General features: G+C 55.4%; 41 protein-coding genes (2 of these 41 cut by a window edge). 19 read left to right on the top strand and 22 right to left on the bottom strand.

Annotated features, from left to right (window positions below; genetic code table 11):
• From DDZ13_RS08465 to DDZ13_RS08445, 4 genes are all read left to right on the top strand, one after another.
• Positions 1-1,223, top strand: partial view of an MFS transporter gene (locus DDZ13_RS08465; protein WP_110131011.1) — the 3' portion only. 169 nt of this gene lie to the left of the window's left edge; the window shows 1,223 of its 1,392 coding nt (coding positions 170-1,392); its start codon lies beyond the left edge, outside the window; it ends in the stop codon at positions 1,221-1,223.
• The gene (locus DDZ13_RS08460; protein WP_110131010.1) at positions 1,223-2,515 is read left to right on the top strand and encodes a Gfo/Idh/MocA family oxidoreductase; all 1,293 of its coding nucleotides are present in this window, start codon (positions 1,223-1,225) and stop codon (positions 2,513-2,515) included. Before DDZ13_RS08465 ends, DDZ13_RS08460 begins: the two co-directional genes overlap by 1 nt.
• A gap of 15 nt (positions 2,516-2,530) precedes the next feature.
• Positions 2,531-3,607 carry a Gfo/Idh/MocA family protein gene (locus tag DDZ13_RS08455; RefSeq protein ID WP_110131009.1) on the top strand — a complete coding sequence of 359 codons (1,077 nt, stop codon included), beginning with the start codon at positions 2,531-2,533 and terminating at the stop codon, positions 3,605-3,607.
• Positions 3,608-4,053: 446 nt separating this feature from the next.
• Positions 4,054-5,319 carry a Gfo/Idh/MocA family protein gene (locus DDZ13_RS08445; RefSeq protein ID WP_110131007.1) on the top strand — a complete coding sequence of 422 codons (1,266 nt, stop codon included), beginning with the start codon at positions 4,054-4,056 and terminating at the stop codon, positions 5,317-5,319.
• 96 nt (positions 5,320-5,415) lie between these two features.
• Here DDZ13_RS08445 and DDZ13_RS08440 read toward each other — a convergent pair whose 3' ends face one another.
• A complete protein-coding gene (locus DDZ13_RS08440; RefSeq protein ID WP_110131006.1) occupies positions 5,416-7,224 on the bottom strand; it encodes an MFS transporter in 1,809 nt (602 codons plus the stop codon).
• A gap of 187 nt (positions 7,225-7,411) precedes the next feature.
• On the opposite strand from DDZ13_RS08440, the gene DDZ13_RS08435 reads away from it, so the two are divergent.
• Both DDZ13_RS08435 and DDZ13_RS08430 read left to right on the top strand, forming a co-directional pair.
• On the top strand, positions 7,412-8,125 hold the full coding sequence (locus tag DDZ13_RS08435) for a 3-keto-disaccharide hydrolase (RefSeq protein WP_199221088.1): 714 nt from the start codon (positions 7,412-7,414) through the stop codon (positions 8,123-8,125).
• 172 nt (positions 8,126-8,297) lie between these two features.
• Positions 8,298-9,923, top strand: coding sequence for an alpha-amylase family protein (locus tag DDZ13_RS08430; protein WP_158279851.1), 1,626 nt, complete (start codon positions 8,298-8,300; stop codon positions 9,921-9,923).
• Between the two features lie 330 nt (positions 9,924-10,253).
• Here the strand turns inward: DDZ13_RS08430 and DDZ13_RS08425 are convergent, their stop codons facing one another.
• The gene (locus DDZ13_RS08425; protein WP_146209308.1) at positions 10,254-11,201 is read right to left on the bottom strand and encodes a hypothetical protein; all 948 of its coding nucleotides are present in this window, start codon (positions 11,199-11,201) and stop codon (positions 10,254-10,256) included.
• A 256-nt stretch (positions 11,202-11,457) separates the two neighbouring features.
• On the opposite strand from DDZ13_RS08425, the gene DDZ13_RS08420 reads away from it, so the two are divergent.
• The 4 genes from DDZ13_RS08420 to DDZ13_RS08405 all read left to right on the top strand — a co-directional run bounded on the left by DDZ13_RS08420 (position 11,458) and on the right by DDZ13_RS08405 (position 21,408).
• On the top strand, positions 11,458-14,394 hold the full coding sequence (locus DDZ13_RS08420) for a sialate O-acetylesterase (RefSeq protein ID WP_110131003.1): 2,937 nt from the start codon (positions 11,458-11,460) through the stop codon (positions 14,392-14,394).
• Between the two features lie 201 nt (positions 14,395-14,595).
• Positions 14,596-17,514: a sialate O-acetylesterase gene (locus DDZ13_RS08415; RefSeq protein WP_110131002.1), complete on the top strand. Its 2,919-nt coding sequence runs from the start codon at positions 14,596-14,598 to the stop codon at positions 17,512-17,514.
• 202 nt (positions 17,515-17,716) lie between these two features.
• Positions 17,717-20,473, top strand: a complete 2,757-nt coding sequence (locus tag DDZ13_RS08410) for a DUF6288 domain-containing protein (RefSeq protein WP_110131001.1) — start codon at positions 17,717-17,719, stop codon at positions 20,471-20,473.
• Positions 20,473-21,408 carry a cation diffusion facilitator family transporter gene (locus tag DDZ13_RS08405; RefSeq protein WP_158279850.1) on the top strand — a complete coding sequence of 312 codons (936 nt, stop codon included), beginning with the start codon at positions 20,473-20,475 and terminating at the stop codon, positions 21,406-21,408. The genes DDZ13_RS08410 and DDZ13_RS08405 overlap by 1 nt, the downstream gene beginning before the upstream one ends.
• A gap of 26 nt (positions 21,409-21,434) precedes the next feature.
• Here the strand turns inward: DDZ13_RS08405 and DDZ13_RS08400 are convergent, their stop codons facing one another.
• A complete protein-coding gene (locus DDZ13_RS08400; RefSeq protein ID WP_158279849.1) occupies positions 21,435-25,778 on the bottom strand; it encodes a M12 family metallo-peptidase in 4,344 nt (1,447 codons plus the stop codon).
• A gap of 602 nt (positions 25,779-26,380) precedes the next feature.
• The gene (locus DDZ13_RS08395) at positions 26,381-27,838 is read right to left on the bottom strand and encodes a sialate O-acetylesterase (protein ID WP_146209307.1); all 1,458 of its coding nucleotides are present in this window, start codon (positions 27,836-27,838) and stop codon (positions 26,381-26,383) included.
• A 112-nt stretch (positions 27,839-27,950) separates the two neighbouring features.
• Between DDZ13_RS08395 and DDZ13_RS08390 the strand changes: the two genes are divergently transcribed.
• Positions 27,951-29,258, top strand: coding sequence for a sulfatase family protein (locus DDZ13_RS08390; RefSeq protein ID WP_110130997.1), 1,308 nt, complete (start codon positions 27,951-27,953; stop codon positions 29,256-29,258).
• A 65-nt stretch (positions 29,259-29,323) separates the two neighbouring features.
• On the opposite strand, the gene DDZ13_RS08385 is transcribed toward DDZ13_RS08390, so the two are convergent.
• From DDZ13_RS08385 to mce, 13 genes are all read right to left on the bottom strand, one after another.
• Positions 29,324-30,874: an MGH1-like glycoside hydrolase domain-containing protein gene (locus DDZ13_RS08385; protein WP_199221087.1), complete on the bottom strand. Its 1,551-nt coding sequence runs from the start codon at positions 30,872-30,874 to the stop codon at positions 29,324-29,326.
• A gap of 134 nt (positions 30,875-31,008) precedes the next feature.
• Entirely contained in the window at positions 31,009-32,745 is a 1,737-nt protein-coding gene (locus tag DDZ13_RS08380; protein WP_110130996.1) for an arylsulfatase, read from the bottom strand.
• 85 nt (positions 32,746-32,830) lie between these two features.
• Entirely contained in the window at positions 32,831-34,333 is a 1,503-nt protein-coding gene (locus tag DDZ13_RS08375) for a sulfatase family protein (protein WP_110131149.1), read from the bottom strand.
• 95 nt (positions 34,334-34,428) lie between these two features.
• A complete protein-coding gene (locus tag DDZ13_RS08370) occupies positions 34,429-34,872 on the bottom strand; it encodes a 23S rRNA (pseudouridine(1915)-N(3))-methyltransferase RlmH (RefSeq protein ID WP_233246123.1) in 444 nt (147 codons plus the stop codon).
• A gap of 11 nt (positions 34,873-34,883) precedes the next feature.
• Positions 34,884-35,351: a hypothetical protein gene (locus DDZ13_RS08365; RefSeq protein WP_110130995.1), complete on the bottom strand. Its 468-nt coding sequence runs from the start codon at positions 35,349-35,351 to the stop codon at positions 34,884-34,886.
• Between the two features lie 104 nt (positions 35,352-35,455).
• On the bottom strand, positions 35,456-35,812 hold the full coding sequence (locus tag DDZ13_RS08360) for a DUF2237 family protein (RefSeq protein WP_110130994.1): 357 nt from the start codon (positions 35,810-35,812) through the stop codon (positions 35,456-35,458).
• A 94-nt stretch (positions 35,813-35,906) separates the two neighbouring features.
• Positions 35,907-36,878 (bottom strand): methylmalonyl Co-A mutase-associated GTPase MeaB, encoded by a 972-nt coding sequence (gene meaB, locus DDZ13_RS08355; protein WP_110130993.1) that lies wholly within the window; start codon positions 36,876-36,878, stop codon positions 35,907-35,909.
• A gap of 148 nt (positions 36,879-37,026) precedes the next feature.
• Positions 37,027-38,529: a butyryl-CoA:acetate CoA transferase gene (locus DDZ13_RS08350; protein WP_110131147.1), complete on the bottom strand. Its 1,503-nt coding sequence runs from the start codon at positions 38,527-38,529 to the stop codon at positions 37,027-37,029.
• Positions 38,530-38,566: 37 nt separating this feature from the next.
• Positions 38,567-39,739, bottom strand: coding sequence for a sodium ion-translocating decarboxylase subunit beta (locus tag DDZ13_RS08345; RefSeq protein ID WP_110130992.1), 1,173 nt, complete (start codon positions 39,737-39,739; stop codon positions 38,567-38,569).
• Between the two features lie 20 nt (positions 39,740-39,759).
• Positions 39,760-40,158, bottom strand: coding sequence for a biotin/lipoyl-containing protein (locus DDZ13_RS08340; protein ID WP_199221086.1), 399 nt, complete (start codon positions 40,156-40,158; stop codon positions 39,760-39,762).
• Positions 40,159-40,185: 27 nt separating this feature from the next.
• The gene (locus DDZ13_RS08335) at positions 40,186-40,632 is read right to left on the bottom strand and encodes an OadG family transporter subunit (protein WP_110130990.1); all 447 of its coding nucleotides are present in this window, start codon (positions 40,630-40,632) and stop codon (positions 40,186-40,188) included.
• A gap of 34 nt (positions 40,633-40,666) precedes the next feature.
• Entirely contained in the window at positions 40,667-42,217 is a 1,551-nt protein-coding gene (locus DDZ13_RS08330) for an acyl-CoA carboxylase subunit beta (protein ID WP_110130989.1), read from the bottom strand.
• Between the two features lie 32 nt (positions 42,218-42,249).
• Positions 42,250-42,654 (bottom strand): methylmalonyl-CoA epimerase, encoded by a 405-nt coding sequence (gene mce, locus DDZ13_RS08325; RefSeq protein WP_110130988.1) that lies wholly within the window; start codon positions 42,652-42,654, stop codon positions 42,250-42,252.
• Between the two features lie 130 nt (positions 42,655-42,784).
• Here mce and DDZ13_RS08320 point away from each other — a divergent pair, with 130 nt between their 5' ends.
• From DDZ13_RS08320 to DDZ13_RS08310, 3 genes are all read left to right on the top strand, one after another.
• Positions 42,785-44,932, top strand: a complete 2,148-nt coding sequence (locus tag DDZ13_RS08320) for a methylmalonyl-CoA mutase family protein (RefSeq protein WP_158279848.1) — start codon at positions 42,785-42,787, stop codon at positions 44,930-44,932.
• Between the two features lie 39 nt (positions 44,933-44,971).
• A complete protein-coding gene (gene scpA / locus DDZ13_RS08315; RefSeq protein WP_110130986.1) occupies positions 44,972-47,140 on the top strand; it encodes a methylmalonyl-CoA mutase in 2,169 nt (722 codons plus the stop codon).
• Positions 47,141-47,235: 95 nt separating this feature from the next.
• Positions 47,236-47,760 (top strand): cob(I)yrinic acid a,c-diamide adenosyltransferase, encoded by a 525-nt coding sequence (locus DDZ13_RS08310; RefSeq protein ID WP_110131146.1) that lies wholly within the window; start codon positions 47,236-47,238, stop codon positions 47,758-47,760.
• Positions 47,761-47,877: 117 nt separating this feature from the next.
• Here DDZ13_RS08310 and DDZ13_RS08305 read toward each other — a convergent pair whose 3' ends face one another.
• Positions 47,878-48,423: a hypothetical protein gene (locus DDZ13_RS08305; protein ID WP_110130985.1), complete on the bottom strand. Its 546-nt coding sequence runs from the start codon at positions 48,421-48,423 to the stop codon at positions 47,878-47,880.
• A gap of 164 nt (positions 48,424-48,587) precedes the next feature.
• On the opposite strand from DDZ13_RS08305, the gene DDZ13_RS08300 reads away from it, so the two are divergent.
• Positions 48,588-49,688 carry a sialate O-acetylesterase gene (locus DDZ13_RS08300; protein WP_199221085.1) on the top strand — a complete coding sequence of 367 codons (1,101 nt, stop codon included), beginning with the start codon at positions 48,588-48,590 and terminating at the stop codon, positions 49,686-49,688.
• 92 nt (positions 49,689-49,780) lie between these two features.
• Here the strand turns inward: DDZ13_RS08300 and DDZ13_RS08295 are convergent, their stop codons facing one another.
• The gene (locus DDZ13_RS08295; RefSeq protein ID WP_110130983.1) at positions 49,781-50,179 is read right to left on the bottom strand and encodes a hypothetical protein; all 399 of its coding nucleotides are present in this window, start codon (positions 50,177-50,179) and stop codon (positions 49,781-49,783) included.
• Positions 50,180-50,320: 141 nt separating this feature from the next.
• Between DDZ13_RS08295 and DDZ13_RS08290 the strand changes: the two genes are divergently transcribed.
• The 4 genes from DDZ13_RS08290 (at position 50,321) to DDZ13_RS08275 (ending at position 54,393) form a co-directional block, all read left to right on the top strand.
• Positions 50,321-51,373: a methionine synthase gene (locus DDZ13_RS08290; protein WP_110130982.1), complete on the top strand. Its 1,053-nt coding sequence runs from the start codon at positions 50,321-50,323 to the stop codon at positions 51,371-51,373.
• A gap of 3 nt (positions 51,374-51,376) precedes the next feature.
• Positions 51,377-52,210 (top strand): MBL fold metallo-hydrolase, encoded by an 834-nt coding sequence (locus tag DDZ13_RS08285; RefSeq protein WP_110130981.1) that lies wholly within the window; start codon positions 51,377-51,379, stop codon positions 52,208-52,210.
• A 128-nt stretch (positions 52,211-52,338) separates the two neighbouring features.
• On the top strand, positions 52,339-53,631 hold the full coding sequence (locus tag DDZ13_RS08280; protein WP_146209306.1) for a sensor histidine kinase: 1,293 nt from the start codon (positions 52,339-52,341) through the stop codon (positions 53,629-53,631).
• Between the two features lie 102 nt (positions 53,632-53,733).
• Positions 53,734-54,393, top strand: a complete 660-nt coding sequence (locus DDZ13_RS08275; protein WP_110130979.1) for a 3-keto-disaccharide hydrolase — start codon at positions 53,734-53,736, stop codon at positions 54,391-54,393.
• 38 nt (positions 54,394-54,431) lie between these two features.
• Here DDZ13_RS08275 and DDZ13_RS08270 read toward each other — a convergent pair whose 3' ends face one another.
• The 3 genes in view from DDZ13_RS08270 to DDZ13_RS08260 are tightly spaced (at most 19 nt apart) and all read right to left on the bottom strand, a layout consistent with a single transcriptional unit that may run on beyond the window.
• On the bottom strand, positions 54,432-55,787 hold the full coding sequence (locus tag DDZ13_RS08270) for a c-type cytochrome domain-containing protein (RefSeq protein ID WP_110130978.1): 1,356 nt from the start codon (positions 55,785-55,787) through the stop codon (positions 54,432-54,434).
• A 19-nt stretch (positions 55,788-55,806) separates the two neighbouring features.
• Positions 55,807-57,264 (bottom strand): DUF1501 domain-containing protein, encoded by a 1,458-nt coding sequence (locus DDZ13_RS08265; RefSeq protein ID WP_110130977.1) that lies wholly within the window; start codon positions 57,262-57,264, stop codon positions 55,807-55,809.
• Between the two features lie 11 nt (positions 57,265-57,275).
• Positions 57,276-57,671, bottom strand: partial view of a PSD1 and planctomycete cytochrome C domain-containing protein gene (locus tag DDZ13_RS08260; protein WP_110130976.1) — the 3' portion only. Its footprint extends 2,880 nt past the window's final position; only the last 396 of its 3,276 coding nucleotides appear in the window; its start codon lies off the right edge, out of view — the gene reads right to left on this strand; its stop codon occupies positions 57,276-57,278.

The raw sequence follows: 57,671 nt of genomic DNA, 5'->3' as shown, positions 1-57,671 counted from the left end.
TGCTGGCCCCGCTCTTTCTGGGGATCGTGGCCGACCGCTTCTTCCCCTCGCAAATTGTCATGGGCGTGCTCTTTCTTCTGGGCGGCGGGTTTATGCTCGCCGCCGAATCGGCTGCCGGAGCGGGCAACGGCGACTTGATGGTGTGGTTCATGATCGGCCACATGCTCTGCTACATGCCGACTCTCGGTCTGGCGAACACGGTTGTCTTCACACACGTGGCACGCGGAGACTTCCCGAAGGTCCGCGTTTGGGGCACGATCGGCTGGATTGTTGCCGGCCTCTTCATCGGTTTCATGGGCTGGACCTCGAGCATCAACATGTTCAACGTGGCCGCGGCCAGTTCGCTTTTCCTGGGAGCTTTTTCCTTTTTACTGCCGCACACCCCCGCACCGGCCAAAGGGCAAGAGCTGAACTGGAAGACACTTTTCATGGTCGATGCCTTCAAGCTCCTGAAAAATCCGAATTTCGCCGTCTTCCTGATTTGCTCGACCCTGATCTGCATTCCCCTCGCCTACTACTACGGGCTGACCGGCAACTACCTGACCAACGCCGGTTTCGAACAGGCCGCCTCCACCATGACCATCGGCCAGATGTCCGAGATCTTTTTCATGCTGCTGATCCCCTTCTTCTTTCGCCGCCTCGGGGTCAAGTGGATGATCCTGACCGGGATGGGCGCCTGGGTTTTACGCTACCTGCTCTTTGCCTTCGGAGCCGACGACCAGGTGGCCTGGATGCTGCTCTTCGCCGTCGCGCTGCACGGGGTCTGCTACGACTTTTTCTTTGTGACCGGGTTTATGTACGCGGACCGCATCGCGCCCAAGGAAGTCAGGGGACAGACCCAAAGCCTACTGGTCTTTCTGACTCAGGGGGTCGGCATGTATTTCGGTTATCAAGTCGCCTTTGGGCGCTTCGGAGCCGTCGAGAGTTACAAGCCGCTCAATGATACCATCAGTGCCGCCCGGTCCACCGGCGATATTTCCTTTCTGGATAAGCTCACCCAGATGTTCTCGGTCAATATGCCCGACTCGGTCGATCCGTCCCTGATTAGTAGCGCAATGGATCAATGGCGGGAGTTCTGGATATTTCCGGCCATGATCGCGGCTATCATCACCGTGATCTTTTTCCTGACCTTCTGGGACAAGACCAGGGTCATGGATGAAAACGAGGGGGAACCTTTGGAACCGCTTGCGGAACCTAAAGAAGCGGACGAAGTGGTAAAATAGTGAAGAAAAAGTGCAACATTTCCCGTCGACAGGCAATCAAGGGCCTCGGTGCCCTCGCCTCCATTCAGATTGTGCCGCGCCACGTACTGGGCGGCCCCGGACATACGCCGCCAAGTGAAGTCCTGACCAAGGGCATTATTGGCTGCGGCATTATTTCCCACCAGCACCTGACCATGCCGGGCAAATTGCTCGCGCTATGCGACGTGGACGCCCGGCACCTGGAGCGGCGAAGAGCCCAGGCAGCTGAAAAAGGCGAAAAAGACGTCAGCTGCTACCACGATTTTCGTGAGCTGATCGCAAGGGATGATATCGATATCGTCCACATTGCGACCCCGCCCCACTGGCATGCCCTGATGGCGATTGCCGCGGCCAAAGCAGGAAAAGACATCTGGTGCGAGAAGCCGATGAGCCGGACCATCGGCGAGGGGGTGGCCATGGCGAAGGCGGTCCAGGCTCAGGAGCGGATCTTCCGGATCAATACCTGGTTCCGCTTCCAAGGTGGATTTTACGGCCTTGGCACGCCAGTCGCTCCCGTCAAACAGGCTATTCAGGCGGGAATGTTTGGTTGGCCTTTAACCATAACCGTTGGAGCGGTTACAGGATTCGGCTGGAAACAGCACCTTTGGACCGGCCGGAAAAATTTACCAATCGAGTCGGTTCCGGATCATTTTGACTATGATATGTGGCTGGGGCCGGCCCCCAAAAAGCCGTATCACCCACACCGGACACACGAGACTTTCCGGGGCTACTGGGACTATGACGGCGGCGGTCTGGGCGATATGGGGCAGCACTACCTCGACCCGGTTCAGTTTATGCTCGGTAAGGATTCGGAGGCACCGGCCCGTGTCGAAGTCGACGCGGACCCGCAGGATGCCGATGCGGTGGGTGTCTGGCGGCGAATCACCTTTACCTACGCGGACGGCTGCAAGATCGTGCTGGATGGCAGAAGCAGAGAGGAAGTAAAGGGCGAGCGTGCCAAATACATCCAGGGACCGAAAGGCTGGCTCGGCCGGCGCTTCGAATCGAATATACCCGATCTCCGGAAAAAGATTTCCCAGCTTCCGCCGCTTGAACCGGTGGTGACAGACTTCCACGAATCGGTTCGCACCCGCAAGAAGTTCGCCCTCAATGAAGACAACGGCTTCTGGTCAACCACCATGATCAACATGGGGAAGATCGCCCTCCGATTGAACAAGAACCTCAATTTCGATAGCAAGACCCTTACCTTCGATGATGAGGAGGCCAATAAGCTGGTCCACCCACCGATGCGGGGCCCGTGGAAACTTAGTTAGCGGACCTGAATTTTTATGACTGAAACACTGAAAGTACTCTGCGTTGGAGCCGGCCATATGGGACGGTCGCACGCCCTGGCTTATCATCAGATCGACGACTATGAGATCGTCGGCATCGTCACCCGTTCTCCCGAGTCCCGAGGCGCCTTGAACAGGGAACTTGGCGGCGGCTACGCCGAGTACGGTGATTACACCGAAGCCCTGGCGGCGACCCAGCCGGACGTGGTGGCCATTTCAACCTACCCCGACACGCACAAGGAATATGCGCTGGCCGCATTCGAGGCGGGAGCACATGTTTTCATTGAGAAACCGCTCGCCGAAACCGTCGCGGGTGCCGAGGAGGTGGTCGCTGCAGCCAAGGCTGCCGAACGCAAACTGGTGATCGGCTACATCCTCCGTCACCACCCGAGCTGGGTGAAATTCACCGAGGTGGCGCAAACCCTGGGCAAGCCTCTGGTCATGCGCATGAACTTGAACCAGCAATCCTCCGGCGCGAATTGGAAGACCCATAAGAATCTAATGAGCTCGATCTCCCCGATCGTGGATTGCGGGGTGCACTACGTCGATGTGATGTGCCAGATGACGCGCTCCAAACCGGTGCGCGTTTCCGGGCTCAGGGCCCGCCTCTCGGACGAGCTCCCTGAGGGCATGGTCAACTACGGCCATCTACAGGTGACCTTTGAAGACGGATCTGTCGGCTGGTATGAAGCCGGCTGGGGGCCGATGATGAGTGAATCGGCCTTTTTCGTGAAAGACGTGGTGGGCCCGAAAGGTTCGGTCACGATTTCCGCCCGTAGCGCGGGTGGCGACGGGGCCTCCGCCAACGTGGACGACCACACCAAGACCGAAGCGCTGCGCCTGCACCACAGCGCGCTGGACCACGACGGTAAATTCGCGAAGTCGGACGACTGGATCGACATGGAGGACGAACCGGACCACGATGAACTCTGCAAGCGGGAACAGGAATACCTGCTGGATGCGATCCGTTCGGACAAAGACCTCACGAATCACATGGAAGACGCACTCAACTCGATGCGCATTGTCGCCGCTGCGGACGAGTCGTCAAAGACCGGAAAGACGGTCGAACTGTAAGCAAGCGGACGGCACGCCGATCGCCCGTGGTCCGCTCTTCGCAGAGGATGCGCGTGGAGTCTGGCTCAAAATTTCGTCGTAATGCTAAATGAGTTTGCTTTTCGATATGAAGTCACAGGCATCGTAATCCAACTCCTACTCCTAATCGAAATCGCGTGGCTGACAGATATTGACTCATGTAAACTGAAGGGGATTAGGATTAGGAGAACGATTTCGATTAAGAATCAAATTGGTAAAGGTTTTCGTAGCTCTTCTCTATTTGAAGACAGTTTTCAGCGGATGCTTGCGAAAGATCGGGAGCGCACCCGCCGGCCTGGGGCTCGCGTTGCGTTGGGGGATGCCGCGAGGCGGCAAGCCGCCGGATCAAGCGGTAAAATTTTCAAAATAGTCTTGGCCCGGCGATTCGGTGTTGCTGCCTTGGGGATTGCCGTCCAAATACTTCCATCATGACAAAACCAATGCGCATTGCGGTCCTGGGCTGTGGCTCCCGGGGCAGAACTTACGCTCGAATTGCGGCAAGCATGCCGGAACGCTACGAGCTCGTGGCGGTCGCCGATCGCGACGAGGCCAAAACCGCGACCCTGGCAAAATTGGGCGAACCTGGAAAGATCCAGGTCTTCGACTCGGACAAGACACTCTTTGCCGCCGGCAAGCTTGCCGATGTTTTGCTGATATGCACGCAGGATGCCGATCACTACGGCAACGCCATGGATGCAATGGAACTCGGTTACGACCTGCTTCTGGAAAAGCCCGCGGCAGAGACTTTGGAACGCTGTGAAGCGCTCGACCGGAAAGCGCGCGAAAAAGGCTGCCGCATCCTTCCCTGCTTCGTCCTTCGCTACACCCCATTCTACCAGGCGGTCCGCAAGTTTATCGACAGCGGGCGCCTGGGCCGGATCATCTCGATCCGGGCGACCGAAGGCGTGGAGGCCTTTCACCAGGCGCATTCCTATGTCCGCGGCCACTGGGCCAAATCGGAAAATTCCTCCCCCATGATTGTCGCCAAGTGTTCGCACGATACCGACCTCATGTGCTGGTTCGCCGATTCCACTCCCAAGGCGATTACCAGCCACGGCCGACTCGACTGGTTCAAAAAAGAGAATGCCCCCGAGGGCGCACCCATGCGCTGCACGGATGGTTGCCCCGTCGCCGATGAGTGTATCTTTGACGCGCACCGCTATCTCAATGAGAAGCGCAATTTCCTGCGCATGGTAATGCCCGGGGCCGAGGGCGAAACCGGTGCCTATGAACTACCGGAGGAACCGATCCTCGAGTTCCTCAGGACTTCACCCTGGGGCCGTTGTGTGTACCACTGCGATAACAATGTCGTGGATCATCAGGTTGTGGCCTGCGAAATGGAAAACGGGATCACTGCCTCCCTGACCATGACTGCTTTCGACTGCGACCGCACCATCGAGATTTTTGGCACCAAAGGCTGCCTCCGGGGCGGTGAACCCTACCAGCGTGGGGGCTCCCACGAGCTTTGGTACTACGACCATTACACCGGCAAGACCGAGGAAATTCAGGTGGAGGAAGCCGGAGGCGAGGGCTATGCCGGACACGGCGGCGGCGATTCCGGCATCATTGATGCCCTCGACAAACTGTTTGCCGGAAAGGATGCCCTCGAACCCGGACTTGACGGCCTCGCCGGGCACCGGCTCGCCTATCAGGCCGAGGTCTCACGCCTTGCCGGTGGCCAGCCGGCGAGTTGATCTTCGCGGTCGCAGGGGTGTCCGCTCGCGGCACCCGCACAACTAGGAAAGAGTTGCGATAATTCGTGATCTCACGGACTAGCGCGGGCTCCACACCTATCCGGAAGCCGCCTCGGGCGATCCTCCCCACTTATCCGCTTTCGGCAGGAAGGAAATAATCAGCATCATTGAAAAGAAGAGTGCATTCAGGGCGAGTCCGAGATTGGAGAGAATGACGGATGTCCAGGTGCTGTCGGCCGCCTGACTGTCCACACCCATGCGCCAGGTCGTGATGGAGACCAGTGCAATCGTGATGGGAATGAGCAGGGCCTTCACCCAGAGCGACCCATAAAGATTGAAGGCATGGTTCGGATTCGCATTCGCCGCGTTCACCACCTTGTTGTAAATCGTCAGCATGATCAAAGCCCCCAAACCGATGGCCGCGAAAATCGCCCACATGGAGTACGGATCGTAGGTGTTCCAGAGCAAGTCTCTCGCACCGAAGAGATCCGTGCCCGCCATTTCCGCGAGCTTGGGCATGACTTCCTCCTTGGGCAAGGCCTCGACCTTGTCCATCGCCATTCCGAGCTGATCCACCATATAGCGCTTCGCCAGGACGACCTTGTCCCCGCCGCTCTCGTAGAGGTGCCCGGCGAGAATCGAACCGATGGACCATCCTATACCGACCGTAAAATTACTAAACCCGATGTAGAGACCTTCCCTGCCCTTGGGTGCGATATCGACGATATAGCGGGAGAAGCCGGGGCCGGACATCATTTCACCCAGCGAGAAAAGGCCGATACAACCGAGGATAAACCATCCGCCCATGCTGAGACCGAGGCAGTAAGTGGCGATGATCGCCATGCCCACCCCCATGATAATCGTGACCAGGGTAGGAATCTTTCGGGTAAAATACCCCATCAGGAAAGTGCCGATGCTGATCATGAGGGCGTTGAAATTGATCATCCATTCCTGGGTCAGGTTGCCTCCGTTGACCGTCGGCACCGCACCTTCACCAAACACCGAGGCCAGGGCCGAGGCGAGATGCCGTGAATCGACCCAGTCATCAATAAAGTTCGGCAGAATATCAAAGAGTTGGAATGTCATCAGCCAGAACCCGGCAAAACTCAGCGTCAGGAAAAAGATCCTGGGTTCGAGCAGACCGCGCAGCGACTCAAAGAGCATCTTCAGCGGGCCGGGCTTATCCTCCCCGTCTGTTGTCGCCATCCGGGCCGGTTCCTTGAAGAAGAAAAGCGGGATGAAATTGAGCGCAACCGCGGCCGAGCAAAGGACAAAGACCCAGTGCCAGTCGATCACCCGCAGATAACCGGCCGCCAGGGGGCCGAAGAAACCGCCCACGTTGACCAGCTGGTAAAAGATACTCCAGCCGAGGGAGGAGTTTTTCGGCTCCAACTGGCTCGCAATCAGGCCCCCGATGCCGGGCTTGAAGATCGCGGTGCCGAAGGCAACGAACATGGCTCCGGCGAAAAGAATAACATAGGCTTGGTCGATACCCAGTGCCCGGGCTTCGGCGAGCGGCATACCCGCCAGCATTTCAGCCAGCGGGATACAGTAGGCCATGATGAGGTAGCCGATAATCTTACCGGCGGTCGCCACCGCGATGTTGACCTTGTAGCCGTAACGGTCCGCAAAGCCACCGGACAGAATGGGCACGAAGGACTGCACGATCGCCCAGACGGCGAACAGGCTCCCCTTCTGGATCTGGTCGAGCTCCGGCCCGCCGTTGCCGATCGCCGCCACCATGAAGACCGGCATCATCACACGCACCCCGTAATACGAAAAGCGCTCGACCAACTCCATCCAGCTGGCCAGCCAGAAGACCGACTTTAACGATCGAAATTGGCCGAGCATGGTATCGCTCGGATCATGTGCGGATGCGCTGGAACTTTGGGAATCACCACTCATACGGTGATTTGCAGTTCAGGGGATATATTTGTCCAGCCGGAAATCGAACGGCTCGCTTTCAAGAGTTGAATCAGTGCCCCAGGTAAACGGCCTGATAAGCGTAAGGAATGGGAATTTTCGACTGCGCAGGGGCTTTGTATTTTATGTGCTTGTTTTCGAGGAGGCGAGCCGGATGCTCCTACCACCCATGAAGACAGAATTTAGCCTTTTTATCCCCGCAGTGCTGACGCTTGCTCTACTGCTCATGCCATCGTGCTCCCATTCCAGGGCTGAACGGGTCAGGGCCGACCACGGATTCGACTTCGTCGAGATGTTCAACGGCGAGGACCTCGCTGGTTGGGGCGGCAAGGGCGAAACGGAAGTGAACGGCTATGTCTGGAAGGACGGCATGCTGCAATCCACCCCGAAGAGCCGCAATCTGGTAACGGAAAAGGAGTACGCCAACTATGTCTTGGAGTTTGAGTTTCAGCTCACGCCGGGCGCCAACAACGGCCTCGGGATCCATTATCCGGGCGAAGGCAATCCCGCCTACACCGGCATGGAAATCCAGATTCTCGACGGGGAACACGAAAAGTACGCGGGGAAGTTGAAGGATTTCCAGCACCACGGCTCCCTCTATTCCCTCGAACCGGCGTTACGCGGCCACATGAAGCCGGCCGGCGAATGGAATTTTCAGCGGGTCACAGTGCGTGGCCCGCATGTCAGCGTCGACCTCAACGGCACCCGTATTCTCGACGCCAACCTCGAGGAGATCAATCGGGAGCACCCCAAGCACGAAGGCGCCAAACGCCGCCACGGGAAAATCGCTTTCTGTGGACACGGCGATGTCATCCGGGTGCGACACATGCGAATTGCCGAGCTGGCGCTGACCCAGCCAGCGACGGAAGCGGAGTCACTTTGATTTTCTTCCCGCCGGAAATTGCCGACATCCGCGGCGCAGTCGTCAGCAATTACAATTAATTGTGGACCTGATTCGGGCGGGGCATGTCCAGGTGGGTCGGGACGAGCTTGCCATCAGCGGCACCTGCGGCGCATGATGCGGGTTCGTCAGTCCAGTCCTTTTCGATATGCCTATGAAACTCAATTGTTCCCCCTGTTTGCGGGCCTTGCCCCTACTCTGTTGCCTGAGTCTTTTCAGCCCGCCGGCCCTGCCGGAACTTGCGGCCCAAGCTGACGCAGATAAAGCCATCAAAGCCTACTGTCTCGACTTCAACTGGGCCCCCACCCACCGACGCGGCCGCCCTTTTGCTAAGCCGGGCCAGTGGGCCGATGCGAATCCGGCCGAACATGTCGCCTGGTATGAGGCCATGGGGGCCAATGTCATCCAGACCTTCGCCGTCTCCACCAACGGCTACGCCTGGTATAAGGACGGCTTCATTCCCGAGCAGCCCGGCCTGAAGCACGATTTCCTTCCCGAAGTAGTCAAGCTGGGCCACGCCAAGGGCATGAAAGTGTTCGGCTACTTCTGCGCGGCCTCCAACCCGCGCTGGGCCGAGTTGCATCCGGAGCAAAGCTACGGCAGCCCGAGCACCTACCATATCCCCTACACGGACGACTATCTGGAATATCTTTCGAAATCGATCTACGACGCTGTCAAGAAGACCGGTATCGACGGCTTCATGGTGGACTGGCTCTGGATGCCCCGACGCCAGTCGACCGACGGAAAATGGATCGAAAGCGAGAAAGCGCTCTACGAGCAGCTGATGGGCGAGCCTTTTCCGGGAGAGGACAAACTGACCCGAGCACAGGATCTGGCCTATAGCCGAAAGGCGATCGAGCGCTGCTGGCAGGCGATCAAGAAGGCCGCCAAGTCGGCCAACCCCGAATGCATCATCTGGCTGACCGTCAACAAGATGCATCACCCGCACGTGGTGAATTCAAAAATGTACCGGGAAGTGGATTGGCTGATGAACGAGGCCGGGAGTGTTGAGGAAATCCAGAAGGCGCGCGCCATGGTCGGCGAGCACACCCGCCTGATCACCTGCCTGGCCACCTGGAACGGCATGGACGCCTCGACGGTCGTGCCTCAGGCCATCGAGGAAGGCGTGGGGCTTTACGGCTTCACCACCCCGCTCACAAAGAGCGGCATCGTCAAGCTGGCGCCGATTTTCGAAAAGCAGGTGACCGAATTGTCCGGTGACAAAAAGAATATCGCGATGCTGGCCCGCGCCTACCAAGGAAAGTCGGAATATGCGCAGTGGCAGGACGGCGAATTCGTCGAACCGGAGAACCCGCCTCCTTTCCGATTGACCTTCCAGCGCCGTGGACGCGGCCTGCAGGACACCGCGCACATCGATTATGACGCGGACCGGACCGTGATCACGATCAGGACGCCCTACGGACGTGGCACCGGCTATCTGGAGAAAACGGGAGACGCGTGGCCCGAAGCCTTCGTCATTCAATTGCAGAAAAGGCCCGGTCAAGCCCCCAAGCCGGGAGAGACCACCCTTTTCGGTATCAGCGATGGTGAGACCGGAGCTATTTTACCGCTGGATGAATCCGGCTCAGCCCAAATCGGCGGGGTCGACACGAAAGCGAAACTGGAACGCGGCGTGCACCTCCGTTTCGCGCTCAAGGACAACACCGAAACGGTTCCCCTTGCAGCCGACCGCAACGACGAACGAATCCGCATCACCCTGCCCGGTGCTTTGCTGCAAAACCTATCGGATGAGATTTCCTTTCAATGGGGGAATAAGTAGGCCTCGACTGCGAAAACGTTTGGGCTATCGCGCCCGCGAAGTGCCGCAAAGAGACAGTAAAACCAGCCCGGCTCAAATAAGGCAAATACAAATCGCCCCAACGGAATCGTAGGGGTGCTGCTCGCGGCACCCGCGAACGTGGTTGGACTACCGGAGCTTGCCAGAACCCCGGCTACCAGAAAGATCGCGGACGTAAGGCCTTATGAAAAGGACAGCGCGTTCGTTTGCGTGCCTTACCCATCGCGGGCTTCCCGAGGAAAGCCCCTACGGATACAAAAAAGGCCGATCGGAAAACCGATCGGCCTTTCGAGAAAAATAGTGGTTGAAACCTTAGCTGCGACGACGACGGCGGAGCAGGAAAAGTCCGCTGAGGCCGAGAAGTGTGAAGGTGGAAGCCTCGGGGACGGGAACCAAAACATCACCCAGAGTGGTGCCAATCCGCACTTCGTCATAATTGACATTCACCTGACGAGTCAAATTGAGCGTGTTGAGTGTGGATTCATCCATGTCAAACTCGATAGTATCGATCAATGTCGCATCAGAGTTGGAATCCAGAGCGCTAGTATCCAATGATCCATCATCAGCAAAATTGTAGAGACTGAATACATCAGCCCCACCAGTTCCGGTGTTGAATGAGATCTCACCGACAATAAAATTAACCGCTACGTTACTGATCGAGGTATTTGATCCTCCATTCACCACAGTAATAGGGACGGACCCTCCTGAAACAGTCCTAGTTCCAGACGTTCCATCATAACCCACGGCTTGCAAATTGGATCCGTCTACAGCGGCAACTGCGAAACCTTCCAATCCAATAGCACCCGAATTGCCACTGTCCCAGCGTGCCTGCGGCGCAACTTGGTTCATAACAGCGAAACCCTCACGATCTGCCCCAAAGTTACTTTGAAGCTTCTCAAACAGAAAACTGAAATAGATTGAGCCCGAAGAAAAACCTGTCGTCTCCAAACCACGATTGTACCTGTCAGACTGGTTGTTATTTTCATAGCCGATGTGGTTCCCGCTGGTCGCTAGGTTGCTAAAACTAAGGCTTCCCGATTTGAGATAGCTGTCGTGAGTAGCGCTGTCTGCATCAGTCCACTGTCCTGTCCCCGTGCCGGCAAGACCAACCGGTTCTGTGCCGACCGAAGTATACGCGTCAAGAGGTTCGCCAGCTGCACCGTAATCAAATCCCTCGTAAACCAGCAACTCACCCGAGGCAGACGTTGCGACAAAGGAGACAGCAGAAAATAACGACAGTAGGGTTTTTGTCTTATTCATACCCTTACTTACGGCCATGAGCGTTTTTCTGTCAAAAAAAAAAAAGAAGGACTTTCCTGCCACAACCTGTCCTTTAAAAGGACAGGTTGTGGCTTGCCGTTCAGCGGTACTGTTTCAAGCAAGGCTATGCCTGAATTTTATCCAATCAATTAAGTCTGCCCATAATTTTGGTCAATTTCTCTGAACCTTCTTGCTGTCGGGGAGTCAGCACCTACAAGTGACGCTTCGATCCTTAAACTTACATCCCTAGGACTTTATGAGAAAAACCTCCAAACTCCTCGCGCTCGGGTGCTTTGCCCTCGCCTGTCTGAATCTCTCGCCGCTCTCGGCTGAGAAAGCCGCTCTCGAGCTGGGCGCTCCTTTCCGGGACCATGCGATTCTGCAACGCGAGATGCCTCTCCCGGTCTGGGGCTGGGCCGAACCGGGCACTCTGCTCACGGTCGAATTTGCCGGGCAGCGCAAGGAGACGGTCACCGGGTCCGACGGCAAGTGGATGCTCAAGCTCGACCCGCTGAAAACCAATGCCGAACCCGCCGCGATGACCATCACCAGCAAGGACGGCGCTTCGGCGACCCTGTCGAATATTCTGGTGGGCGAAGTCTGGATGGCTTCCGGCCAGTCCAACATGCAATGGCTGGCTCGGGTCAGCAACGCCAGCATCCTCGTGGATCAGTTGAAAGAAGCCTCGGAGAAAGCGGGCAGGAAGGTGCCGATCCGCGAGTTCAAGGTCACCAATTACTACGCCCACCTTCACCCGATCGAGCATGCCGAGGGCGAATGGAATCAGGACTACGGCGAATTCAGCGCGATCGCCCTCGCCTTCGCCCACAAGGTCTATGGGGAGATCGGCGTGCCCATCGGTATTCTCAACTGCTCCTTCAGTCAGACGGCGATTGAGGCCTGGACCCCCCGCGCCGGTTACAAGGACAGCAAAATGGACTACAATAAGGAGATCGAAGCCCAGTTGCGGAAGACCGATCCCTCGACTCCCGACCACAAGGAGGCCTGGGAGGCCTTCTATGCCGAAATCATGGATGCGGTAAAGACGAACCAGAAGATTGCGGATGAAGGAGAGAACAACTTCGTCGATCTGCCCACCAACGAGCGTCCGGGCAACATGCGGAACAACCGCGATGCCACTTGGCTCTTCAACGCCCGGCTCAACCCGGTCATTCCCTACGCCCTGCGCGGCGCGATCTGGAATCAGGGCTACGCCAATTCCAATGGCGGGCTCAACTACTACCCCAACCTTCACGCGCTCGTCCGCGGCTGGCGCATCCTTTGGGACAATCCCGAATTGCCGGTTTATTTCCACCAGTTTTATTCCCCCGGCAACGAAGTCGACAAGGGGCCGAACCACCCCGACATCGGCAGCACGGCGGAGATGCGCCTGGGCACCTGGCTGGCCCGTGACATCCCGAACACCGGCATGGCCAGCCAAATCGACAACCAGGGTGCCATTCACTACCGCAGCAAGGTCGTTCCGGGACAGCGCCTCGCCCTGCACGCGCTCAAGAATCAATATGGCAAAGACGTCGTCGCCGACGGTCCCATGTTCAAGGGCTACACCGTTAAGGGCAACGAGTTGATCGTCGAGTTCGACCATGCCGAGGGCGGCCTGGTAGTGGCCGAAAGCGGAAGCAACTACCTTGACCGCAAGGATCCCGATGCCACCGGTTTTGCCGACCCCAGGATCATCGAGAACGGCGACGAACAGGTCACCCTCTTTTATCTCGCCGGCGAGGATCGCGTCTGGCACCCGGCCAAGGTCCGCATCGAAGGGGATAAAGCCGTAGTCACCTCTTCTGCCGTCAAGAATCCCAAGGGCGTCGCCTACGGCACCGGCGGAATCGGTTTCCAACCCAACCTTTACAACAAGGCCCTCCTACCGACCACTCCCTTCATCTACTACGATCAGGAGCTGGTCACCAGCGAGACTTGGCCGGATGCGCCGATCAAGATCGCCGGTGTGGAAATCGACCCCGATTCTGTCGGGCTCAGCTACCGCTACCGTAAGTTCCCTATTCTCAGCACCCAGTTTCGCGATAACGCGGTCCTGCAAGCCAACAAGCCGGTCACCATCTGGGGTGCCGCCGTTCCGCAGTATATCCCGCATGCCGAAGGAGAGAAAGTAATCCATTTCAGCTTCAACGGAATCGAGAAATCAATCCCCGTTGTGGAAGGCATGCGAAACTGGAAGGTTACGCTGCCACCGATGAAGCCGAGCATGGAGCCGAAAACGCTGAAAGCCGCTCTCACGATCGACGGCGAGGTGGTGCACGAACGTGTGATCGAAAACGTCGTCGTTGGCGATATCTGGTATGTCTACGGACTCGGCGATCAAAAGATCGCGAAGATGGAAGCACCCGTAAACGGCCCGATTCGCATCATGCCCCGCAAAGCCAAAGGCGTGAAAAGCGATTGGGTCCGCGAATACTCTGTCGCCACCTCGACGACACCCAAAAATCGTTTTGCCTCCTACTGGAGCGAGCCGACCGGCCCCGGTTTCGCCGCCAATCTGGCCAAGGCGATCCACGCCAAGACAGGGAATCCGGTGGGCATCATTCACATGGACGAGGATAATCTCGAAATAAAGCACTTGATGGATGCCTACGCACTAGCCGACGCGCCCAGCCTGCGGGCCGAATACGAGGAGATCGCGGCGATCACTCCCGGCACCCCTTTTTACAAAAAGAATGCCGAGCGCTACATTAATGCGTGGAAAAGCTATTGGGGGGACTACATCCCCGAAATGATTGCGACCAAGTCAGTGCCGGACGGTGTGCCGTGGGGCTCGTTCCCGGGGTTTGCCGGTAAGGTCGAAACCGACGCGACGCAGTATTACAATTGTATCGTGGCCTCTTTCAAACACACGCAACTCAAGGGCATCGTCTTCACGACCGAGGCCAGCATGGTCGCGCAAGCGAACGGAGCCCACTTCGGCGAGCAACTGAGCGCGCTGGCCAACGGGTGGAAGCGTCACTTCAAAGTCGAAAATGACACGCCCTTCATTTACACGATTCCGTCCAAGTCACTCGCCCCCAAAATCACGAAGCCTTCGGGCATCAGGGGAGCCAGCGCCGCGTTTGAAGTCACCGCCTGGCCGGAGCAGGACGACAAAGGCTCGTACCCTTCCGGTGAGAAGCCGGCCTTGGACGGGCTGGTCGAAGCGGTCATCCAGGCGGCCTATTGATCCTACCCGTCATCGTAATCCTTAAATCTGAAGAGGTAGGGGCTTTGCTCGCGAAGTCCGCATTATTTCCGGGTCGCGCCACACACCACTTGCGCAAGCAAGGTTCGCGGGTGCGCAAGCAGTACCCCAACGAACCATAGCGGGATTAACGATTACGCAGATGAATCGGAGATTTCAAAACAACCGTTAAACAATCACATCATGCACACTCCCCTTCGCCTCCTTTCACTGATCGGCGTCGTAGCCGCCTCGCTTTTTTCCTTTGGTTGCCTGACGACGCTTTCCTACACGGCTCCGCCGCAGAAACTGGAGCTGGCGGCTCCCTTCACGGATCATATGATCCTGCAACGTGGCAAGCCGGTGCCGGTCTGGGGATTCGCCACGCCGGGGGAGCGGGTTACCGTTGAGTTTGCCGGACAGAGCAAGTCGGCCGAGGCCGACCGGTTCGGCGACTGGATGATTGAGCTCGATCCGCTGGAAGCTTCCAAAGAAGGCCGAGGCTTCACCGTCCGATCGGTATCCGAGGAAGATCCAAAGGAAATCACCTTGCAGGATGTCCTGGTCGGTGAGGTCTGGTTCTCCTCGGGCCAGTCCAACATGGTCTGGATCGCGGGCAAAAGCATGGTGCGCGATCTGGCCCAGGACCTGGCCAGATCCGAGGAAGCGCTTCCCATCCGGGAAATCAACATCAATACGGTCTCGGCCCTCTATCCGCAAAAGCGCGCCACCTCGGACGGGGGTTGGAAAAAGATTTCGGAAGCACATGCTTTTTCCGCGCTCTCCCTCGCCTTTGCCCACAGCCTCTACCGGGAACTGGACGTGCCGATCGGTATTTTGCTCAGCGCCCACAGCAATACGCGGGTGGAAGCCTTTGCCAAGCGCGAGGCCTTTGAAGCCCACCCCGACTTGGCCGGAGATGTAGCGCTCATCCACAACGCGGATCCTCTCCTTGAAGAGGGCCGGGAGGCTTATGAAGAATACTACGGCGACTTGAGAGATTGGCGCAAAGACGCCGCAGCTCTGGCGGAGAAAGGCGCCAAGTTCCCCGACAAGCCGAATCTGCCCGGGATCGCCGGCATGTGGCGGGGTCCCTCCCAATTTTTCAACGGCAAGATCCACCCCGTCATTCCCTACGCCATTCGTGGCGCGATCTGGTGCCAGGGTACCAGCAACTCAAATGACGGAAAAATCTATGCCGCCCGCATGGAAGCATTGCTCGAGGGCTGGCGCGACGCCTGGAACATGCCGAACATGCCCTTCTACTTCACCCAAATGCAGGCCTACGGAGCCGGGCCCGACCCAGACAATGTGGGCTTTGCCGACATTCGACAGGCACAGCATCTCTTTTTCATGAACAACCGCGAGAATGTCGGCATGGTGGTGCAGACCGATCTCAACTCGGCACGACCGGGCGGAATTCACTATTTCAACAAATTACACCCGGGGATGCGACTGGCGCGCTGGGCCCTGGCCAACGAATACGGCAAGGATATCGCCAAGACCGGACCGATTTTCGCCGGTGCGGAAATCGTGGGCGACAAGGCGATTGTTCGCTTCGAAAAGGATAGCCTTTACGGGGGACTCATGGTCGGCAGCAAGGGCATGGCCGAGGATTACCGGGAGCCCGGGAAATATGTCGAGCCAGCCCGCCCGGCACCCACGGCTGAATTGAACCACTTCCGTCTCTGCGGTGCCGACCGCAAATGGCACCCGGCCGAGGCCGTGATTGTCGGCGATACGGTCGAGGTCCATTCGGATCAGGTACCGGAACCGGTGGGCGTGCAATACGCCTACAGTGCGGTGCCGATGAACTCAAATCTCTACAACAAAGCCGGACTGCCCGCCACGCCTTTTGCCGTCATCGACGGCGAGTTTATTTTTGAAGAAGACAACCCGGAAGTCATTGCCGCCGAAAAAGCTCGCGAGGCCCGGCGCAACGACACGGACCGCCCCTTCCTAATCGTGGCCCAGTACTACCGCGATGGAGCCGTTGTTCGAAGAAATCAAGCGATTCACGTATGGGGCTTTGCGAACAAAGGGGCTGAAGTTACGGTCCGCCTCGGCGACGTGACCCGAAAAACCGTGGCCGACGAACTCGAAAAGTGGTCGCTCACCCTGCCGCCGTTCAAAACCAGCACGGAACCGCTCACCCTGGAGGTCGCGACCAGTAAAGGCAGCAGCCAGACGGTTAAAGACATTTTGGTTGGGGACGTCTGGTATCTGACCGGTGGCCGCTCGTTGACCGACAACTGGCCCTACGATCAGCGGGATAAGGATGCTGAGAAGCCCCAGGCCATGCCTTTGGTCCGGGAATTCAAAAAGCGGACCAAAGCCAGCACCAACCTCTTCCCGAGAAAACGACACTTCGAAATCGGTGGCGGCCGCTTCCGCTCCTATTGGGCGACGGCCGACTATAGCGATGAGCGCCAGGGAGTGACGGACTTCGCCTATCACTTTGCCAAGGCACTCAATCGCCCCGGGGTGCCCCAGGGCTTCATCACCATGTCTTCGGGCCGCGATGGCGAGAATCCGATTTATGCCTCCCCGCTTGCATGGACCTCGCTCAAGGGCGTCCGGGATGTCACCGATCCGGCGTTCGCGGAACGCCTCAAGCAGCTCTCACTTCTCTATCCCAATACCGAATTAATGCGGCAGGCCGTCGAAGACTATGTCTCGACAGTAAAGGGAACCGTTCAGGAAATTCGGGAAATCGCCGCGTCGGGAGCCGACCTCTCGAGCGCACCGCGGCGTTTCCCATCCTTCCCGGGGCCGGACCAGGATATGATCAAGGGTAATCTCCTGCCCACACTCAGCTACAACTGGTGTGTCAGCCCCCTGACTCCGATGGCCGTCTCCGGCGTCATCTGGATTCCGGACGTGGTCAACATCGGCAATAACCCGTCCGAGTACGGGAAGGAACTGGAGATCTACGCCGATAGCCTGCCCGCAACTTACGGACAAGCGCAGGTCCCCTTCTTCTACGCCCAACCGTCTGACGGCTTAATCGAGGGTATTACCGAGCCGAGCCTTCCGAAAGCAAAACAAGTTGGCTTTAATGCCTGGCCGGAAAAAAGCCTCCGAAAACTTGCGAACCAAATCGCCCGACAGGTGACTCCGTAGCTTGTGAATATACGGCGGCATTGTAGTTTATCCGAATCGGTCGAAACCATACTTGTTCCAATTCGAGACAGGGATGTGAACGATTATCCTCCCCTAATATCAAAGAAAAATCTGGGCATGACCCAAATGCTCCGCTAAACCAGAACTGAGAATTCAAAGCCCCTCCGCCCCAAGGAGAAACGGCCGGGATTCATTAACAGCTATGACAAAAATCAATTTTCATCTTCCGAAATTTGCTCTCGGACTAATTATCGCGCTCTCACTCGGTTTCGGCTCGCAGGCGCAGGCCGTCGAAGGCAGCGATTACTACAAGGAGGGCTACCAGCCCATGTTCAACCCCTACCCAAAAGACTTCGGTCGACGTTCGGGAGTTTGGAAGATTCGTTATTTTGGACCGGTCGGCATCGGCATCGACCTGAAGCGCCCGGGCATGACCATGGAGATTAATAACGTGGAAGAAGGTTCGCCGGCTGACAAAACCGGTAAGCTGAAAAAAGGCCAGATCATAGAGAGTATCAACGGCGTGGTGCTGAAGGATTTCGACCCACGTATCATTCTCGGCAATATCATTACCGAGGCAGAAGCAACCGACGGTGTGATCGACCTCAAAATCAAAGGCCAGGGCAACGTCCGCGTAAATATCCCGGTCATGGGTGCCTACAGCGATACCTGGCCGGTTAACTGTGCCAAATCGGACAAGATCGTGCGCAACCTCGCCGATCTTATCGCCGAGCAGGACAAACCTTCCTGGGGCTCGGTGCTCTTCCTCCTCTCGACCGGTGAGGAGAAGGACCTCGCTGTTGTCCGCCGCTGGATGCAGGACATTGAACAGGTCGGCGGGATTACATGGGAGATCGGCTACAGCGGTATCGGTGTTTGCGAATACTACCTGCGCACGGGCGACAAGTCTGTGCTGCCGGTGATCAAGAAAGCGACCGAGGACCTCAAGGATCGCATGTACCAGGGCGGCTGGAGCGGCCGTGGTATGCCGGCCGCATTCACCTACTCGACCGGGACGGGGCAGGTCCATGCCTCGGGCATATATGCCATGAATTTCCTTCTTATGGCCCGGCTTTGCGGCGTCGAGGTCGACGATTACGCTTTGAGAGAATCCTTGAAGCAGTTCTACCGCTTCGGCGGCCGTGGCAACGTCGCCTACGGCAACGGCACTCCGGAGGGGGGCTTCCGGGATAACGGCAAAACCAGTGGCTTGGCCATGGCGATGGCCGTAGCCGCACAATTGACCCCTGAAGGGGAAAATTCCGTCTATGCGCAAGCGCGTGATAACTCCGCCATGAAAGCATTCTATGCCACCAACTGGTTCCACGCCGCCCACACCGGCGGCGGGATGGGCGAAATCTGGCACCACGGTGCCATGGCTCTGATGCGCGAAAAACGCCCCATCCCCTACCGCTCCTACCACGACACCCGCCGCTGGGTCATGGACCTCTCCCGCCGCCACGACGGCAGTGTCGCCATTGAGGGGATGGACGACCGTTACAACCGCTCGCTCACCGACGCCTCCGCGGGCCGCGACTGGGGCACCTTTTTTGCCCTTACCTATACCTATCCGCGCAAAAACCTGCAACTGTGGGGTGCCCCGCGGAGTCCGTATGCGAAAACCTTTCAATTGCCCAAGCGCCCCTGGGGCAATGCAGCCGACGACGTCTTCAACTCGCCTGACCCGATTTACATTGGTGAAGCGCTAGGGCTGACAAAGGAAGAACTTCTGAACGAAAAAGTCCCGACTGATGCTTCGGTACCTGTTCTCAACGCTGTCAACGACCCGGCAACAACCGAGAAGGAAATGTTCAAATACATCCTGCACCCCGAATATGGGATTAGGCATGCCGCCATGCGGGGAGTGGTTAAACAGGGCTGGACACATTTGGTCGTCCCGCTTCTCCAATCAGGCGATCCCCGTCTTCGTGAGGCCGGGCTCTTGACCATGGCCGGGATGTTCAAAGGCAGGCCCTTTTCCGATGACCAGCTGACTACCGAAATGTTCGACCTTGTCAGCCAGATCGTCGAGGATCCGAACGAATCCTGGTGGGTGGCAATGTATGCGATTCAGGCGCTGCGACGCGCGGACATCGATCGGATCGCCCAACACCGCGAACGATTGCTGGAGTTTCTGGAGTACGATAGCGTCTGGGTGCAGGAGCAGGCAGTGCTCACTCTATGTAAGCTTATTCCCGAACGTGACCACTATGAGACGGTCCTTCCCCCGGTCGTAAAAATGGTCACTTCTTTCGCGATCGACGAACCTTCCCGTAACACCACGCGGGAACTCCAGCAAACGATCGCCGGGGCAAACCGGGACATACAGGAGTACGCTAGCCCCATCCTGAAAAAGGCCTATCTCAGCCTGCCTGATCAACTCGCCGATCCCTACACGGGTGCCTCCCCAAAGCGCGGTGCCAAAACGATTCGGGCACGCATCGGGAACATCGTGCAACAGGTCCCCGAGGGTGAGGAATTTGTGCGGCGCATCCCGAGAACAACTTTAGAATCCTACAAGAGCGGTCGCGATGCCGACATGTATCAATTCCAGGGCCGGTTCGAACCTAATGACCAATTGATCGGCACCTGGGAATGGGCGATCTGGCCACCGGCGAACAAGCCTGGCGAAATTGACGATAAAGTTGAATCCTGGCTCAAAAACAATCTCAAGGACGGCAAAGCGACGATCAAAGGTTCGAAGGATACTCTCAAGATAGAGCCGAACGGCAAAACCACAAAGTCAGGCTACTACCGCAACCACTTCTGGTCCGGCAACATGCTGGTCGGCATGGATGTGGACCAAGCGCTTCAGATGGAAATCCGGACCTACGAGGGGATCGATTTCCTCATCGTGGAACGCGGTGGTAAATTCGGCGGTGATCCGGACGACGAAGGCACGGACGCCATCCCCGATGACTGGCATCCGGGCTATCATATCTACATGCGGACCGACTAGTGGCGAAGCAGCGTACGGCCCTTCAGATCACCTGGATCGGCCTGCTGGTCAATCTGGGGCTGGGCTGCGTTAAAGTCGCTGGCGGTTGGGCGCTGAACTCCAAGGCCCTTCTGGCTGACGGTGCGCACAGCCTGCTGGACCTGCTGACCGACATTGTCGTGCTGGTCGGCCTTTCTTTGGCTAATAAGCCGGAGGATGCCAACCATCTCTATGGGCATCACAAGTTCGCCAGTTTTGCGAAGTTCATTGTCGGTGGGGTTCTACTGGTCTTTTCCCTAGGTCTGGTGCTGGCCGCCCTCTTCGATGTCCGCACCGCTCTGAGCCAAACGAAAGCCGGTGCGGCGTTGGCCCTGGCCCTGGTTTCGCTCGTGCTTAAAGAAGGTCTCTTCTGGTGGACACGGAGCGTCGCCCGCCGACTGAAATCCGAACTGGTGATGGCCAACGCCTGGCACCACCGGATGGATAGCCTCTCTTCGCTGGGCGTAGCTGTCGCCCTGTTCGCCGTCTGGATCGGCGGGCCGCAGTGGGCTTTCCTCGACGATGCCGTCACCTTAATTCTGGGAGGTTATCTGACCTTTGAGTCCTTTAAAATTTTCTTCCGGGCCTGTGCCGATTTATTGGATGCCGCTCCGGAAAGAGAGATCATCGAGGACCTTCGCGAGCATATCCTGCCCACTCCGGGTGCGTTGGCTTACCATGATTTTCGCGTACGTCGGATCGGCGACTTTTTTGAGGTCGACCTACACCTCCAGGTTGATCCCGAAATTTCCGTCGAGGAAGGGCATGAAATTGCACGCTCGGTCAAGGAACGCATGCGCAAGCAACATCCGGAAGTGTCCACCGTGCTCATCCATGTCGAACCAGCCAACCGTGAACACATTAAGCAACGGGGACTATCGGGAGCCGACCAAGAGGAGCGGCAACACGGTCAATGATACGACTCAACAGCGCGCCTGCCTTATCACTCCTGGACGACAAAGACTGAGACAAACAGCTTTTCGGTGGACGTATCCGAGACAGTCGCGGTTACCGTGACCTCCCCGTTTACCGGAGAGCTGGCTTCAAACGTGACCGTGGTTCCAGCGCCATTACTTTCTCCACTGCCGTGAAACTGAGATAAGTCCGTGGACCAGCGGTAGCTTGCCGTAATATCGGAAGCGGGATTCTCGCTCATCGGATGCTTGAAAGTGAATGTGCTGCCCCCGTCGGTTGATACCTCCATATTGTATAGCCCAACACTGGGCGCGCTCGGATCCGTGCCGAAGTAGTTCTCAATCGCATTCGGAATGCCATCACCGTCGTAGTCGTCGCCGGCGGCCGTTAAGTCGCCGACATCGTAGCCGGAAATCCAATTGGTGAAGTCATTACCACCGGGATTCACCGTGATTGTCACATCGGAGGATCTCACATAGATTCCATCGTCTGCGGTCAGGCGAAGAACGTAGGTTCCTTCTTCTGAGAACGTTGCCGTAGTGTCGATAATGGTTGGATCCGCGAAACGCACCGGAGCCGGGCCAGAGACAACCGTCCATTCGGTATCCGGCGAGTCGCCGTTGGAATCAGTCACCGTGCCATTTAGCTGAACTTCAGCACCGATGTCTTGGGGAAGCTCTGTTTTATAGGGATGATTTGCAGGAAGATTATCCGTCAGGCCCCACTTGTGGGCGAGGTAGCCCTCCATACGTTCGCGATCCGTGCTGGTCACGGTTCCGGTGAGGAAGACCATTTCGGCAATATCACCGCCAAAGTAGCCGCGGTCCATAACGAAACCGAAATGTCCTCCGTCACGCAGCGTGTCGATTGCCGGTGCGGGTACGTCGTCGACAGCTTCTAAGTTTCCGTTGGCGAAGACTTCTCTGGGAGACCCGATCGGCCAAATGAAGTTTACGATACTGCCGCTATTGTCAAAATTGTGCCCGATCAATGGTCTGAAATCGTCGCCAAAGATGTTCACTTTATATTTTGAACCATCGAACCCCACTTCCAGGCTGTTGGCTCCACCTCTACTTTTCTGCGAACCATAAATGGGTTGGAAGCTGGTAATATCTGCTACAACGATAAATGCGGAGTGAGAGACGCCCGCCAGAAAATCCAAATGGGTTCCAAGTTCAAAGTAGTCGTCTGAGCCGTCGAAGGACACGACATCTTTATCATTCAGAGCTGCCTGAAGAAGTGCAGGCTGTCGGGCCGCCGTGGATTGCAGGGCGTGGCGGTCATTCCCGCTCTTGTCGAGCCACTGGAAGACGCCGTCATCAATCACCGTCATGCTGAAGGAATCGCTGGCATCGTACCAGGCATCGGTCTGAATTTTTTCAGGCGTCCAGGGCGTCCCGAAGCCACCGATTGTCGCCGATTGTTCGGAACCTGCATCCACTTCGGGCGGATAGCTAATATCAGTGGTCGCCGATGCCTCTGCCGAAGGATCCGTCACATTCTGATTCGGGCTTTTATCCCGGGCGGTGACAGTGTAGGTATACTGTGTATCTTCATCCAGTCCAGTATCGGTGTAAGTCGGGCTGTCCTGCCAGCCGCTGTCGCTGCCTCCGGGATTACCAGAGGTTTCCGTAAAGTAGTATTCGACTTCATGCACGTCCAGGGCGGCAGTCGCGGTCATCGTGATCGAATCGATACTTGAAGCGGCCGGCGCATTCGCGAATGCCATGGGGCTGGGATAAGGTGCCGTGTTATCCGACTCTCCGGGAATGTCTCCGAAAACGACCACCTCATCAATGTTCCAGCCGCAGGCACCGCCATTGTTGTTCCAATCCGTCGGCCCGATTCCCCAGCGAACATAAACGGTGGATTGACCATCCGCGACGGCGGAAATGTCGTATTCTTCTTCAATCCATTCACCATCATCGGTAATGTAGGTCTCGGGATTCTCCCACAAGGTGGTCCAATTCACCCCATCATTCGAAACCTGAAGTAAAGCAGTGTCATCAAACCCCCAATAGACACCCAACCAACGTTGGAACTTAACTCGTGTATTTTCATGATTGCTGCAGTCGATCACAGGCGTGACGGCCCAGCGTGTTAACGGCATTTCGATCTCGTAGCTACCATTCAGGTTATAGCCGATAACGTTGGGGCCGTTAAATCCGGATGACGGATCTTTCCCGCGATAAGCATTTTGCACCTGACCGGTCGGTTGCCCGTAGGCCCAACCTTTACCATCGGTCCGGTTATCGATAAACGTCCACCCTGGGTCTCTATCCATGGAAGCGTAATACGGTAAGGGCGGATTAATCGTGAAAGTGTAGGTATGCCGGTCCTCGACGCTTTCCCCCGCTGTTCCATCCCCATCCTGGTCCATGAGCGTACCGAAGGCATCCTCTATGTCCGGACCAATTACCAATTCATACGCCCCGTGTTGGGCGGGCGGCGTGAATTCGATGGTAAGGACCGTATTGCCTTCGGACCAGGAGGTTCCGGTTATGGAAGCGAGGACGGAATTACCAACCGGCCCCAGGAATGAGATGATATCCGTCCCGGCATCAAATGTGCCCAGATCCATGGGCACGTTGAAGGTCAGTTCCACGCTGGAGATGACACCGATGCCTTCCGGAACAGCGGGCGCGGCCCCCGAGCTTACCCGGGGTAAGCTGCTGTAAATCCTGAAGTTGCCACTCTCCGCGATCTCCATGCCACCGTTACGGTCCAACTCGACCCGGATCATGTAATCGGTGCCGTTGGGCAGATCATAGGGAATAGTCCACTCAATGTTTCTTGCTTCGATCGGGTTGACGTCCGTAGCGAAGGTACTTTGAAGGACGCCGCCCTTATACAATGAAATCGTGGCGATATCCTGATAGTCGCCACCGTTGAATTGAATGGTTTGCGTGGTGCCTTTTTCCCACTCTGTCCCCGCCAGCGGATTGATAATCTCGAAATCACTTCGGGTCGCCCAAAAAGAAGCTGCGGTTGCACCGGCGTTGGCTTTACCATCTCCGGTATCGATGACCCGGGCGTTATCGGCACCGCGCGTCAAAACACTGCCGTCAAATCCGGTAATCGTGTCGTCGAATTTTCCAGCGATGTCGTACCCCCCGACGACCAGACGCGAATCAACCGTCGTGTCGTTGGTGGCATCATAGCCATCCTCGGCACCGGTGCGGGAACCATCAAAGAGAACATTGGGGTTTGAATAATAAGGAATCCTCAACCAAGCGCTTTCACCGTAAGCCATGATTGTGCGGTATTGCCCACCCCCTTGGCCATAAAATCGCCAGCCGGTATTGGAATCTTCGTTGAGTCCGGTATCGGCCCAGGCGTGCTGGGCATTCATGTTGTGCCCCAACTCGTGGGCATAGACCAGACCGCTGGCTGTCATGCTAACCGCTGATACGATGGCATAGCGATTCGCTGAATTAGCCACGCCTGACTGTCCTTGGCCACTCCCCACCACAAAGGTAACCAAATCACCCCCGAGGCGATTGTTGAAGTCAGTCACAGCATCGAGAACCCCATCCTCGTTCCGCAAGTTCGTCAATTCGTCCCCAAGATTACTCGAGCTTCCCGGAGCATCGTAGTCAGGATCTTCAATCGTTCCCAACAGAATCATTTCGGTGTCCGTGATTTCACTGTTAATGAAAGCCTGGTTCATACGATCCACTGCCGCAATGATACGTGCTTCAATTCCGGAATACCCGTTATAGCTGAAAGAGCTGTAGTTAGTACGCGCGTCAGGGTCGTAACCGACAGTCACATCGACTGTGCGCCAACCAGACGTATCGCGGTTGACCGCTTCCTGATCCTCGTCGTGGGAAAAGCTTTTAGCCTCGATAGCATCATAAACATCGGCTTCGATATCTGCCTCGATACCGGACGGGAAATGGTCAAGCATCTGGGAATGATCAAACCCGGCACAGGTGCCGCAGGCTACTTGGTTCTGGCTCACGATATCGACCTCACGTACCATCATATGGCCGTCGGACATAATTCGGTATTCGATTTCCTGGCCCTTATCATAGCGCATGACGTTTCCCTGAAGAATACCGTCGTGGTAAACAATCTGAGCCGTGCTACTCTCTTTTTCTCCGACCACATGGCCCTGAATCGTATGCGTGTTGGCGGAGCGAGTCTTAACGGTTTCAAATTCCAGTGTCATCACTTCCTCCGTTAATGTCGGTGCAAGGATGCGGGACTTGCGCCCCGCCACTACAGCATCAACGGCATCAGCGTTAAATACCAGGCGCCCGGCCTGACGTGTGTGTGGGTCGACCTCATCAGGTTGGAGATGAAAGCGCCCATCCACCGGCGACCCCGCCAGCACCGCAGGTTGTACCGAAGCCAATGAAGAATCCACCTTCAGATGGACAGGATCGCGATAACGGCGCGTGGCATTTACCCCCCGCGGATGTTCAAGGGCCGGCACCGGGCGCATTTCGCGGCAAAAAACAGCAGCTGGCCTCCAATCGCGCGAAGAGAGTTCCGCCCTTTCCTGCGCAGCACCCGCTGTCGGCGGTAATCTTTCGTCTCCGGCTGGATATCCTGTATCCGCGGGCCGTGACGCTTCGATGCCTCGGTTATCGGCCTGAATTGACGGTTTCCCAGCATTGGAGGCCGTTTGCTCGACGGGCAGGACAGAAGACTGGCTATCTTTCAGGATAATCCAACAAGTCAGCGTCGCGCAGAATAGCACGAACAGGACGATTCTCGAAGGAGATTTTTTTAGGGCCATGACTTTATAGATAAAACGGGGAAACGATGGGGGTAATGTCCTCAGCCCACACTTTTCCCGCAAGTCGATTTATCGCTTTGGAGCCGTAAAACTGCCGCGTCGACCTGTACAAATTTAAAGCAGGTCGAGGCCGGTTCTGAGCCAATTCGCCGGTGGTCCCAGCGTTTTCAACCCGGGTGCTTCAAAATCGGGCTTACAGGCCTCGTGACTGCCGGTAGCGATGCGGGCTATTCCTTCAGCCGGACCATGGCCCGGCCCATGGCTTCACCGACCAGCATATAGGTCTCGGCATTGCCGTGGTAATGGAAACTTTGGTTTCGGGGGGACTCCTCCGGCGGACGATAAAACGGGCGTGTGTCGGCGGTAAAAACCGTGCCACCGAATTCAGGATATTTGACCGGATCGCTCACTGCCATCTGGGCCTTGAAGATGGTATCGGCGCTGCTGCCCGGCTGCCAACCCTCGCCGCCGTTGAACCCGCAGGTAGCCACCACAAAGGGGGCACCCGGTGCATTAAACTCATTGCGCAGCGCATTGATGAGCGTCACCAGGTTTTCCTCGTAACGCTGAGCGTGCACACCGGCCTCGCCCTCACCGCGCTCGCCGCCATCCTTGTGGCCCTGCCACCAACCGAAGCCGGCGATTTCATAACCGCGTCCCGCCCAGTGGGGAAATTCCTCGTCGAAGTTGGCCAGCACCGCCTTCGCTGCATTGAAGCAATCGTCGTATTGCTTACCTGCGTACCAATTAATCGCCTCCGGCTCCGTTCCTTTCTCCCAGCGCGATGGCGAATCCTTGTAGCCCGCATAGACCCAGGTCTTCCCCTCCTCGTCAGTGACCTCAAAGCGCTCGGAACCCGGGGGCAGGAAGTCCCAACCCAGCGATCGGTTACCCTGGCTTGTTTTCAGCAAAAGCACTGGCTCGTCGTGATAATTGCCGACCATGTGACCAAAGCCAAGTTCCGGTCCGATACTGGTCTTGCCCGCGCCGCAACCGTAGTTCAGCCATTGATTGCCCTTTGCGGTGACCTCACCGCGATACCAAACGTCGTCCCGCGGAACGAACTCATTCGCGTCGTTGATCAGGTAGGGAAACTTTCCCTCCTGTAGAACCACGGTCTTCAGGGTACCCGGCAAATCGAGTCGGAAATACCAACCCGTGATTGGCCCATGGCCGAAATAGATGATTCGGAAAGGAACTTTCTCACCCGCTTTCAGTTTGGTCGGCGTGATGGTCGGTTCCTCCTCACCCGGTTCTTTGCGGTACGCGACTTCGTCTCCGATACGCATAATGCCGTAGGTCGCATCGGCCCAGCCTGATTTGAATTCGTAGATGCCGGTTTCGGGCATCTCGATAAAGCCCCGCAGCACGATCACCCCCTCTTTCGGGAACTCGCTTTCCCTCAGCGCTTTCAAGCTTTCGAACTCAAAAACTTCGCTGGGCTCCGCCGCATCATAGTCGAGCGAGGCGTCATAACTTCCGGGATAGGTCGAAATCGTCAAATCGGTGAATTCCTCTTTCCATCCCTGACTACCGCCTGTGAACTGGCCGATGCCGACCATATTCGACTGCCCGGAAAGGATATAGACTTTGACCGGAGCTTCCTCGGCATTCAGCGCCGGAATAAACATTGAGGCGATCGCTGTTAGGGCAATCGACGGAATAATTCTCGTTTTAAATCGCATGAGTGGCTCTTAAGTTTAGAAAAGATGCTCTTGAAGTTTATTCGAATGAAAGACTTGTCTTATTTATAAGCAAGTTGTCTCCTTTCTTCCCTCGGAAGTTCACTAAATACTAATGATGCCTCTTACGGTCAAACGACTCGCCTTTCTCTTTTTTTCTGCCCTCTCGTTTGCAGCGGCTGAGCGCCCCAATGTCATCCTCATCATTTCGGACGACCATGCCTTTGATGATTACGGCTTCATGGGGTCGGACCGGGTCAACACGCCGGTCCTCGACAAGCTGGCGGACGAGAGCCTGACCTACACCCGGGGCTACGTCATGCCCGTTTGCTCCCCTACTCTGGCCTCACTCCTTACCGGAAAACTACCGCACGAGCACCGGATCACGGGAAATGATCTGTCAGATGACCGTTCCCCTCGGGGCAAACGGGAAGCGCTGCTCGATCAATTGCAGAGCAACTCCCTCCTGCTTCCGAAAGCCCTGACCGAAGCGGGCTACCTTACCTTCCAGACCGGCAAGCTCTGGAACGGCACCTATGAGGAGATGGGCTTCACACACGGCATGACCCGCAAAGGAAATCGACATGGAGATGAGGGGCTCAGGATCGGACGACAAACGATGCAGCCGATATTCGATTTCATCGAGAACGCGGAGGCAGCAGACAAACCCTTCTTCATCTGGCACGCACCCTTCCTCCCGCATACGCCGCATAATCCGCCGGAGAGATTGCTCAAAAAATACCGGGGCAACGGTCCCAATCCCGCAGCAGAAAAATATTATGCCATGGTGGAGTGGCTGGATGAAACCACCGGCGAACTTGAAGACTATCTGGTTGCCAACGGTTTAAAGAATAAAACGGTCGTTCTCTATCTCGCAGATAACGGCTGGGATCCCAACCACGACATGTGGAACAACCACCGCGCCAAGCTCAGCCCCTACGAAAAAGGGATCCGCACCCCTATGATGATCCGTTGGCCGGGTAAAGTCAGGCCTGCGATGGACAATGTGACTCTCGCCCATGTCACCGACCTGCCAAAAACCATCCTCGAGATCACTGGCGCCAAGGATCCCGGTGACCTACCGGGCCTGAATATGATGAACCGGGATGCGATGCAGGCGCGCGATACGGTCTTCGTCGAGGCCTACAACCATGATATTGCGAATCTCTCCAACCCGGCAAAAAGCCTTTTTACTCAAGTCGTCATCCATGGATGGTGGAAGTTACTCATTCCTACCGTGGTCGATCCCGACCGAAGCTTTGCCACCAAGCCCGAAGGTATTGAACTCTACAATCTGAAGAAGGATCCCTATGAAAAAGAGAATCTGGCGGACCAACATCCGGAAACAGTGCAACACTTGAAGAAGCTGCAAAAGGCGCACTGGGATCCTGACAAATCGGCAGCTTGTTGCGGTCACCTTTAAAGACAGGCGGGGCGCCTGTCCTACGCAGGACAGCGCCTCTGGCCTGTCCCGCATTTCGCCACCCCTTATAAAAGCTCTACGATGATACATTCGAGCCGTGGACTATGCGCAATCGTCTTACCGTCGGCCAGTATTGTAAGCCCCTTGCCACGACCGTATTTCTCACCCGTTCGATCCCAGATGATCGTCAACACCCGTCCTTTGTAGCGCACCTGATCCAAACAGAAGTAATCCCACAATACTTCGGGTAAAAGCGGGTTAACCTCCACGACGTTATCCGCCCGCGGGCGTAGTCCCACCAAGCCGGTGATGATCAGGTCGCAGTAGCTGGAATGGTTGTAATCCTTGCCACGCTCTTTTCCGCCCTTTTGATCCGACCAGCCGCCCTCTTTCCAGTTCTTCAACCGGGTGCGGGCGATCCATTTACCAGTGTAAGGATGCAGGTTCTCATCGATCCAGGGGACAATTTTGCCGTCCTCCCGCTGCATCAGGTGCGAACGAGTGTAGATTTGGAGGGTTTCAAAGTAGTCCCTTTTGCCAATCGCATCCTGCTCGTAGTTGTTCAGAACATTGGCCAGGGCCGTAAGCGTGACCGAGGTCGCAAGCGGCCAGGAGGGACCGTTCCACTGGCATTCATGGCCTTCGTAGCTTATGGAAAACCCGGGGTGCCTCTGTTCCGCCGTTGTCGGGCCGTAGGGCGCGTGAAAGCCCCCGGGGTCCACCAATTGCTTCCAAGCGGATTCATAGCCCTCACCGGGCTCGGGCAAATTGAAATACCAGGGGGTGTAGCCGTGCTGTTCACGAACGTCGGCTTTCTCAAGAGTCGTCTTGTCCAGCACCTTGAAAAACTTGTCCTTCGGGTCCCAAAGTCTTGAGAGAAGCAATGATTTAATTTTAGCCGCTTTAGCTTCGAATTTTTCCTCTAGACCGGCTCGACCTGCCAAGCGCGCGATCCGTGCGATCGCTTTGGCGTCACCGTACATGTAGGAATTAATCGTGGCGCGATACCCGCTGCCTCCGATGGAGACCTCCATCCCGTCACGGTCGTCGATCTGATAAAAGAGTCCGAGTTCTCCGAGCTTTGTCTTCTCCCAGGCTTCGTAGTTTTCCACCATGGAATCCAGAAGTTCGACCATGAGGCCTGGATCAGGGTTCACCAAATGGCGCGCGTAAATAGCATCCGCGAGCCAACAACTGTACTGTCTCGGCATGCCCTCTCCTCGAAGCCAGAATTTCGCATAGTCATCAAGATAGACCGGATTGTGCAACCAACGCCCCTCGTAGAAGTGATGGCCCGACGGACAGCTGATGGTGTTGTATTTTCGCGACCAGGAAACTTCCGGCAGGAATTCAGTAATCACGTAGCCCTCCGGAGTTTCCCTGATATGCTTGCGGTACGTCCACCAGCGAAAGTAGTACGTCCGCTCGAAGTCTTCATCGGGACATTCGAAGAGCGGAATGTTGGCCTGTAAGAATCTGTAGGCCTTCGAGTTGGGAATATTGGCGTAGAGTTCTTCGTCGTCGGCATTGAAGCGCTCGACGTAGGACTTGAGCTTCGTATGGCTTAGAATTCCGGTAGCGCCTTTGACAGCATGCGCCGATTGGAACGAGAGCACGGCGATAAGAAATAGTACGCCGTGTCTTCGGAAGAAAAACAGGCGGGACGCCTGTTCGAGGTAATACAGAGCTCCCTGCCTATTACATTCGAGCCTCCTGCTGGCTGAAAGATAATGCATCGGCGTGTGAGGTCCTACTTCGATGGCCCGACGTATCGAACATCACAGTAATACGCCCCACTCTCATCTCCGTTGGGGCGCTCCAGCCAAGTCTTGAGCATGGTAGGACCGGCGTTTAATTTCACCAGAAAACGGGCAGATGTGGCATCGTTCAGAACGTCTTTGGACACCTCAAACCCATCAATTCGCAGACGGGCTGATTTCATCTCCATCGCTTTCTCGAGATAGGGAGCCCAACGATAGAGCGAAATTTCATAAATCCCGTCCTGAGCCACCTCGACCGCCCAGGGACCGTTTTTCAGGTCTCCCCGGCGTACGTGGCTCTGGTGCCAGACTGCAACCGTCTCGTCCGGCATCAGCCAGTCGTGGCTGTTCAAGGTCATCGGATTTTCGCCACCACCCAGAACGTGGCGCACGGTTCGTTCCATGGCTGGTTGGAGCGAAGCCCACCAATCCTCGTAATCGTTACGTAGTTGCGCCACAACTTCGGGGTGGGCTTCGGCAACATCGTTGTCCTGCCCGGGGTCATTCTGGAGATTGTAGAGTTCCTGGCCTTCGATCAGACGCCAATCGCCACGCATCGCCACCGAATCGTCCCATTTGGGCGGGAGAAAGCTGCGCTGCACGTGAACAAAAAGCGAACGGTCCTCAAACGAGATGTCCTCTTCTCCCTTCAGGAGTCTGCCTAATGACTGCCCGTCAATTTCAGGGCCCTCCGGTTTTTTCAGATTCAGTATGTCGACAAAGGTGGGCAGGATATCAATGTGCGCCGTCAAACCCGTCACGTCACGGCCCTCGTTCCATCCACGTTCGGGCCAGTGCCAGAAAATGGGCACGCGATGCCCACCTTCCCAGGCTGAGCTTTTCCATCCCCGCATCCCGGCGTTGTAATACTCGTAGCCCGACTTTTGGCAGATCCAGCCCGCAGTGGTGCCGTTGTCCGTCATAAAAATCAGCAAAGTATTTTCGGCGACTCCCATCGCCTCAAGCTGTTCGCGGAACTTGCCCAAATTCTCATCAATGTTGACAATCATTCCGTAGAACTTGGCCAAATTCTCCGGCATGCCCCGGTCCATGAAAGGCTTGGAGTATCGTTCGTCGACGATATAAGGCCCGTGCGGCGCATTCGTGGAAAGGTAGAGAAAGAACGGCTCCTCCCGATTGGCTTCAACGAATTTGGTTGCTTCCTCGAACCAGACATCGGTGCAGTAACCTTCGTACTGCTTCCACTCGCCGTTGGTCATGTAGTGGTCGTCGTAATAATCATTCTCCCAATAGTCCGGGCTGCCTCCGATTACGCCATCCATATGCCAAACTGTGTGCTCAAATCCCTGATCCGAAGGACGGAAGGGATAGTTCGCCCCCAAGTGCCACTTGCCGATCATGGCAGTAGCATAACCGTTGGCTTTGAAGACCTCCGCCATGGTTAATTCCTCGCCACGCATCATCGATCGCCCGTTGATCGTGTGCCACACCCCGGTACGGGTTGAATAACGGCCCGTCAGGAGTGCGGCCCGTGTCGGGGAACAAGTCGGATCGACGTGAAAATCCGTAAAACGCACACTCTCACCATGCAGCGCATCCATATGAGGCGTCTCCAAGTAAGGATGCCCGTGAGCTGAAATTTCGCCATACCCCTGATCGTCAGTAATGATAAGAATGACGTTGGGCCGCTTTTCAGTCGCCGCATTCAGCAACGAAGATAACAAAAGGCACAGTAGCCATGAGAGAATAAAACGGGACTTCGTCATACGCGTAAATGAAGAGTGTTACCAGAAAATCGACAGGTCGAGTCTCGTGTCAGTTGAAATAAGTCGTTCGCCGTCCGGTTTTTCCTTAACCGTCAATTTTGATCGGCCCCGGATGGTTGATCTCGGTCGCATTGCTGGCGGCACCGGGGAATTCTGCGTGAGGATTCTGGCGTCCGTGCTTCTTCCCCATCGGGATAATTTCCCCATCCACTATTTTCGGAGGTTCCCGGCGGTTGGGCGTGGGATTTTCCGGAATGGTATCGCCGGTCTGCTCGGTCCAATCCGCCAGTAGGCTGCGAGCCTGCTGGAGCTTGGCGGCATAGGCGGGCTCATCCACGATATTCCAGAGCTGATTGGGATCCCGGCTGACATGGAAGAGTTGCTCCTCAGGAAAAGGATGGGCAAAAACTTGTTGTTGATGCCAGAGAGTCTCACCCGCGGCATGGGCCTTCCACAATTCACGGCCGGAAAGATATACCATGTCCGACTCGTGCCCCAGATTCTGCTCCTCCGGGTAGTTGTTTTTAATGTAAAGGTAGTCGTCAAAACGCACCATACGCTCGTGAGACTGATAGACGTGCCAATTGTGTTCGGCAAAAACCACTTCACGTACCACCGAGTCGGGATCCTTCAAAATGGGCGTAAAACTACGACCTTGAACTGATTCGGGGATGTCCAGTCCAGCCAGCTCCAGACAGGTCGCACTCAGATCAATCACACTGATTAGACTATCTGTCGCCGCGGGCTCGTCGATCATGGCGGGGTAATGCACCACCCAGGGTGTTTTGATGCCACTGTCGTAAAGATAGGTTTTGTCACGGGGGAAAGGACGTCCGTTGTCGGTCGCCACCACGATCAGGGTATTGTCCAATACCCCCTGTCGTTTCAATTCCTCGGTGACCACGCCGATATAATGGTCGTAGCGGCTGACTTCGTGGTAATACTTGGCCAGATCCTCGCGAACCTCAGGTGTATCAACAAGATACGGCGGCACGACGACATCCTCCGGACTGTAGACCGGAGCTTTGTCGTCGATGTGCCAGGCACGGTGCCCGTCATAGGAGGCAAAATAGAAAAAGAAGGGCTTGTCCTTCGGGCGCTCCTGGACGATGCCCAGCCAATCCTCCGAACCACTGGCCCCACCCCCGCGGGTCATGAGGTCAAATGCCCGGTCCTCATAGCTGAACATGTGGTTTTTGCCCGAAAGGACCGTATAATAGCCAGCCTGACGCAAGAGCTCCGGGAAACGCAGCTGATCGTCCGGAAGCTTGGAATGAAGCTCCGGAGCTCCCGTATTGTGCGGGTAGCGTCCGGTGATGATACTGCAACGAGAGGGACTGCAGCTACTGGTGGTCAGGTACGCGTTATCAAAGCGCATCCCTTGGTCCGCCAGTCTATCGACGTTGGGCGTTTGAATCGACGGGTGCCCATAACAACCGAAATCTTCCCAGGACATATCATCGGAGATAAAAAAGACAATATTCGGCCGTGGATCTGGTGCACCGTTCAAGTCAGCGCTGTCCGCGAAGAGCTCGACACTCAATAACGTAGTGAATCCAGTGACTAGAAAAAGAATACGGTTTAGCATATTAAAAGGCTTTTGGTGATTCCCTTTCATGACAAATCATTTCAACCGTTTGTTTCAATTTTCTGCCCTGTTCCAAGGGCTCAACAGGGCAAAAATTATTCGTGGTGATATTTCGACCCCGCTTGTATAGCAACCGCACGATACAGCTGTTCGCAAAGCAGCATGCGGGCAATCTCGTGGGTAAAGGTCATGGGCGAAAGTGCGAGCATCGTGTCCGCACTTTGTTTTACCGCATCACTCAGCCCATACGCCCCTCCGATAATAAAAACAGCAGGTTGACCGTGGAGCTTACCCAAATCGCCGGCCAGCTCCATAGAACTGAGTGTTGCCCCCTCTTCTGCCATAGCATAAGTACGCGCCCCCTTTCGCTTATTCAGTGCGTCCAGAATTCGCTGACCTTCACTATCGACATCACCGTCCTTGAGCTCAATCAGTTCAAATTTCCCCTGACGTTGTAATCGCTTGGTAAAATCATCACAGATTGCCGCCAGATGGCGGTTTTTCATTTTGCCAACGGCAATGATTGTGTAGGCGTACAAAGAAACCGGGGTTATGCTAAAACGGGTTGAACTTCTGAGTAAGGTTTTTTTACGACATCATCTTTCAGCTCGAGCTCTAGCAGTGAAGCCCATGTGCGCATGTAGAGAGCCACGTGATGTCGATTGCCATGCTCGAGATAACGAAACCCACCGGGTAGCGCCTCGAGGACCTTGCGATTCGAGAGGTATTCGACCTGATGTATCTCCTCGTGGGTCAGGCCGTGCTCGTAAAGAAGACCAAGCAACTGGTCTGTGGAAGCCCCACTATGTGGACAGTAGTCATTCGCAAATTCTGACCATTCATCCAGTTGTGGGCGGATCTCGCGCAATGCAGGCTTGGCAAGTTCCGGTGCCAAACATTGCACCAGGTGGGCACAATTACACTTGGTCGCATTCCCCCAGTTGTAATCAGCACCGTTTTCCAGGTTTTCCGCAAGCTGGCGGAGAGACTTTGTCAGAAGGTGTGATGCTTTAGCCATGTGATAGAAGAAACCCAGAGTCGCCCTTGCTTCAAGTTTTGCTGATAAAAATCCGGTCAAAAGTACAACTATTGCGATAAGCTTTAATCATGGTGGTTCACTTCCTAGATCGCGTAACTCTTGAGCAGGTCGAGATCGAGATACTCCAGAACTGAAGCGTGCGTCGCCTCAAGGCGGATGCGCGGGGCCACGCCTTCCGCATGCGCCTCTTCCCAGCGACTGCGGCAGAGGCACCAAAAATCACCCGCTTCCAGCCCGGGGAAGCCGTATTCAGGCAATGGCGTAGTCAGATCATTGCCACGGGAACGGCTGAACTCGAGAAATGCTTCGGTCATTTGAGCACAAACGGTATGCTGCCCAGCGTCTTCTCCGCAGGTATCGCAATGACCGGTGCGAAAAAAGCCGGTCATGGGATCGGTGCTGCAGGTGATTAAATCGGTGCCGAGAACATTGCGTGCCATAATTGGCAAGAAGCATCCGAAAACCGGCCCTGTCAAATCAAGCATCGTATCAATGATACCACATCCCCGTCCGCATCATTTGGCCCGTGCCGCCTCAAGCTTCATTCAATAACTGATCGAGGGCATTGGAAACAGGCAACTCACCCTGTGCGACGGCCGATTCAATACTGCTGATCCGTTCTTTGTGTTCATCTGCGAAGCGCTCAAATACCGATTGCTGCAGGAGGGAACGGAACCAATCGATATTTTGCTCACGGCGGCGTTGCTCGAAAACTCCGGATTCCTTCAATTCCTCGCTGAAACGGAGGATCATTTCCCAGATCGCTTCCATGCCTTGTTTTTCCAGCGCTGAACAGGCCAGCGCCTGCGGCTTCCAACCCGGCGTAAATGGATGCAGCACCTGCATAATTCGCGCGAACTCGACACGGGCCTGATTCGCCCGGACCTTGTTGTCACCATCAGCCTTGTTCACCACAATGGCATCGGCCAGTTCGATAACGCCCTTCTTGATGCCCTGCAGTTCATCCCCACCCCCGGCAATCTGTAGGAGGAGAAAAAAATCCGTCATCGTGCGCACAGCTGTCTCACTCTGCCCCACACCGACGGTCTCCACTAAGATAACATCATAACCCGCTGCCTCACAGAGTAAGAGCGCCTCGCGGGTGCGGGCTGCGACCCCGCCGAGCGAACGACCTGAAGGTGAAGGCCGGATGAAGGCATTCGGCTCGCGACAGAGCTCCTCCATTCGTGTCTTGTCCCCCAGAATACTCCCGCCCGTGACAGAACTACTCGGGTCCACGGCCAGAACCGCCACTTTTTTACCCAGTCCGCAAAGGTAGAGGCCTAGGGCCTCGATGAAGGTGCTTTTTCCCGCCCCGGGTGTGCCGGTTAATCCGACACGGATCGCCCCACCGCTGTGCGGTAGAATCGCCTGCATTAATTCCCGGGCCAACGGGCGGTGCTTCACGGCCCGACTCTCAACCAGCGTAATGCCACGGGCCAGCCTGGCTCTGTCTCCCTCAAGGATGCCTTCGACGAGAGCAGGTATATTCGGAAGCTTATGCATGCAGGTTCTTATTCCTAATCCTCATCGTAATGACTACCACGCGCTCCAATACAATTTCTCGGTACCGCGGTGCGCAAGCTCTATGAGACATGATACCGGGAGCGCGGATGAGATTGCGATGCCGAATAAAGGGAACCGTCAGCTGAGGTTATTTTGAACCCGTCATATCGACGCCGCGCATATCCTTCTTTTCCATGAAAGCCTGGTGCATGGCAAAGACTGTCTGGAGGGTCTGTGGCGTGTGACCATCCTTCACGTCGTCAAAGTAAGCGTGAAGTTGATCGCGGTATTCCGGATGTGCACACTTATCCACGATCTCGCGGGCCCGTTCAATCGGGTCCTTGCCGCGAAGGTCGGCGATGCCCTGCTCCGTCACGATAACCTGCACACTGTGTTCACTGTGATCGAGGTGGGCCACCATCGGCACGATTGTACTAATCGCACCGCCTTTGGCTGTCGACGGGCAGGTAAAGATCGAGATATATGCGTTCCGTGTAAAGTCGCCGGAACCGCCGATACCGTTCATCAGGTTATTGCCCATGACGTGGGTGGAATTGACGTTGCCCCAGATATCCGCCTCAATCGCAGTATTGATCGAAATAATTCCCAGGCGACGCACCACTTCCGGGTGATTCGATATTTCCTGCGGCCGGAGTAAGATCCGCTCCTTGTAAAAATCCAGATCCTGATACACTTCCTTCAATACAGGAGGCGATAATGTCAGAGAGGTGGCACTGGCAAACTTGATGTCGCCCTCACGCATCAAGCCGATAACGCTGTCCTGGATGACCTCGGAATACATCTCGAAAGCCGGAATCGCAGGATTGGCTCCCAGCGCACCCAGCACGGCATTGGCAATATTTCCGACCCCGGACTGAATCGGCAGAAAATCCTTCGGAATACGACCGGCCTTCAGCTCCTGCGCGAGAAAATCCGCCACGTTTTCGCCGATTTTCTGGGTCACCGGATCGCTCTCCTTGAACCCGCCCACCTCGTCGGGTGCACTGGTTTCGACAATGCCTGCGATTTTGGACGGATCGACCTTGAGCACCGGAGAGCCAATCCGCTCGCTGGCTGAATAAATCGGGATCTCACGACGATGCGGCGGATCGAGCGGCTCGTAGATATCATGAAGCCCTTTGAGTTCGGCCGGGTGCTGGTCGTTCAATTCAATGAGGATCTTGTCTGCGATATTACAGAAAGTATTGGTGGCGCCCACACTGGTGGTGAGCACGATTTCTCCCGCTTCGGTGACCGAAGCTGCCTCGATGACCGCGTATTTCACCTTCCCGAGAAAACCGTAGCGCGCGGCCTGCGGCAGCATGGATAGATGCATATCGAAGAAGTGCGTCTCACCCTTGTTGATCTGGGCACGAAGAAACTTGTCACTTTGATAAGGCGTCCGGAAAAGAACGGCATTCGCACGTGCCAGCTCCCCGTCGAGGCTGTCACCGGTGGACGCACCGGTCACCACCCCGATCTTGAAAGAACGGCCTGCTTCGTGCTCGCCGGTGGCTTTGCGCGCGATTGCCTTGGGAATCTCTTTGGCGGCACCAGCCGGCGTAAAGCCGCTGAAGCCGATGATATCGCCATCTTTAACCATTTCGGCCGCATCATCTGCGGTAATGACTGGAATCTGTTCACTAACCATTTGCATTACTTTCTAATCTGTATTGAAGGATCGGATACTAGCCAAATACGGTCATAAAGAAACCGGCGACCAGTGCCGTGCCGATCACGCCGGCAACATTGGGGCCCATTGCGTGCATCAGGAGGAAGTTACCCGGATCGGCTTTCTGACCTTCCACCTGGCTAACACGGGCCGCCATCGGCACCGCGCTGACTCCGGCAGAGCCGATCAGGGGATTGATTTTATTTTTCGAAACAAGGTTCAGCAACTTGGCCATCCAGATGCCTGAGGCAGTCGCCAGGGCGAAGGCCAACACACCAAGCGCCAGAATACCGAGGGTTTGCGGGGTGAGGAAATACGTGCCGTCCATGGTGATGCCGACACTGGCACCGAGAAAGATCGTCACGATGTTGATAATTTCGTTCTGCGCCGATTTACTCAGACGGTCCACCACGCCGCACTCGCGCATAAAATTGCCGAGGAAAAGCATAAACAGGAGCGGAGATGCTGCTGGCACCAGAATGATGCAGAGCATCATGATAAGGACTGCAAAAACCAGTTTCTCCAACTTGCTGACTCTGCGGAGGCTGCGCATACGAATTCCCCGTTCTTTAACACTGGTCAGCGCCCGCATGATGGGTGGCTGAATCACAGGTACTAGTGCCATGTAGCTGTAAGCCGAGACCGCGATCGCTCCGATCAGGTGCGGGGCCAGCTTGTTGGCCAGAAAGATCGAGGTCGGACCGTCCGCACCGCCGATAATACTGATCGCGCCGCATTCCTGCAGGCTGTATTCGATGCCGATGTACTTCATGAACGCCGCCGCGATAAACACCCCAAAGACGCCAAACTGGGCTGCAGCTCCCAACAGAAATGTCTTCGGGTTGGCTATCAGTGGTCCGAAGTCGGTCAACGCACCCACGCCTAAAAAGATAATCGGCGGGAAGAGTTCGAGGTGAATCCCTTGAAAGATGTAGTAGAAAAGTCCGCCCGTACCGTCCTCTTTCATGGGGTGGTGCTGGCCGGCGAACTCCATGCCCTCAACAATACCCTCAGTCGGCAAATTGGCCAGGAGTGCGCCAAAGGCGATGGGGATCAGCAGCAGAGGCTCGAACTTTCGATACACTGCCAAATAAAGCAGCCCCGCAACCACCAGCCACATGACCAGCATACGCCAGTCAATGTGACTAATACCTGTGTTTTCGTATAAATGGTGAAGCAGATCAAACATACCTGGGGCTTCCTAATGGATTAAGCGATTTCTACGAGTGCCTGACCTTCTTCAACCCCGTCTCCGGCGCTGACGAGGATGGCTTTAACCGTGCCGGAAGCTGTGGCCGAGACGATTGTGTTCATCTTCATGGCCTCGAGGGTCACCACTTTTTGGCCTTCCTCAACCGTGTCTCCGACTGCCACGTCAGTGGAAACAACCACTGCAGCCAGCGGGCTGGCGATCACGCCCTCTCCCGCAGAAGCTGGCGGTGCCTTCGCTGCAGGTGCCGGTGCTTTCGTTGGTGCCGGAGCCGCCATTCGCGTGCTGCCTGCAGAACTCGCACGGCGTGGTGCCGGTGCTGCGCTGTGGTCTTCGTCGAGCAGCTCGACTTGGACCTCATAAACTTTACCCTCAACTGTGATTCGTAGGTTTTTCATGATGATATGATTTTAAAATTGGTTGAATTAACGCACACGGTGCGAAGAGAAGATTTGCCGACGTCCTTCCTGAGCCCAACCCGGTCCTGACGAACGTATCGATACGACACGGTGGGGACGATCGCCTATGACGGTGTGTACTGCAGCAGCAATCACAGCCATCAGGGCGGAGTCGTCTGTCTCCGTGTCAGTCTTATCGCCGGTGGCACTGTCTTCAGTAGCAGCCGAAGACGCGGAGCCCGCGGAAGCTGACTGGGAAAACGCCTCCGCAGTCGACTTGGCCGCAGCAGCGGCCTGCGCTGCATTTTTCGCTGCCTGTTTGGTAAACCAAGCCCCGATGGCCGAGGTTACGGATGCGAGTAGCGCCAGCACGATGACAACAAAAAGAAAACCGACAATCACCACGCCGCCCGGCTTTGGCCCGGCGGATGCATCACCGGCAAGCTGTGCCAAGACTGATATTGAATGAATCATAGTTTAATCGTTTCGGGTTCGTCAGGGTAATTGATCATAGCGGAATATTACCGTGTTTCTTCGGCGGCCGTGTGTCACGCTTACTCAGTGTGTTTCTCAGTGCCAGTGCCACTGCTGCCCGGGATTGGGCCGGTTCGATCACATCGGTAATCATGGCATTGGCCGCCGCCTGGTAAGGCGAGGAGAATTCTTCCCGGTAAGCCTCACAGAGCTCCGCCGTTTTCGCCTTCGGATCCTCCGCTTCCTGAATCTCTTTTCGGTAGAGAATCTTAGCGGCCCCTTCCGCTCCCATCACCGCAATCTCAGCTGTCGGCCAGGCAAAGACCATGTCCGCTCCCAAGTCGGAGGAACACATCGCCAGATAAGCGCCACCGTAGGCCTTCCGCATAATCAGAGTAATCTTAGGAACGGTTGCCGCCGCATAAGCGAAGAGCATCTTGGCTCCGTGGCGAATGATACCGCCCTGCTCCTGCGCCAGCCCCGGCATGAAACCCGGAATGTCGACCAGAGAAACAATGGGAATATTATAGACATTACAGGTCCTAATGAAGCGGGCCGCTTTATCTGAACTGTCGATATCAAGGGTGCCCGCCTTGACCATTGAATTGTTGGCCACGATGCCAACGACGATACCCTCGATCCGTGCGAAACCGACGATGATGTTCCGTGCGAAGTCCGGCATAATCTCGAAGAAATCACCATCGTCGACCAGACGGTCAATCACCGCCATTGTATCGAGCGCCTCCTTACTGCTAGCCGGCACAATCTCATTCAACTCGGGGTCATCGGAAAGGTCCAGGTTCTGAAACTCGTGGGGTGGATCCGAAATATTGTTACTGGGCAGGAATGATAACAGCTTGGCCGTCAGTTCCATGGCATGCTTGTCATCGTCAGCCACAAGATGGATATTACCGGAGATGCTGGCATGGGCGGCCGCCGAGGCAAACTGCTCCAACTCGGCGCTTTCTCCCGTTGCCGCCTTAATCACGTCCGGCCCGCAAATAAACATATTTGCATTGTCCTTGGTCATGATAAGGAAATCCGTCAGCGCAGGCGAATAAGCGGCCCCACCGGCACATGGCCCGGCAATAATGGCAACCTGGGGCACCACCCCGGAAAGCAGAACATTCTTGAAGAAAACCTGCCCGTAACCGCTCAGTGAATCGACGCCCTCCTGAATCCTCGCCCCTCCGGAATCATTGACACCTACGACCGGCATTCCCGCCTCATGGGCAAAGTCCATCAGGTCGCAAATTTTTTTGGCATGAATGCGCCCCAAAGACCCACCACTCACAGTGAAGTCCTGCGAATAGGCCGCCACCGGACGACTGTCGACAAGACCGGTACCACACACAACACCGTCATAGGGAAGTTCTTTCTTCTCCATGCCGAAACGATGGCAACTGTGCTCGGCATGCATGCCGAATTCCTGAAAGGTGCCTTCGTCGAAAAAGGTCTCCAGGCGTTCACGCGCGCTCATCATTCCTTTTTCGTGACGTTTTGCGAGCTTGCCTTCGCCACCGGCTTTTCGTGCCTTTGCACGCCGCTCTTTCAACTCTTCGAGTAATTTAGGGTTTATTGCCATGGTATTCTCCTGTTGCAGTTATAGCAGAGCCTTTATTGTTTAGGCATGCAAAATTCAGTCAGCACCCCGTGAGTGGATTTGGGATGTAAAAATGCGACCAGCTTATCAGCAGCACCTTCGAAGGGCACCTCATGTATCAGGCGTACTCCCGCTTCAGATGCTTTCTTTAATTGGTCTTCAATATCTTCCACCGCAAATGCGATGTGGTGAATGCCTTCGCCGTTTTTTTCCAAAAACTTGGCGATCGGACTTTCGTCCGAAGTCGGCTCAAGAAGTTCAAGATGGACCTCACCTGCTTCAAAAAAAGCAGTCTTTACTTTTTGGGAAGCGACCTCTTCACGACCGTGACAGTGGAGGCCCAAAGCGCTCTCATAATAGGCAATGCTTTCATCCAGATTTTTTACGGCGATGCCGAGATGATCAATTTTTGTTATCATAATTTTCTCAGGTTAGTCGCCATATTTGAGATAAGATATGCTTACGTCAATACATTTTTATATTAATTTATCTTATTGACAAAGTTTTCTCCAATCGCCATAAAGAAAACCAGAATTTACCTGAATAATGATGAAAAAGGCATCAAACGACAATGCCGGACTCCTTAAGGAGTTCACCGCACCAACGAAACAAGAGTGGCGGGAAGCTGCCGAAAAGCTGTTGAAAGGCGCGCCATTTGATAAGCTCATGAAGCGCATGACTCCGGAGGGCATTCTTCTGGAGCCTATCTTTTGGAAAGACGTCCTGGAAAATCTGCCTGCCGCGAACACTCTTCCCGGTTTCGACAGTTATCTGCGTGGCACAAGTGCTGCCGGCTACAGTGCAGAACCCTGGGAAATCGCCCAGGAACTCCCCTACGGCACACCGATCGATTTCAACCGGGCCGCGACAGCCGATCTGATGCGCGGGCAAAACGCATTGAACGTCATCCTCGACATCGCCACATTGAAGGGGCTCGATCCGGATGCGGCTCATGTGGGCGAGGTCGGAGCCTGTGGCCTCTCACTCGCCTGCCTCGAAGACATCAAGGCCGCTTTCAAGGATATCGTTCCGGAGGCGGTCAGCTTTCACCTCCGCACCGGCTGCTCCGGCATGGCGGTTGGCTCACTTTTCTTCGCCTGGCTGAAGGCCATCGGTGCCGACCCCGCCAAAGTAAAAGGCAGTCTCGGGATGGACCCGATCGCGGTCAAAGCCGCCGCAGGTCAAGCGCCTGCGGACCTGGGCTCACTCTTTGAAGAACAAGCTGTACTCGCAGAACATTGCACAAAGCACGCGCCAGGCGTACAGGCCGTCGGAGTCTCCACCCTGCCATATCATCAGGCTGGTGCTTCGGCCGTAGAAGAACTCGGCATCGCCCTGGCTACCGGAGCGGCTTATCTCACCGAACTGACAGAGCGTGGTTTATCCGTGGATGATGCGGCCAAACAAATCCGCTTCAGCTTCGCGATCGGCGGCAACTTCTTCATGGAAATTGCCAAACTGCGGGCTGCCCGGGTGCTCTGGGCACAAGTGGTCGCCGCCTTTGGAGGCGGTAAGGAAGCGCAAAAGATTCACATGCACGCGCGTACCGGGCTTTATAACAAAACACAAAAAGACCCATATGTGAACATGCTCCGCACCACCACGGAGGCACTCAGTGGGGTTATCGGAGGGGTCGACAGTATGTGCGTCGGCAACTTCGATGAAGTGGCCCGTGTCCCGGATGCATTCAGTCGCCGGATCTCACGTAACACTCAAGTCATCCTACAGGAAGAATGCGAACTCACCTCGGTAGTCGACCCGGCCGGCGGGTCCTGGGCGATCGAGTGGCTGACCAACGAAGTCAGTGAAAAGTCCTGGTCCTTCTTTCAGGAAATCGATGCCCAGGGTGGCATGACCGATGCACTCACAAACGGCTTTATCGCCGAAAAACTGGCGGCCACCGACGCATCGAACCATCAACAACTCAACCAACGGCGAGCCAGCCTGATCGGCACCAACGTCTATCCCAACCTGGAAGAAAAAGAACTGGAAAGCCGCATTCCGGACTATGCTGAACTTCGTGACCAACGCGCCAAGGAAATCGCCGACGCCCGCACCGCGACGGACGAGGACACCGATGTCAGGGTTATGGCTGCGCTAGAGAAGATCCTCGAGTCCACGCGCGAGAATGCCGTTGAGACGCTTGTCGATGCTTTTATCGACGGGGCCACCATCGGGGAGGTCACCCGCACCATCCGGGCCAGCGCTGAGCCAACCGAGGCAATCAAACCCCTTCCGAGCATGCGCCTCGCCCAGGGCTATGAGTCCCTCCGCGCAGCATCCCAGAAGTTTGCCGAAGCCAGCGGCACAGCGCCGAAGATATTCCTCACCAACCTGGGACCGCTTCGCCGGCACAAATTAAGAGCCGACTTTACCCGAGGGTTCTTCGCCGCAGGCGGCTTTGAAATCATCTCACCGGCGGGATTTGAAAGCCCTGAGGATGCGGTTGCCGCACTGGAGGCGTCCGGTGCGGGCATCACCGTTGTCTGCGGAACCGATGCCGACTATGAGGCGCAATTCCCCGACTTTGCCCAGGCGATCAAGCAAGCCATGCCGGACATGCAGGTCGTGCTTGCCGGCTTTCCGGGCGACCAGGAAGAGGCTTACCGTGCTGCCGGCATGGATGACTATATCTTCGTCAAGTCGAACAATTATGAAGTCAACCGCCGATACCTCGAAGGCCTCGGCGTCCTGTAAACGGACAACTGATCCAACGAAACCGGAGAACTATTTAGAATGAAACCGAACTTCTCAGAAATCACTTACGAAGCCCCTAAGCCTGCCGCCAGCCGGGAGGAATGGGCCGAACAAGTCCAAGCCGAAACCGGCAAGAGCGTCGATGAATTGGTCAACGAGACCATGGAGCAAATCGACGTCGAGCCACTGTACACTCAACAGGGCTACGAAAAGATGGAGCACCTCGACTACACTGCTGGGATTGCTCCCAACCTGCGGGGGCCCTACGCCACGATGTATGCTTTCCGACCCTGGACGGTGCGGCAGTATGCCGGCTTCTCGACCGCCGAGGAATCCAACGCCTTCTACCGCCGGAATATCGCCGCCGGCCAGCAGGGCCTATCCGTTGCCTTCGACCTGGCAACGCACCGCGGATATGATTCCGACCACCCTCGTGTGGTTGGCGATGTGGGCAAGGCCGGGGTCGCCATCGATTCGGTTGAAGACATGCACATTCTCTTCAACGACATCGACCTCTCCAAGGTTTCTGTGTCCATGACCATGAACGGTGCGGTCATTCCCGTGCTCGCATTCTACATTCTGGCGGGACTGGAACAGGGCTGCAAACTGGATCAACTCGCCGGGACGATCCAAAACGACATCCTCAAGGAATTCATGGTGCGGAACACTTATATTTACCCGCCCACGCCCTCCATGAGGATTATCGGTGACATCTTCGAATACACGTCGAAAAACATGCCCAAGTTCAACTCGATCTCGATTTCGGGCTATCACATGCAAGAGGCCGGTGCGACCGCCGACCTGGAAATGGGCTACACCCTCGCTGACGGGCTGGAATACCTGCGCACCGGCGTGAATGCCGGCCTGGATATCGATGCCTTCGCCCCGCGCCTCTCCTTCTTCTGGGCAATCGGCAAGAACTTCTTCATGGAGATAGCGAAGATGCGGGCGGCCCGTCTGCTCTGGGCCAAGATTGTCAAACAGTTCGACCCGAAGAACCCGAAGTCGCTGGCCCTTCGCACGCACTCGCAAACCTCCGGCTGGTCCCTGACCGAACAGGACCCGTTCAACAATGTCACCCGGACCGCCATCGAAGCGATGGCCTCGGCCTGCGGACACACCCAATCACTGCATACCAACGCACTGGATGAAGCGATCGCCCTGCCGACCGATTTCTCTGCACGGATCGCCCGGAACACCCAACTCTTCATCCAGGAAGAAACCGGCATGTGCCGTTTCATCGACCCCTGGGGCGGCAGTTACTATGTGGAAGCACTCACCCACGAACTCATGCACAAAGCCTGGGGCCACATTCAGGAGTGTGAAGAATACGGCGGCATGACCAAGGCGATCGAGGAAGGCATTCCCAAGCTGAGAATCGAGGAAGCGGCGGCACGCCGGCAGGCCCGGATTGATTCCGGCAAGGAAACCATCGTCGGACTCAACAAGTATCGACTCGAAAAGGAAGACCCCCTGGAAATTCTCGACATCGATAATTCCGCTGTAAGGGAATCCCAAATCGCACGCCTGAAAAAGCTTCGGGCCGAGCGCGATAATGCCGCCGTGAAAACCAGCCTTGAAGCAATTGCCAACGCCATGAGAGATGGTGACGGCAACGTCCTCGAACTCGCCGTTGACGCCGCTTCCAAGCGCGCCACTTTAGGTGAGATATCTGACGCTATCGAAAGTGTGGTCGGTCGCTATAAGGCGAACATCCGTTCCATTTCCGGCGTCTACGCCAAGGAATTCGGAAGCACACCTGCCATGGAGGAAATCAAGGAACTCATCCACAAATTCGAGGAGGAAGAAGGACGGCGTCCGCGGATCATGATTGCCAAAATGGGTCAAGACGGCCATGACCGCGGCGCGAAGGTCGTCGCCACCGGCTACGCCGACCTAGGCTACGACGTCGACATCGGCCCCCTCTTCCAAACACCGGAGGAAACCGCAAGGCAAGCCGTGGAAAACGATTGCCACATCGTCGCCATGTCATCACTCGCCGCCGGGCACAAAACACTGCTCCCACAGCTTGTGGACGAACTCAAGAAGCTGGGTCGCGAAGATATTATGGTCGTCTGTGGCGGCGTTATCCCCGCGCAGGACTACGACTACCTCTACGAGCACGGGGCCAAGGCCATCTTCGGCCCCGGAACAGTCATCCCGGACGCAGCCAAAAAGATGCTTCAATTATTACTCGAGGCGCAATAGTCGCAACGAAAGCCGAACATCGAACCTCCAACTTTAAATCATCCGCACTTCATTCAATGTTGGACGTTCGATGTTCAATGTTCGATGTTCACCCCATGAGTATTTCCACCAAACGCGGTGATGACGGCAGCACCTCCTTGCTCTTCGGCAAGCGAGTGCCGAAAAACCATCCCCGCGTTATGACCTACGGGCGAGTCGATGAACTGAACTCGGCTTTGGGACTTTGCCGCGCCCATGCTAAAAATGATTCCATCCGGGAGCAAATCCTGGAGATTCAGAAAGATCTGGTCGTAATGATGTGCGAGCTAGCCACCGACGATGCGGATCGCGGAAAGTTGAGTGAGAAATATCAGGGAAAACTGATCGATCTCAGTAAAGTCGATACCCTGACCAATCTGGTAGATGAGTTTGAATCCAGCAAGGGTGGCTTCAAGGGCTGGAGCTATCCCGGCAACACCGTAGCCGATGCTTTTTTTGACCAGGCACGTACCACCTGTCGCCGCTGTGAACGTGGACTCGTTACCCTCCGCGATTCCGGAGCCGCGGTCCGCCCGGAACTCATCCACTACCTGAATCGTCTCGCCGACCTACTCTGGCTCTGGGGCCGGGAACACAGCTGATGCCACAGCTTGCGCCGGACAAAAGGACAAGGGAACTTTTCTATCCGTAGAGGCTTTCCCTGGTCAGTTCTCCCCTTCTCCCCCCTTCTCCCCAAATGATCCCTCTTTTAAAAGGTATTACACCTCACCAGCGACTGCTTCATCTTCAATCCCTAACACTTCCTCGATCTTTTTCTCAATATAGATCCCCTGCTCCTTAGCCTGCAGTCCGGAGATCAGTTTGAGCTGCTTCCCGGCAGGCGTCAGGATGTTGACGGTGTAGCTCATGCTGGTCCCGTTCTTGTTGTTGGAAATCTTTTCCGTGGTGTAGAGCTGCTTGATGTCGTCGATCGCCACCTCTTTGTTGCCGAACCACTTCATCGGATAGCTCAGAACGCTCACCTTAAGCGGGTTGATGCGAATATCGGTTTTGTTGACGAACCCGGCAATGACGTAGTAGGTCAGGCCGACTCCGACGGCGACATGCCCAAGCGGAAAGAGCTTCATGATCAGTGGCGCATTGGAATCGCCGAATGCGGCCGAGTACCAGAAGACAAGAAAGCCGTTCCATATGATGCAGAAAAGCAACAGAAACCATAGGTGCGGGCCGCGCCAGGAGCGACGAATGACGAGATCGCCGCGTTCTTCAACGAGTTCGATATTTTCAGGAATGGGAACGTGCATTGGTAGGTAATAAAACTCAGGATGATGGGATCGTCACGCCAAAGTTTTCTTCTGCAAATCGTATATTTTCCGACGGGTGGAACTTCCCTGAAGACAGACAGTCAATAGGCCAACAGGCCAGAATAGGCCTTGTAAAACAAATAACACTAAGAAACCTCATGCGAATGATTACACATATCTCGAATAAAAGATTACCCCATGTTTCAAAGGCCCTGTTAGTCGGCCTTTTGGCGTCACTCTCCTCTGTTACCGCGTCTCAAGCCGCTGATTTGCCGCAACCCGACGGTCAGCCCGCCGACATGTCGAAGAAGGTCAAGGTCTTCATCGTCATGGGGCAGTCCAACACCCTGGAAATGGGCAAGGTCGGTCCCGCGGATAAAGAAGGCACTCTGGAGCACGCCGTTAAAAACGAGGGCCTCTATCCTTTCCTCGTCGATGACGAGGGCAATTGGACCACCCGACAGGATGTCCGCCAGGTCCATGTCATGCAAAAACGCGGCAGCATGCGGGTTGGTCGCAACGATTTCCTCACCGTAAAAAGCAAAAAGATCGGCATTGACCTGGGCATCGGCCATCAACTCGGCAACGCAATCGACGAGCCGGTCATGGTACTGCGTAGCTCCATTGGCAACCGAAGCTTGGGCTGGGATCTCCTCCCTCCCGGTAGCGAACGCTTCGAATATGAAGACCCCAAGGATGGCAAAACCTACGTTTATCCCGGCTATAACGATGAGGTGCGCCATTTACGCTGGGAAAAAGGAAATATTCCGGAACCGCCTAATCACAAGTGGTATGCAGGCAAGCAGTACGACGACGATGTCGCCAACGCCAAAAAGATCCTAGAGGAATTGAACACTTACTATCCGGACGCACAAGGTTACGAGATTGCCGGTTTCCTTTGGTGGCAGGGCGACAAAGATCGCTACAACGCGGGACACGCTTACCGCTACGGCAAAAACCTCGCCACTTTGATTAAAGCACTGCGCAAAGAATTCGACGCACCGGATGCCAAGTTCGTTTGCGCCACCCTCGGCCAGACCGATAAGGACAATGCCGAAGGGAATGAAAAAATGATTCTCGAGGGGATGATGGCTGTCGGCAACGCCGAAGGTGAATATTCCGAGTTCAAAGGCGATGTAAGCACTGTGTATACGCATCCGCTCAGCATGGGAAGTTCCTCGAACGCCCACTACAGCGGCAACGCCAAGACCTACATGAATGTCGGACTCGCCATGGGTGAAGCCATGGTCGATCTGTTGAAGTAACACATTCTCCCAAAAAAATTCCGAAAGGCCGGTCTGCTGTGACCGGCCTTTTTTTGCGCCCCAAAGAAATTGGGGGGTCATAAAAGAGTACCTCAACCTACAGAGCGAACCTGACGGCACCATCCAAGCGCTTCTTCAACATGCTCGAACATAGCCAGCTCCCAGGGGATTTTCAGTCTCGTACAAATGGATATGTAATATTGGCAACATTCCACTGCGACAGGATCTGCGGCGACAAATGCGACCCGCAGATGAGGGTTGGTACGGGATGCGCCAATATCAAGAGCAGCGACATGACGAATCTGGCGATGAGTCACCTCTCGCATATCAGCCTCTCTTAGATCTGCGATCGCGTATTTCGCCGTCACAGAGCGCTCGTCTTCATGGTCTGCATAAGTCAACCTTTCCATGGTCTGCGCATCGATCAAGCCGCTCAGGGTTATCCATAAGGATCGATCCTCCTTGAAATCATATTTCAGCTTGGGTTTCATGGCATAAAATAGCAGACAGTGGGACGATCTTGTTGAATAAGAAGAAATGTTCTGAAAGCTATCTAATAATCAACTCTTTACCTATGTTTTAGCTTGATCAGCCTAGGTATGAATACGGATAACGCTCAATAATATCTCATCATGGAATCCAACCCCCTTCGTAACTCAGTCATCGGCAGCTACCCCTTTCCCGGTTGGCTCGAACTCGCCTCTGAAAATCTGGACAACTTTGGTGTCAACGACATCTCCGAAGTGCAACGCGACGCCGTTATTGCCGCCGTCCATGACCAACTTTCGGCCGGACTGGATGTCATTACCGACGGTGAACAAACCCGCTTCGACTTCAACCTTTCCTTCTACGGCTACATCAAGGGAATCGAGCTGGAATCCGCTTCGCCCCGTCTCTTCGGCCCTCCCGCTCATGATCAGCGAGGCAAACACGCCATCACCGGCGAATTACATGCTCCTGAAGGGCTGGGCGCAGTGGAGGAATACCAGCGGCTGGCCGAAGTGTATCAAGCGATGCACCCCGGCAAGCAAGTCACTTTGAAAGCCAGTGTCCCCGGCCCCTACACCATGAGCGGCCGCCTTTTACCCAATGAGCAGTATAAGGACCGCTGGGCCATCACCGAGGCCTTGTTGCCGATCGTCCGAAAAGAGCTCGAAGCCCTGGTGGCCGCTGGCTGCACGGAAATCAGTGTCGATGAGCCCTCCATGAGCTGCTACGCCTACAAGGAGGATCCTGCCCGTTTCGTCGATATCTTTAACCGTACGGTCGAGTCTATTGAAGGGAAAGCCCGCGTCTGCACCCATCTCTGCTTTGGTAATTTTAAAGCCCGGGCGGTGGGCCCGCGCCAAATTTCACCCATGTTCCCCGCGTTTCTTGATTTCAAGTGCGACGAGATGCACGTCGAGATGGCCAGTCGTGAGTTTGCCGAACTGGAACTCATCGCTGAGATCGCAAAACACACGGATGTCGCGGTCGGCATCGTCGACGTGAAAAGTTATTATGTTGAAACCCCGGATGATATTGCAGGCCGCGTCAGACGCTGCCTCGAGTACGCCCCCGCTGAAAAATTGGTTTTTGCTCCCGACTGCGGATTGAGCCAGACCGCCCGCTGGGCCGCCAAACGCAAACTGGTCAACATGGTCGCCGGCGTGGAAATAGTTAAAAAAGAGCTCAAGCTTACCTGACCCGTGAAGCAGGCTTTCCAAAAAGACGACGCCCTCCTCACCGACATTAAGCAAGCACAGCGTCAGGGAGCGACAAAGGTTTGGTGGCTCGGACAAAGCGGTTTCCTGGTGGTCACAGCTGAGGGAACGATCTTGTTCGACCCCTATCTATCGGATTCACTGACGAAAAAGTATGCCGATACCGACAAGCCGCACCAGCGTGTCACCGAGCAGGTAATCGCTCCGGCACAGATTACGGGAATTGATCTCATCACCAGTTCCCACAACCACACCGACCATCTGGATGCAGAGACACTACTGCCACTTTTTGAAGCCAACCCCGATGCGAAACTACTATGCCCACGCGCCAATCGGGAATTCATCCTCAATCGGCTCGGCAACATAGCTGATCGTATGCTAGAGACGAACGCAGGCGAAATGACCACATTCGGGGGCATGGAAATCCATGGCATTAGTGCCGCCCACAATAATGTCGATCGAGATGAGCACGGAAACTGTAAGTTCATGGGCTTTGTCATAAAAGTTGCCGGAAAAACCATCTATCACAGCGGTGATACCCTGATACACGAAGGCTTGATCGATTCTTTAAAGCCTTTCGCCCCTGATGTCGCTTTTCTACCAATTAACGGAAACAAGCCTGAACGACGTGTTGCGGGAAATCTCAACGGAGAGGAAGCCGCCACGTTGGGCCGCGCGGTTGAGGCAAAGTTGGTCATCCCCCACCACTACGACATGTTTGCATTCAACACCGCCGATCCGGCGATTTTTGAAGAAGCCTGCCGGCTGAATGGACAAGCATTCAAGACACTGCGCAACGGCGAGAGCACCTGCCTCTAATCCGGCGAATAAGCGCATATTGGTCCGGCCTGTAAAAAGTACGCTGTTTAACGTTCGGTTGGTTTAAACTGCTTGATATCGTGGTTTGCTGAGATATCCCTAAAGCATTGCACCATTCCAAACATACCGTGAAGACAGATGTCTTCGTCCGGGGACGGGATTCTGTCACCATCCCAATCAAGGACGCCGCTTTCAGCAAACAGTCTGATGATATTCTGGAAAAGTGGCGTGAGTTGCTGAACATCCTGATCGAAATTGGCGAAATTCCCGCCGCACTGGTAATGCGCTTGCTCGAGGGAGAGATTGAAGTACATGCCTCCAGCACGAATCCTGATAATGTTTATGAAGAAGGTGCGAAGGAACACTTGGGCTGCGGGCTCTACTGTGAAACTGTCGTCGCCAACCGGGAGGACTTATCTATCGTCGATGCGCTGAAGGATCCCCTCTGGGCAGATAATCCTGATGTTCCCCTGGGTATGATCGCGTATTACGGAGTTCCGCTCCTCTGGCCGGACGGGAGTATTTTTGGCACGCTCTGTATTCTGGACTCCAAGGAAAATAAATTTTCGGATAAAATCAAACGCCTGGTCAATGGCTTCCGCACCGCAATAGAGGCGGACTTGGATCATTACAGAAAAGAGAACGACTATATCGATCTACAGCGGCGCATACAAAAAGAACTTGAGGAAAACGTCAAAAGGGCTGAATCCGCCAACCTGGCCAAAAATGATTTTCTTTCCGTCATTAGTCACGAACTACGGACTCCCTTGAACCCGATCATCGGACTGAGCGAAATTTTGGCGCTCGACGAGAAAGACCTGGAAAAACGTAAGGCGCTCGAAACCATCCACGATTCAGGCGCTCATTTACTTTCATTGATCAGTGAGATCCTGGACTTCTCCAAACTGGAACGCGGGGAATTCAGAATCGAGGAAACAACCTTCGAACTTAGCGCCTTTCTCAACAGTATCGTCAAGATCATGAAGCCCAAAGCGGACTTTGAGAGACTGGAATTAAAGCTAACAGAGGCCCCGGGATTGCCCGAGACAATCAAAACAGATGCTCTTCGTCTACGCCAGTTGCTGATCAATCTGATAAACAATGCACTGAAATTCACAGAGGAAGGATCTGTTACAGTTGGGGTTCAAATCAACGAGAACGGACTGGACTTCAGTGTCACCGACACCGGAATCGGCATTGAGGCTGACAAGCAAATGAAAATTTTTGAACCGTTCTACCAGATCGAAAGTTCGTTGTCACGGCACCATGAAGGAGCAGGTTTGGGCCTAACCATATGCCGCAAGATATGTGATCTCATCGGAGCCAGCATAAGCATGAAAAGCACGCCCGATAAAGGAAGCACGTTTCTGATTTCACTCCCTAACTGCATCCACGACTTGTCCGAAGAGGCCCAGACGTAGAATACCTCCCCTCTGTTCGCTCAGTTCAGGGCAGCATTCCAATTCCGCCCGAAAAACAAAAATCAGTCATCAGGCACCCAAGTCCATAACACCCGCAGCTCTATGCATCTGAAAACAAAACACAAACTCAGCTCCTTAATCATACTGATTGGCATTTCCACTATTTTGCCATGTTTCGCCGAAACGTCTGAATGGGAAACGGTCATCGACGGTGACCTTTCAAAAGTCACGACAGAGGGCAATTGGTCGGTAGACGGAAAAAATGTTTCTCTCGAACCGCGTCCGGGTGAAAAAGGATGGAATCGTTTCGGCTCCTATCTTTGGCTCAAGGAGGATTACACCGACTTTATCTGCGAGTTTGAATTTAAATTCACTCCAAACGGCAACTCGGGCTTTTACTTCCGGGTGTCCGACGTAGATAACCCCGTTTTCACGGGCTTGGAGCTCCAACTGACCCAGTGTCACAAAAAGGAAAAACCGGGTTGGCACGACCTTGGCGGCATCATCATGTTCAAGGATCGCCAGGCCGGAGATCCGTTGGCCAAATCCGCCAACAAGCTTCCGGGCGAATGGAACCGTGCTGTGGTCAAACTAGAGGGCTCACTGCTCACGGTTGTCATCAATGGCGTACTGGTTCACGATCACACGGACCTGAAGGCCCATGAAATTAACGGAGAATCTTTATCCACAAGCGGCAAAATTGGCTTTCAGGATCACGGCATGCCCTTCTGGCTGCGCAATATCCGAATCAAGCGACTGTAGATTTCTGATGGCCGGCTGATGTGCCTGTTCCCAGCCGCTCACTCACCGATGTTGACCGTTACGTCGGGTCGGATTCTTCGAAAAACTTCCGCACCCTCTGCTGTCCATCCGGTGCCGAAAAGGTGGACTGTTTCAAGCGAGTCCAGTTGAATCAGTGTCGGAAGTGAAGCTTCACTGACCGGTGTCTCGGCCAGGTTTAGATCCTTGAGATTATCAAGGCCTTCCAATTGTTTGATCCCTTCGTCAGTAATGTCGCAGGCATTCAGATTCAGTTGCTCAAGATTTTTCATAAGGGCAAGTTCTGACATGGAGGCATCCGTGATCTGCGTACGGGCCAGATCCAGCCAAGTGACAAAATTCGCCAGTGGCCGAAGCTGTAATATAAAATCATCTCCGGCCGTGGTGGCTATGGCACTAAAACTGACCCAGAGGCGATTATCTCCCTGCTGAATCCGCTGGATGGTCAGCAGTTGATCGCGTAATTCCTGCACGGCTTCCAAATCCAGTTCTTCTGAGATTTTCGGCTCTTCTTCGACTGGCTCATCGCCGGGCACAACGGCCTGAACAGACTCTGGAACCTGAGGGTCGCTTAGTTTCATATCGAATGATGCACCGCTCTCAATCCACCAGGTTAGCGCAGCGATTTCCTCTTCGCTCGGTTGCCGCTTTTCAATCGGAGGCATATGGTCCTCGTGATCGTCGGGAAGGTGTATGCGCTCAAGCATCAGGCTGTTCTCCGTATCACCAGCGACAAACAATGGCCCCGTGCTGCCGCCAGCCAGCATTGCCTCCGGGCTGTCCATACGCAGCTTACCCTTGGTCGTCTCGTCGTCGTGGCAATAGACACAATAATTCTCGATGATCGGGTGAATCGCAGCGTCAAAAGCGGTGATCTCCGCGGTAATTTCAACCGGCTCCACTTTGGTCGACTCACGTAAAAAGGCGGGCCCGTATTCAAAGAGGAAGCCCCGACCATGAGTCAGTTCGCCACCATAGTGTCCGGTAACCGTAATCAGGCCCGTGGATACAAACAGGCCCAATCGGCGAATCGTCACCCAGCGACTGAGGCCGGAATGCTTTGACTGCATTCGAACAGCCACATAGGCACAGCCAGCCAGAAGAATCATGACCACACCGGTGGCGATTCCCAGTTTCTCATGCAGATCGAGAGTCGAGCCGCCGTATGCATCTTCCTCGTGAAGTATAAGTCCGGTCGCGATCGCCAACACTGCGGTCAACAATGTGAAAAGATAGAGAACGAAGAGCAGCAACTGATCCTTGCGCTGCGTCGAACGCAACAACCAGATCTCAGCGACGATCACCGTAAACAAGGCCCCTATGGGCAGGTGCAGGACGACGGGATGCAGACGCCCTAAAAATGAGATGAAATCCATGCGCTTACCGGAGCACTGTTTAAGCGAGAATATCCTTCACGATCTTGCCGTGCACATCCGTCAGCCGGAAATCACGCCCCTGGTAACGATAGGTCAGTTTCTCGTGATTGATACCAAGCAAATGGAACATGGTGGCATGCAAGTCATGAACGTGAATCCCCCCATCCAGAATATTGTAAGAGTATTCGTCCGTTTGGCCGTAGGTAATGCCAGGCTTCACACCCCCGCCGGCCATCCACATGGTAAAGCACTTGGGATGGTGGTCGCGCCCGTAATTCTCCTCAGTTAGTTTACCCTGGCTGTAAACACCACGACCAAACTCGCCGCCCCAGACCACAAGCGTTTCATCCAGCATCCCCCGGCGCTTGAGGTCTTTCAGCAGGCCGGCCTGAGGCTGGTCTGACGCTTTACACTGTTTCTTAATTTCGTTCGGCAGGTTGCCATGCTGATCCCACCCGCGATTGTAAAGCTGCACGAAACGCACACCCCGCTCCGCCATGCGTCGGGCCATGATGCAGTTGTAGGCATAGCTTCCGGGCGTGTGCACGTCCGGCCCATACAATGCGAGCGTGTCCTCATCCTCGTCGCTCAGGTCAGTCAATTCGGGAACCGATACCTGCATCCGGTAGGCCATTTCGTATTGGGAAATCCGGGCCATGATCTCGTCGTCCTTGGTGCGGTGATATTCTTCCTGATTGAGATCGGCAATCGCGTCCAGCATCCGGCGGCGGTCCGTGCGATTCATCCCCTTGGGATCAGAGAGATACAGGACAGGATCTCCCGCGCCACGGAAGTTGATTCCCTGATGTTCGCTGGGTAGGAAGCCCGAGCTCCAGAGGTTCGAGGAAATCGCCTGCATGTTCCCGTAGCCCTGACTGATCATGACCACATAGGACGGGAGGTTGTCATTAGCGCTGCCCAGCCCATAACTCATCCAGGAGCCCATCGCCGGCCGTCCCGGTTGCTGGTGCCCCGTCTGCAGGAAGGTAATACCCGGCACGTGGTTGATCGCATCCGTGTGCATGCCATACATCACACACATCTCATGGGCCATACTCGCGGTGTGCGGATACAGCTCACTCACCCATAATCCGTCCTGGTTGTTGTCGTATTTTTTGAATTCGAAAATCGATGGCGCCACCGGGAACCTGTTTTGTCCGGAAGTCATCCCCGTCACCCGCTGCCCCTGACGAACCGAATCCGGAAGGTCTTGGTCGAACTTCTGCTTCAGTCCGGGTTTATAATCGAAAATGTCGAGTTGAGAGGGGCCTCCATTTTGAAAGAGGTAGATCACCCGTTTAGCCTTCGGAGCGAAGTGCGGCGCTCCCATTTGACCATATTTAAGTGGATTTTCCGCGCTCGCATAGCCATCCCGTGTCAACAGGTCGCCAAAAGCAATTGCCCCTGCACCAACGGCCATTTTGCTAAAAAATTCACGACGGGTGATGTTACGGCAATATTCTTCAATGGGATCCATCTGTATCAGTCCTAATCACGGGTTATGGTCTTGTCTAAATTCATAATTGCCGAAGCGGTATATGCCAGTGTCGCCAGCTCAACCGTATCCGCATCTTCATCAATCGGGCTTTCCCCATAAGAGAGGAAGCCTTCCGCCTTCTCACTGTCGGCGGCAAAGGCCTTGTAAGATTCGAGTGTCAGATTCTTCAAGACTTCCATACTTTGCTCTGAAGGTCGCCGCCCGGTCAGGTAGCGATAGCTGCGCACAAGGCGGTCGTTCAAAGTCGTCTCCCATTCCCCGGGAAGCTCGTCCATAACACGAGAAGCCATGGCCCGTGAAGCTTCGAGGAAGGTTACGTCGTTGAGCAGAACGAGTGCCTGCATCGGTGTGTTCGTATTATTTCTTTTGATCACACAGACCTCGCG

Source organism: Coraliomargarita sinensis (genome assembly GCF_003185655.1).
GTDB lineage: Bacteria > Verrucomicrobiota > Verrucomicrobiia > Opitutales > Coraliomargaritaceae > Coraliomargarita_B > Coraliomargarita_B sinensis.
This window is presented reverse-complemented; position numbering and strand designations above follow the sequence as displayed.

Bases quoted from the DNA above. Each gene is read 5' to 3' on its own strand.
- DDZ13_RS08300 (WP_199221085.1), top strand. From the start codon at position 48,588: ATGATTACACATATCTCGAATAAAAGATTACCCCATGTTTCAAAGGCC.
- DDZ13_RS08445 (WP_110131007.1), top strand. From the start codon at position 4,054: ATGACAAAACCAATGCGCATTGCGGTCCTGGGCTGTGGCTCCCGGGGC.
- DDZ13_RS08295 (WP_110130983.1), bottom strand. From the start codon at position 50,179: ATGAAACCCAAGCTGAAATATGATTTCAAGGAGGATCGATCCTTATGG.
- DDZ13_RS08310 (WP_110131146.1), top strand. From the start codon at position 47,236: ATGAGTATTTCCACCAAACGCGGTGATGACGGCAGCACCTCCTTGCTC.
- DDZ13_RS08265 (WP_110130977.1), bottom strand. From the start codon at position 57,264: ATGGATCCCATTGAAGAATATTGCCGTAACATCACCCGTCGTGAATTT.
- DDZ13_RS08425 (WP_146209308.1), bottom strand. From the start codon at position 11,201: ATGAATAAGACAAAAACCCTACTGTCGTTATTTTCTGCTGTCTCCTTT.
- DDZ13_RS08430 (WP_158279851.1), top strand. From the start codon at position 8,298: ATGAAACTCAATTGTTCCCCCTGTTTGCGGGCCTTGCCCCTACTCTGT.
- DDZ13_RS08290 (WP_110130982.1), top strand. From the start codon at position 50,321: ATGGAATCCAACCCCCTTCGTAACTCAGTCATCGGCAGCTACCCCTTT.
- DDZ13_RS08360 (WP_110130994.1), bottom strand. From the start codon at position 35,812: ATGGCACGCAATGTTCTCGGCACCGATTTAATCACCTGCAGCACCGAT.
- DDZ13_RS08345 (WP_110130992.1), bottom strand. From the start codon at position 39,739: ATGTTTGATCTGCTTCACCATTTATACGAAAACACAGGTATTAGTCAC.
- DDZ13_RS08305 (WP_110130985.1), bottom strand. From the start codon at position 48,423: ATGCACGTTCCCATTCCTGAAAATATCGAACTCGTTGAAGAACGCGGC.
- DDZ13_RS08415 (WP_110131002.1), top strand. From the start codon at position 14,596: ATGCACACTCCCCTTCGCCTCCTTTCACTGATCGGCGTCGTAGCCGCC.
- DDZ13_RS08390 (WP_110130997.1), top strand. From the start codon at position 27,951: ATGATGCCTCTTACGGTCAAACGACTCGCCTTTCTCTTTTTTTCTGCC.
- DDZ13_RS08440 (WP_110131006.1), bottom strand. From the start codon at position 7,224: ATGAGTGGTGATTCCCAAAGTTCCAGCGCATCCGCACATGATCCGAGC.
- DDZ13_RS08380 (WP_110130996.1), bottom strand. From the start codon at position 32,745: ATGACGAAGTCCCGTTTTATTCTCTCATGGCTACTGTGCCTTTTGTTA.
- meaB (WP_110130993.1), bottom strand. From the start codon at position 36,878: ATGCATAAGCTTCCGAATATACCTGCTCTCGTCGAAGGCATCCTTGAG.
- mce (WP_110130988.1), bottom strand. From the start codon at position 42,654: ATGATAACAAAAATTGATCATCTCGGCATCGCCGTAAAAAATCTGGAT.
- DDZ13_RS08410 (WP_110131001.1), top strand. From the start codon at position 17,717: ATGACAAAAATCAATTTTCATCTTCCGAAATTTGCTCTCGGACTAATT.
- DDZ13_RS08420 (WP_110131003.1), top strand. From the start codon at position 11,458: ATGAGAAAAACCTCCAAACTCCTCGCGCTCGGGTGCTTTGCCCTCGCC.
- DDZ13_RS08365 (WP_110130995.1), bottom strand. From the start codon at position 35,351: ATGGCTAAAGCATCACACCTTCTGACAAAGTCTCTCCGCCAGCTTGCG.
- DDZ13_RS08455 (WP_110131009.1), top strand. From the start codon at position 2,531: ATGACTGAAACACTGAAAGTACTCTGCGTTGGAGCCGGCCATATGGGA.
- DDZ13_RS08340 (WP_199221086.1), bottom strand. From the start codon at position 40,158: ATGAAAAACCTACGAATCACAGTTGAGGGTAAAGTTTATGAGGTCCAA.
- DDZ13_RS08395 (WP_146209307.1), bottom strand. From the start codon at position 27,838: ATGCGATTTAAAACGAGAATTATTCCGTCGATTGCCCTAACAGCGATC.
- DDZ13_RS08275 (WP_110130979.1), top strand. From the start codon at position 53,734: ATGCATCTGAAAACAAAACACAAACTCAGCTCCTTAATCATACTGATT.
- DDZ13_RS08320 (WP_158279848.1), top strand. From the start codon at position 42,785: ATGAAAAAGGCATCAAACGACAATGCCGGACTCCTTAAGGAGTTCACC.
- DDZ13_RS08350 (WP_110131147.1), bottom strand. From the start codon at position 38,529: ATGGTTAGTGAACAGATTCCAGTCATTACCGCAGATGATGCGGCCGAA.
- DDZ13_RS08330 (WP_110130989.1), bottom strand. From the start codon at position 42,217: ATGGCAATAAACCCTAAATTACTCGAAGAGTTGAAAGAGCGGCGTGCA.
- scpA (WP_110130986.1), top strand. From the start codon at position 44,972: ATGAAACCGAACTTCTCAGAAATCACTTACGAAGCCCCTAAGCCTGCC.
- DDZ13_RS08435 (WP_199221088.1), top strand. From the start codon at position 7,412: ATGAAGACAGAATTTAGCCTTTTTATCCCCGCAGTGCTGACGCTTGCT.
- DDZ13_RS08335 (WP_110130990.1), bottom strand. From the start codon at position 40,632: ATGATTCATTCAATATCAGTCTTGGCACAGCTTGCCGGTGATGCATCC.
- DDZ13_RS08270 (WP_110130978.1), bottom strand. From the start codon at position 55,787: ATGGATTTCATCTCATTTTTAGGGCGTCTGCATCCCGTCGTCCTGCAC.
- DDZ13_RS08375 (WP_110131149.1), bottom strand. From the start codon at position 34,333: ATGCTAAACCGTATTCTTTTTCTAGTCACTGGATTCACTACGTTATTG.